The following is a 57,671-nucleotide window of genomic DNA, read 5'->3' on the forward strand; positions in this document are numbered from 1 at the left end:
CTTAAAGCTCCAAGACTCGCTATTGGTGACCTGGCTAGAGTCTTCCCAAGCAGGATTTCCACCTGCTAAATGACATGACTTAACTTGACGCACTTGAACTAACCTGCCCGTAAGTTCAATCCCGAGTCAAGTTAATCAAGAACGGCATAGACAAAACATTAATTTAAATTTTTAGATCGGTTTCGTATTAGCGTACAAATCACTTCGTACCGGGCATCCGCATACAATACACCAGCCACGCAGATAAACGTTCGCCCTCATTATCATGAGTACATGGTTACAACCATTATAAGGAGTGAATCGATATGTCATTATTACCTCCGTTTGGACCGCCGGGATCGCAAGGCGGCGGACTTCCGCCGTTTGGACCGCCGGGATCACAGGGCGGCGGGCTTCCGCCGTTCGGACCGCCGGGATCCCAGGGCGGCGGACTTCCGCCGTTTGGACCGCCGGGATCACAGGGCGGCGGACTTCCGCCGTTCGGACCGCCGGGATCACAGGGCGGCGGGCTTCCACCGTTCGGACCACAACCAGGCCCGCCCGGCCCGCCAATGCCGCCAGGACCTTCCGGCTTTCAAGCGCCTACCTCGGCGCCGCCGCAGTTCGTTCCGCCGCGGCCGCAGTTTACCGCGTTCGCCGTCGATCCGGGGGGTATCCGCAGATGCTTGTTCCGCAATACGTACATTTGGCTTAGAAATGGCAATCAGTTCTGGTATTTCCCTATCTTCGTAGGCAGAACTTCCGTTGCTGGCTTTCAATGGAACGGCTTTTTCTGGATGTATGCGGGGTACGACCTGAATCTCGTCGAATCGTTTACTTGCTTCTAACAAAAGAAGGGCAGCGCATAATGGCATCGGCCGATATGCACTGCCCTTATTTAGTTTCGACTCCTAACGCCTTCAAGAATAAGTTGTTCCATATATAAACCCGACTCTACATCACGAACATCATCGCCAACCTCTTCTTTAGAAAATCCTTTTAACACTTCCCAAAACTTTCACTTTTTCAGCTCCTGGATTCAATCTTGTACTTTCGTCTCTTTCGTTTGTGCAATCTACCACAACAGTAAATGCAAGGAGTAAGACAATCATTCGAAAATTCACTTCACATCCCCTCTTTTTTCTTAGATGCTTCATAACAGATTTAAAACTTTTCGCGGTAGCCTATTCTTGGGTTATTGAGCTATCGTTCCTCGTTAGGTTAAGGAACAAATATCAGTAATCTGGCACAAAGGATGCGTCTCCTGTCGGAATGCCATTAAATCCGCATTGTGTCGGGGCGCCAGTTCATAATTGCCGAACGGATGGCTGTAGGGCTCATTCCTTCCGTCCCCGCCCGTTCACACAGGGCTGGAAATTCATCATCGCCTGCGTAACGTAAGGCGATAATCTGGGATATCGAAATGCGCGGGTCCAGCATTCGCCCAGTCAGCCGGTAATGACGGAAGTTCTCCTCTATCCGGATCATTCGGTCTTGCGTTTTCGTCGCGTATCGCCGGATGCACGCAACTGCGAAGACAAGACATACCGCTAGAATGAAAAGCAGCCAGTCGAGGCTCGACATCTCCCTCTGACCCAGACCACGGAAAAGCTCTACGGTCGAGAATATAAGCACGACAATGGCCAGCGGAGCCGCAATAAAGTGGTAGGACCAGTCCAATCGCCGAAATCCGCTTCTTTTCTCTTTGTGCACTTGTGTTGCCAAGCTCGGAGCAACAACATTTTTTACGTCCTCAATCATAGCTAATCCTCTCCCTTGTTAGATATTCCATCACTTGTTTATATGCCACGTTGTCCCCATAACTTGTCATCAATTGTACAATTGGTCACAGTTTTATTTTGAAATCGTTGCCTCGGTGACTAGTTCAACCCGCTCGTCTTGTCGCTATTCCCGCCTGAGAAGCCGACCGCCTGTCCCTTACCCGGCTCCGGCACTCGAATAAGAATGACGATACCTACGATGAACAGGATGACGAGGCTGAATACGCCCATGCTCGTGTGGCCGGTGAGTTGGGCGGTTACGCCGACGAGAAGTGGGCCCAGAATCGAAGCGAACTTGTCGAAAATATTATAAAACCCGAAAAACCGGTTAGCGTTAACCTTCGGCACCATCCGCGCGAAGTAAGCCCGGCTAAGTGCCTGGATGCCGCCTTGCGAGGTGGCGACCAGCATCGCAAGCACCCAGAAGTCGAACGCCGATTTCATGAAATACGCGTAGATACATACGATGATATAGACACAGATGCCGACGTACAGCATGATCTTACCCGAAAATCGATCCGCCAGACGCCCGTACAACATCGCGAACGGAGCAGCGACGACTTGCGTCACAAACAATATGATGAGCAGGTCCGTCGATTCTATGCCCAGATCGGTCCCATAGGCGGTGGACATCGTAATGATCGTCCCGACACCATCGATGTAGAAAAAATAAGCGAGCAAAAAAAGGAAAATCGCGCGATGCTGCTTGATTTGCTTTAAGGTCTCGTAGAGGCGCTTGAAGCTGTTCGCGACGATGCGAGGCTCGCGGTTCAAGTAATGCTTCTGGCGTACGTTGCGGAGCATGGGCAGGGTGAAGACGCCCCACCAGAGGGCCGTAATGAAGAACGCGATTTGGCTCGCCGCCGTGATGGAGATCGGCAGAACCTCTTGCCCAGCAAGTAGAATGATCGCGATGCTGATGATAAAAGGAATCGTGCTCCCTATATACCCAATCGCAAATCCGCGGGCAGACACCTTGTTCATCCGTTCGTCGTCGGTGACGTCCACAAGGAAGGCGTCGTAGAACACATTGGAGCCCGCCGAGCCGATCGCGATGAACATATAACAGACGAGCAGCAGCTCCCAACTATCGTTCGGAATAAACGTAAGCAGCGCGGTAGCGACGATGCCGAGCAAGCTGAAGCCGGCGAAAAACGTTTTTTTGAACCCTTTGTAATCGGCAATCGTGCCCAAGATCGGCCCTAGCAGGGCGAGGATAAACGTCGAAATCGCAATCGCATATCCCAGGTAAGCCGTAGAATTCGCCGCGCTAACGCCAGCGTCCTCGGCCGCCGCTTTGTAGAAGAGCGGGAAGACGGCCGTCGAAATGATGATGGAGTAGGCGGAATGGCCCCAGTCATACCACATCCAGCTTTTTTCTTCCTTCGAAAATGACCTCATAAGCTTGGCCTCCTGAATGCATCGAATGCTCTTATTGTATAGGAAATGTGGACTTCCGGGCACAAAGAACAAAAATTTTACAAAACGCCGGGTTCCCCAAGCGCGACTATTGCCATTTTCGCTCGACAGATTTTGACTAGTAGAAGAGGCAGTATAAGTCTTAAAAAAGCTAAAATAACACTGCTTATTGGAATGTATCTTGTTCGCAAAGCTACACTACCCTGACCGTTTAGCTTAACGTCCGCCGCCTCGGGCATAATATGAAAAATATTTCGGTTAATTTTGCACTTTTTACAAGCTCACTATAGACCTATAATGGTATTAATTCATTTTGGTCAATCGAGGTGTCCCTTGGACGAAAATTTTACGTCGTGGACGGAATATTTCATCGTAAACAAACAGAGCTTGCAGCCGATCTACTGGGATGATCCCTATCGGTTGGACCCTCAGGAGTACGCTACCATCGCCCGTTCCATACAGCAGTTCCAAATCGGGGAAAGCTCGGAAGGTAAGTTTTTGATTGAATCCACCAAGCGGTACTTGACTGGCAATCCGGACAAGAGCTATTTGCAAGCACTAATCCAATTCGTACACGAGGAGCAGCGGCATGCGCAGGATTTGGCCCTGTTTATGGACAAGCAGTCCATTCCGACGATCCGTAAGCATTGGGTGGATCAGACGTTCCGAAAGTTACGGCGTTTTGCCACTTTGGAGCAATCCATCACGGTACTGCTGACAGCCGAAATCATTGCGGCGGTCTACTACGACGCATTGAAAAAGACCACGAAATCCCGCACCCTGATCGAACTTTGCGAACAAATCCTCCGTGATGAGTCGATGCATATCGAATTCCAATCCGACGCTTTACGGCAGTTTGCTAGGAAACGCCCGAAAAGTATCAACCGCTTCACCCGCTTCAGCCGTCTCTTTCTGCTATCCGGAACGTTGACCGTCGTTTGGTTCTATCACGGGAAGGTGTTCCGGGCGGGGGGGTACAGCCTGAAGGCGTTTTTAAAAGGGACCTTGGCGGAGCATGCACGCTCAGAGCGAATTATAGAGCGACGTATGCACTTTCCGGCAATACCTTAAGAGCTCCTGCCAACTGGTCTACAAAAAACAATCGGTCTTCGTTGAATTGGTTTTGTATCATTTTCGATTTCGCGGTTTAGATCTATTACATCGTTTAGTTTAGCTGAATAGCGGAACACTTCATTTAGAATTGTTATTTTTCTTTTATCACGCTTTTTACAAAGTCCGTTTTTGCTTTTGTATAAGATTCTCGGTCATTAATATATTCATGAGCTAACTTATTCTTAAGATTTGCGTATTCTAAAGCAAGTGAGGGGTCCATTCTTAATCGGTCACGAAATAAAAGTTGTTTTTCCCAACGCTCCTCTCCCTTTAACATGAGATGAAGATGTGCTATCCGCTTATCATTCTTAACTCTAACAAAGAATCTTCTCCATGGTTGTTTATCTAATTCGGGCGGCACATAATGCCACTCATGAGTGGCTAATATAATCGCAATTTCGTTTAATTCTTTAAATGAAGGAATACTTGCCATTAAGTCGATGATTGGTTTAGCTGGTAAATTAGGAATTGATGTACTGCCTATATGCTCAACTTGATTTACACCAATTTATTTCTACTGTTTCTACCGCCCAAACAGGATAGCTATTCTGATTGTTATCATTAGTCATACAATTAATCATCTCCTAACAAAGGCATAATAAAATGAGCAGGTTACCGTAGCACCTGCTCATCAATGTGTATCATTCAATATCGTACTCCGTTACTGTAATAACATATTCTTCCCCTTATCTTTCCTCTAAAGCTGCTTCAAATGCCGAAGAAACTTTTTCAAATTCCTCATCATTTTCGATCACCGAAAGCTCATCATTCTCGTTGACTTGCAGAAAGAAAATATCTAGATCTTCTTTTTCCTTCTCCCCATCCTCAAGCTCGTCCAAGTATGCAACTGCTATGTATTGTTGGTTCTCCAAATCGAGAGAACCCAACACCTCGATCTCTTGTTCAGTTCCCTCATCGTCCACCATCATGAGAACTTCACCGTTTTCAATTACCATATTTAGCCCTCCCTTATATTATTCTAATATATTTTTCCACAAGGCTTAAAAAAAATTCATTAAATGTAATTCAAGAAAACGATAACCATTTTGGAATGAGATGTTATGCATATCAAGCCTTTGAGGAAAATTTCGACTCAGCTACAAGAATCACTGGATAAAGTATGATTATGATTCCGGTTATAAAAATCGATTGATTAAATATATTCAAAAACAAATCATGTGACCAACCATCTTCACCTATTATCCAATAAGCTATCTGGTTAGATATCGCTATCCCATCGTTAGCCTCAGGAATTAAACTCTGAGTGTAGTTTTGGGCAAGACAAGCAACAGCTAACAAGGATATACCAGCTGCCAATGCGACTCCCTTAGAGAAAGAGTATAGCACACCAGCTTTTCTTAAAACGACGATCGATACAGCAACGAATATTATGCAAACAAACAAAAATATCATCTTACACCTCCGTACTCATTTTTCTTTAGACGTTTCCGATAATTATTTAACAAAATGCGATGATATATCTTATCCTAGCAGGATCTTCTCGTTCCAATCGATCTTGTAATCGTACATCCAAGTGAGAGAGTTCTTGTTGGCTGATTTTAAGAACATAGGTAACATTAAATCTCGGAAAAATACTTGAATAGGGTTGGTCGCATGCTTTCGTTGGCCGATCCTTCGGGAATACTGCACGATTCGTTCTACCCGTTCGCGGCGTAATTGGTGATAACGGGAAAATGCCTGCTCCGCATCCTGGAGATCCCGCATGCACTTCGCCAGCACCTTCGCGTCTTCAAGCGCAAGAGAAGCTCCTTGCCCGGCGTTGGGCGATGTCGCGTGGATGGCGTCACCTACCAGCACGACGGATCGGTCATGCCAATGGTGAACCGGCGGCATATCATAGATCGGGTAGATGCCGATCTCTCCCGCCGTCGATCCCACGATATCCGGAAGCGGTGCAATATCATCGGCATATAAATCATTGACGATCTTGCGCCATTCCGCTTGCGGAATCATTAGCAGCTCCCGGCGAATCGGATTCCCGGGATAGTTCATGTTACCGAACCAGTAAGTCTCTTCCGCGTTACGGATGTGACCGAAGAAGGCACGTTTGCCAAATACCATCGTTTGGGTCCCCTTCTCGTGCGGAATCAAATCACCGCGCAGAAACCCGCCAAAGCTTAACAGTCCCGTATAGGCTGGGGCGGGTGCATTCGGCAGGATCAACTTGCGTACCCGGGAGTTGATACCATCGCATCCGATCAGATAATTTCCGGACGCCTTTGTTCCGTCCTCGAACGAAACGCTCACCCGGTGTTCCTCATTCTTTTCGATGTCCTTCAGCTTTTTGCCGTATTCGATCGAAATCCCTTGGCGCAGCGCTTCCTCTCGCAATATTTTCTGCAGAATCCCCCTCTTGATCGTGTAGCCTTGCGGCTCTCCCGATGATTGGCCGACGGTGCCGAGAAGCCTGCCCTTCCCATTAACCATCTTCATCATCTGCAGGGGAATGCCATTCTGCCGGATGGCTTCGTCCAGCCCCAATTCGTTCAGCACTTGCAATCCGTTGCGCGCCACATTGAGAAACAATCCTGCGTAGTCATCGGCTTGTTCCTCCGCCTCATAAAGGACCGAATCGATCCCCGCCTTCTTCAGAAAAAGAGCCGTTGCTGGTCCCGCAATTCCGCAACCGATAATCAATGCGATGCCGGCCCGATTATTAAAGTTTGCCATCCGCCATCATCCTCTCTTCACTTTTATCTATATAGTTTAATTAAACTATAATATTTAAACTAATAAAAATCAACTAATGATTTTCAAACTAATCAACAATGGGTTATAATAAGTCCAGTATTGACTCTGAAAGAGGTTGAAGTGGAATGCCTAAACCAAAACGAAGTAATTTGCTCGCATTAGCGATTTTGTCTCTGCTGAACGAGCGGCCGATGCACCCTTATGAAATCGGGGTTACGATGCGCCAGCGTGGCCTTTCCGATAGCATTAAATTGAACACAGGTTCCCTTTATGCAGTCATCGATGCTTTATTGAAGAACAAGCAGATTCAACCGGTTGAAACGCTGAGGGAAGGCAAACATCCGGAACGGACGATTTACGAGCCTACCGAAGAAGGCCGGTCAGAGTTTTTCGATTGGTTGCGTACCTTACTGCGCATCCCCGTGAAAGAGTATCCGCAGTTTGCGGCCGGCCTTTCTTTTTTGGCTCATTTGACTCCTGCAGAAGCGCTGGATCTGTTGAAGGAACGATCAGGCACGCTGGCCATTCAGATTCAAGATGTACGTCATTCGATGGAGATGACTCGAGCCTTGGGAATCGACCGGCTGTTCGTCATCGAACAGGAGTATTCGCTGGCATTGCTCGAATCCGAGTGCAACTGGCTGCAGCAATTGATGAACGACATCGAGAATGGAGTCCTGGCTGAGCGTACGGAGGACCAGTGGAACTGGATTGTTTATTTCGGCCAGCCATCCCAAGATCATGTATAATCGAAAAGGCCCATGCAAAAAGCATGGGCCTTTTCGACAAACAATGGTTCTGCCTGTACTTCAGTAAAATTTTGGTTTATAACCGGTCTGCTCGTTTATTCAGACAAAAAAGATATATGCCACTCGGATTAGAGCAGCTGAAGAAGCTCGGATAACTCAGCAATTTCATAGGTAGGCTTTATCGATGTTTCATTCGGTTTTCGTTTTGGATTATACCAGCACGTATCGATGCTATAATTAATGCCGCCTTGGATATCCGAGCTTAATGAATCCCCAACTATCAGCACTTTACTCTTATCCGTGATTCTCAACTTATTAAAAGCGAAATCAAATATGCCCGTATGCGGCTTCTGGAAGCCAGTATCCTCAGAAACGATAATATGCTCGAACGAATTGGACAGCAAGGACCTGCCAATTCTGCTGAGCTGAACCTTCTTGATTCCATTCGTGATGATAGCAATTCGATGGCCGTGGCCAAGAACCTGCTGAATAAGCGCTTCTGAACCTTCAATTAGATACGAGCCCTCACCCAAATACTGCACATATTGCTCGCTAAAATAAACGGCATCCATCTTAACTTTAAGCTCTGTGAAAAGTCGACTAAACCGTTCATGACGGAGGAAGTCGAGCGTAACCGCCCCTTTCTCAAAATCATTCCAGAGCTGCTGGTTTACATTCCGATAGGTATCCACATGAGATTGGAGAAGCTCAATACCATGCTCCTGAAATACACGCTTAAGGGCATGTGCCTCAGCCAAAGAGTAGTCAAACAATGTATCATCCGCATCAAAAAGAATAACCTCGTACTTCAAATGAAAGTCCTCCTGTCTACTTCACCTACATACACGGCAGTACCGCTTATATAAATATCCATTTTGTTCGGGTTTCGTTTCATCGCTTTCACAACTACTCTTCCATCTATCGGCTTGAAGAACTACTCCTGCCGGATTGCCCCTATTCGGTATAGTTGAGAAACCATCATAATGAAATACTTGTATATTCTCCATCATGGATCTCCTTCGAAAACTAACGTTTGCCATTTAAGATATTCGGATTATAGATTTCAACAAACCCGCATTGCATACAAGACACATATAAAAAATGATGATATTCTATATCGAATATTTTACTTAAACCCGTCCCATTCATCGCTACTTCATTAATATCGCATTCATCATGACCGCATTTGGAACATTTAAACTGATTTGCAATTCTGTCTTCTAGGGAAAGATCATTTTTGTCAACTTCATATTCGAGTTGATCGGAATCTTGGCTGGTTATCGATGTGTCCAAATGTTCGGGCAGAACCTCATGCTTACATTCCGGACATACTTGATTATCTAAAACTACTTGACTGCTGCACCATGGACATTCAATCATAGGTCTCTTCCTTTCTGGTAATAAAGAGAAGCTCTTTCGGCTAAATGTTAATAGATTTCCCCTTCATCACCGATAACACTTGCGTTAAGCTTCTCAGCTATTTCTTTCATCTTATTAATAATTTGATCATTTGGATTTTTTACAACAATGCGACCATCTCTATAATCAAAATAAACCGGATACTCCTCGTCCTCGTCTTCCATAATGCACACGGCAATTCCTTGATTTTCATATCGCAAAGTCATACCGTTTGGCGATTTCATTTCTGCTGCTTTCTCAAGCCTCAGCTGAGGATCTCCATTAATAATCTCCTGCCATTCTGACAATGAAATAGGATGATCCTCGCTTTCGCCCCACCATTCCGCTCTCGTAATGTGTATATCGTATCCCAAAGCAATCACTCCTCTTCTTCAGAATCAGATTTCTACGATTTGAGATGATTGTACCACAGGATTAGAAAAAAAAGACAAAACACCATTTAGGCGTTTTGTCTTTAATTTGGCCCGGGTCATCCATCTGCCCAGTCTTCTAGATGCGTTAAGAATCTTTCGATCTGTTGGCCATATCGATGATCATTACGATAAGCACGAGTAGTTGAATGAGCAGTTCCACACTCATTACAATCCCTCCCAGCTGCAAGTAATGCTCCTTCGCTCCGGCCTCTCCTCTCGAATAACTGCTATACATCTCCCACTAACATATCTATGGTCGAAAATTGAATTTTATGACGAACTGATGACTACCAAGGCAGATCTCCAATATTACGCATAACCTCATCGATTTCCGTTAATTCCTCAGCCGACAAAGGCGCTTGCTCAAGTGCCTTAACGTTCTCTTCGATCTGACTGACGCGGCTCACGCCGATAAGCGCTGAAGTGACTCCGCCCTCGCGAAGCGCCCACGAAAGTGACATTTGGGACAAGCTTTGTGCGCGCCGCGCCGCGATAGCTTCAAGCTTGCGGAATTTTTGCACCCGCTCCACCGTAATCGCTTCCGGCTTCATTGTGCTGGATGCTGACTTTGATTCCGCATCGATTTTATCTACATACTTGTTCGTAAGCTGTCCTCTGCCTAGCGGACAATAAGCGATTGAACCAACGCCATTCGTATCCAGCACCTCCTGCAAGCCATCCTCAATCCAGCGGTTCAACATCGAATAGGCCGGTTGGTGGATGAGGCAAGGCGTTCCGAGCCGCTTCAAAATGTTGATCGCTTGACTCGTTTGCTCCATATTATAATTCGATAATCCTACATATAAGGCTTTGCCTTGTCTGACGGCATGATCGAGTGCACCCATCGTTTCTTCAAGCGGGGTTTCCGGATCCGGGCGATGCGAATAAAAAATATCGACATAATCAAGTCCCATCCGCTTTAAGCTCTGGTCTAAGCTCGAAAGCAAATTTTTGCGTGAGCCCCATTCACCGTATGGACCCTCCCACATGTAGTATCCGGCTTTTGTTGAGATTAGAAGCTCGTCCCGGTACGAAAGCAGATCCTTTTTGAACACTTGTCCGAATGTTTCTTCTGCTGAGCCGGCTGGCGGCCCGTAATTGTTAGCTAAGTCGAAATGCGTTATTCCGAGATCGAACGCTTTTAAAATCATCTCACGCGAATTTTCCAGCGGCTGATTGCCTCCAAAATTTTGCCACAATCCGAGCGAAATGGCCGGCAGCTTAATGCCGCTCTTTCCGCAACGGTTATATTTCATATCGGTATATCGGTTTTGCTCTGCAACGTAAGGCACTTGTAATACTCCCTTTCTTCATTAATTTCATGTATCGGTACTAGTAGCATGCTATAATGATAACTGCTAAGCACGATTACCTACAGAGTATATCTTACCGTTACAAGTAAAAGGAATGTCTACAAGCAAGTTTTACATGGCATAATGTAATATATCGATAAAAGTGTATTGGAGTTGAATAGACATGCAGGAGCTCTATGATTTGGTTTATTTTTATCACGGGAAACAATATTGTGACTATTGGGGGCCAGGGGTTAAAGACCACTATAAAATACTGTTTATCCACGAAGGAAGAGGCACCTATCAAATAAACGGCTGTACCTACGAGTTAAAGCAAGGACAAGGCTTTATGGTGTTTCCGGATACCATTTGCTCTATGAAGGCCAATGAAGAAGATCCTTGGACCTACTCTTGGATCGCATTTCAAGGCAAATGCGTCGATCGTTTGTTAGAGCAAGTTCAGTTAAGCAAATTAAATCCACATTTCCATTTCGCGCCTGCAGAATGGTTTGATGTTTGGCTGGACGAGTTGACTCATGCGAATTCTCTCGAGAGAAATGGGGGATTAGTCGTTCATAGCCTACTCTACCGTCTTTTTGCAGACTGGATAGCGATGTTGACCGCACCGGATCAAGCAGGCTATATTCCTAAAGCTAAGGAAGTCTATGTACGCAAAGCGATCGATTATATAAAAGCAAACTATTACAACAAAGTAAGCATAACTGAGCTTTCGAAGCTGATTGGCATTGACCGGATTTACTTATCTTCTCTGTTCAAAGAAACGGTTCATCTCTCGCCGCAAATGTATTTACTTCAGTATCGAATGGATAAAGCAGTTGATCTTATGAACAATCCGATGCTGACGGTTTCCGATATTTCACACTCGGTTGGTTATAATGATCCGCTGCTCTTCTCGAAAATGTTCAAAAAAATAAAAGGCGTCTCACCGTCGCACTACCGACGGGATAAATCTTTAACCATCTTAACATGAGGAATATTTTCCTCCATGAAAACGTCTGAGGCTGTTTCATAGCCTAGTTTTTCATAAAAGGGGGCTGCTTGCACTTGACCGTGCAGCTTTGCTTTCGCCAGCCCTTTTTCAATGGCAATAGCTTCGAGCTCGTTCATTATGGCTTTGCCCAGATTATGCTTGCGATGAGAGGCTAATACGCAAATACGCTCCAGTTTGGCTGTATCTTCAACGATGCGAACTCGGCCTGTCCCTACTGGCTTGTTCTCGTCATAAATAACAACATGGTCCGCGCTATCTTCGTATTCATCGAGTTCAACTTCTTCTGCTACACCTTGCTCCTTTACGAATACCGTTTTACGGACGCTGAACGCATCTTCTAACTGTTCTTCTGTAGTAACACGTTTGATTTGCATCATTTATCTATCCTTCCATACGTTGATCTTCACTTGCTAATTATAATTAATGTTCTTCCGGAATCAAACAACGATGACCAACCAGCGGAGTAATACGCCAAATTCGACTCCTTTTTTAATTAAAATCTAATGCTATGCTATTAATAAGCTTGACCAATTTAAAATAAGGCGGGATGAATTTGTCATACTTATCTGTTAGCACATGGAGCTTACATCGATTGCTCGGTCCCCTTCGCTGGACGGCTTGGGATGCCGAAGCAGGCAGCCACCGTACAATAGAACAAGAGCAACCAGAAATAATCACGCTGCTTGATTTGCCTGCAGAAGCAGCATCACGGGGATATGAAGCGATAGAAGTATGTCATTTTCATTTTCCTTCTACTGATTCGGCTTATTTGAAGCAGCTTCGCAGCGCTTTCGAGGTTTCGGGAGTTTCCTTTGATACGCTGCTTCTTGACTACGGTAATCTGACAGCACCAGATGAACGACAAAGAAAAGCTGATTTTGCTTTTATCTGCGACTGGATCGATATTGCTTCCCAATGCGGAGCCAAACAAATTCGAGTTATTGCTGGTGAAGCTCCCCCTACGGACGAAGAAGCCATAAGTCTTTCCGCAGCATCGTTAATAGACTTAGCCCATTTTGCTTCACCTAAAGGAGTTCGCATTATCACTGAAAACTTCAAACCGCTAACCTCAACAGCCGAAAGCTGTCATAAGCTGCTCGCTCAAACCGGTAACCAAGTCGGTTTTATAACCGATTTTGGTAATTTCCATGGGGCTGAAAAAGTAAAGGAAATAGCGTCGACGTTACCGTTCAGCGTATCGGTTCATGCCAAAGCGACCTATGATGAAGCGGGCTTTCCGGATGAGGCGGAATATTTGACCTATCTCAATCGGGTTCATGCTGCCGGTTATAACGGCGCCTATGTCCTTATCTATGATGGCCCCGGTGACATGTGGGAAGGTCTTGAACGAATTAAAGCGATCGTGAAGCCTTTCCTATTGCCAGTACGCTAACACCTTCCAAAGCATTTTTTATTAGCTAAAAAAGCTGACTACGGATATTTACATTCGTCGTCAGCTTTAATTACTGTATAAAGTTTGCATTATTATAATTATGTTATTATTAGTCGATATACGTTAAATTTGCGTCGTTTGCCCCTTGCCTTGATTCCATGTGTCTTAATCACCGATTAATGGCTCTTTTTAGCCCCCATGTCAGTTATATTCAGTTTGACTTTATAGGTAATTGGAGCTTCACTAAATACGTTGTCCCAATCCTGTTTTATCTTCTGCCATTGCTTCGGATGCTCAATATTTAATCGTGTACCGAAACCGACAACATCCGTTTTGTAATTCTTTTGGATTTTGTATAGTCCAAGCTGTATTAATCTCGTAATCTCCTTTTCAGCTGCACGTTCTGCTCTTTCTATAAATTCATCATCGATCGGAGCGCTGGAAGTCGTCCAGTCCTCGATTAATCGACCTTCCGATTCGATGTCAACGTCGAAAGAGACATCATCTCCATCAATATGGGAACGAATTTTACTCTTCATTGTTTTCACTTCGTACGTTATAATTTGTTTCGTTTTTTCATCATAACTTTTCACTAACCCCCCTTTTCCTTTGCCGGTTAACCAAGTTACGCCGAGCAGCTCCTCTTCGGATAAAAGTCCCCTGAATTTTTGTGTATTTCCTTTAATGACCGCTGCGCCTGAAAACTTCACTTCGCCTTCTGCGGCGATCACATTTTGCAGCAAATAACTTGATTTTGCATGCATTTTCCCTTGCAGCGTAGATAATGTCATCGGCGGTATGATTTTAAGAGTCCGGTAACGATTATCGATCATTCCCATTAAACGAAAGGAAGGAATAATCGAATTCCCTTTTGCCTCCAATGTTTTTCTCGCCGGTCCGCTGCTCATTAAGACCATGGTGCTTGGTCTAATATCATTATCCCTAAGAAAGAAATCAAGAAGCTGATGCATACTGAAATGACCTGCAAGCTGCTCATTTATAACGATTACTTTCAAGTGATGGCCTATAACAGGGCGTTCCATTTGGGAGGTAAATTCCCTGATCAGTTGAAACAATGAATCACCAGTTTCAGAAACATTTATATACGGCTTAGAGTTTTGGTCGCTTCCGGCTTTCCCGCCTTTAGCTTCGGACTGTTTTTCAACAATTTGCAGAGTGAAAGTAATTAAGTTTTTTTTGATTTCGTGTGTTCCCAGCTTGTCCAGTTTGGTTTCCAGCTCGGTTTTTTTCGCTTCATCAAGTCCCATACCCACATAGATACTGAGGTCTTCAATCTCATCTTTACTCCGACAGCCTGTCTGAAGCATTAGAGTAAGGATACACATACCGATTAATAAGCAGCGTGCCAGGTTAAGATTCAGCTTCATCCGTTTCCTCCGTGCTTCCTTTCTTCCACTTCGATAACAGCAATAAAACGATCGGCACTATTCCAAATAAATACAAGGATATATTTCCGATAAAATCGCCAAAGGCGGATAATTCGTTTATATTTTTGGGAATTGCCCAAATGATGAAAACAATTGGCAATAATGCATACATACATTTTTGTATTTTCACATTGAAAAGCTGTGACAATCCAAGAGACGCTGCATAAATTGCAATCGTAAAAGTAGAATAGATTTGCATGATCCAAATGACCAGCAATAATGATTCAAAGCGTTCAAAGATCAGACCCGTCAACTCAAAGCTCCGTACAAGATCGAGCGTAGGCCACGTCCTTGTGACAACTCCGTCCACGGACAAGACGCCTATAGCCATAACGGCCGTTATTAAATAAATACCCATCGGCATGACTATACCGTAAACAACGGCTTTTACGGATTTATTAGGATGCTTCATAAAAGCTGTCAAGATTAAAATAACTTCTAAACCGGTGAAGGAAAACACTGTTGCTTTAAGACCGGCTAGAACAGGCATAATCCCTTGTCCCAGTACTGGACGCAAGTTGTTAGGATCAAGAATTCTTAATCCCATTAAAGTAACTAACAAATAAATGATGATCGTCACCGGAAGAATGAGCTCAAATAACCGTGCGATCGGATTAATACCTCCAACCATTAAGTAAAGGCTAACCCACATAAACACCATTACGCTTGCCCACGGCGGTGTGCCTTCTAGTAAAAATAAACCCGTTACTTCAGTTAATGTTCGCACTTGATAAGCAGCAGTCATACAAAAATAACAAACAAATAACAAACCGATAAAACCGCCAAACCACCTTCCTACAATGATCCGGTTATATTGGTAAACCGTCTGTTCAGGATACGATTTGTTCAAAGTTGCCATGACTACACCAGCAGCAATTGCGATCAATCCCCCTATTAAGACTGAAATCCAAACATCAGGCGTCCCCGCCTTCTCGGCTGTCGCTCTCGACAAAGTAAGGATTCCAGAACCAAGAATAAAATTCGAGACAATCACAGCAGCTTGTATCGTGTTTATCCGATCCTTAGGATTAATATTCATGGCAGCCTTCTCCCAGATCCAAAGTTAAAGCCTTTTTCTCTTTTTATTTTTCGTATGCAACATCTCAGGCCTGCTTTTCATCATAAAAAGCGGCATGCGAACGAAAAAATCTTTCCAGTCGTTTAAGCGGTACGGAACAGCCGGGCTTGCATAAGGAACGCCGAAGCTCTTCAATTTCACAATATGGGCGCATAGCATTAAGATAAATAAAACAACCCCGTACAATCCAAAAGCGGCAGCGCAAAACATCGCCACAAAACGCAGCATTCGTAAAGATATCCCCGCGTTGTATTGCGGTATAGCGAAGGAAGAGATGGCCGTAACCGCAACGACAATAACTAGAATTGGACTAACAATCCCGGCTTGTACGGCAGCTTCGCCGATAATTAAACCGCCCACAATGCCCATTGCCGGTCCAATTGGTTTTGGAAGTCTAAGTCCCGCTTCCCTTAATATTTCAATCGCTACTTCCATTATTAAAGCTTCCACGAGCGAGGAGAAAGGGACGCCAACTCTCGATCCGATAATGGAGAGAGCTAACTTGGTTGGTATTAATCCAGGATGAAACGAAATAAAGGAAATGTACATGGCGGGTGTCAGCAGCGCTACTAATGCTGCGAAAAATCTCAGCAATCGAAGCAGTGTGCCTGCCATCCACCGCTCATAATAATCCTCCGGGGATTGCAGGAGCATGCTGAATGTAACCGGAGCGATTAGCGCAAATGGCGTACCGTCGAGTAAAATAGCGACTCGTCCTTCCATTAATGCGCTAATGACTCTATCCGGCCTTTCCGTGCTTTGTACTTGAGGAAACGGACTCAAATAATTGTCTTCTATTAATTGTTCAATATATCCGGACTCCGGCACATTATCCATTTCGATTTTACCGATTCTTTTACGAACCTCATCGACTAAATTCGGATCCGCGATATCTTTCATATAGGCAATAACTAGTTCTTTCTTTGCGCGTGAACCGATATGCATACTCACAAGCGCCAAGCTGGCGTTCTCGCCATGTCTGCGTAAGATAGCTGCGTTATCAGTTAACGATTCATTAAAACCGACTCTTGGCCCTCTCACTAGCGCCTCTGAAATGGGTTCCTCTATATTTCGTGTCTTATTTTTAATCGTTCCAATTATGATGGCTTCGGTGAATCCATCAATAATTAGCGCTGTAGATCCTGATAACACCTTTGGCATCATCTCTTCTACGGATACTACTTCTGTTATTTGACTTACGGATAGCACTTGATTTGTTACAAACGATTTCGTTATTGGAGTACCATCCCCTTGGACGGACATCAATGCCTTTAAAATATGCAGGTCAATCAGCTCACGGTCCGCTAAACAATTCGCAAACACAATAGCGGCAGCTACGCCTGAATTGCCTATTAAAAATTCCCTGATCGTTACATCAGAGTGGTACACCATTTGCTCACGGATTAAGGTTAAGTTAACCATTAAGTTATTATTCACTTCGATCACTCTTCCTCTGCTTTACGGAACCTGTTGAAAACGTATGTGACCAAAATGGGAACCGCGAGGGTAACCAATGCCTGCACGAACACTTTCCAATCCGGGATGTTCATTAGTACTGTACGAATCAACTATTAACCACTCCCAGCAGCACTATCGAATACTCCCTATTTTTTCCGTAAAGTGTCGGTTATAAACAAGTGAAGAAGGTATGGTGGGAAATAAAAAAAGAAGAAGGGAATCCCCTCCTCCTTAAACATACTATTTCATATACCCTACAAACTCTCAAGCGTTACGCCTTCCGGAATAACCCGTTCAACCTGCTCACGTACATGCCCGTCATTCAGCTTATTGCCGAATATTACGATCGTGCCGCGGTCTTCCCGCGAACGAATTAATCGTCCAATCCCCTGTCTCAAGCGCAGCAGCATGTACGGCATATCCACTTGCTCGAAAGGCTGGCTTGCATCGCTGCGTCTGGCTGCAAACAACGGATCGTTCGGAGGAAACGGAAGCTCCCAAACAATAACCTGCGATAACGACGGACCTGGAACATCAAGTCCTTCCCATAAGGTGACCGCACATAAATTGCTCGTTTCATCCGTTTGGAACTGTTCAATCAGATGGCTGATCTCTGCTGAGCCTTCATACAGGAAGCGGAAATCCGGGTTTTCGGGAAGCAACTCAGCTTCACCCTTGAACTGTTCTAATTGCTCCATTGACGGGAACAACAGCAGCGTCCTTCCGCCCGATTGCTTCAGCAACCGATACGTCTCCCGGACTTTATCTTGTAATCCAATTACCTCTCCAGCCTTTGGCGCCAATACGCGCATATGCTGCCTATACTCGTACGGCGACGGTACAGAAAATGACAAGGCGCTATCCATTCCCAATATGTCCATCATATAGTCAAAGGAACCATTTACCGAAAGCGTTGCTGATGAAAATACGATTGGCATTTTGCGGGAGAACACCTGCTCCTTCAGCACTTCCTTCACCCATTTCGGCATAATGACGAGTGAAATATCGTCCTTATCCTGCGTCACCCAGCTAATGGGCTTGTCCGGCCGCTTGAACAAGGATAGAGCAAATTGAATCATCTCCAGATGCTCTTCGACAATTTTCAGCTGGTACGTATCGATCGTATACAAGCCGCTCTCGAATACGAGCTCCTCTTCAATAACGGCTAACGTGTCCTGCAATCGGTTGACTTCACGAAGCAGCTCTTCGCTCCATTCGATTTCTTTGCGATCCGAAGCCGGAACCTTCACGCTGCGCTTTTTCACAAGCTTGAAGAGATATTCACTCTGTGTGATGGCTTCTTCTACCGCTACCGCGAGCGATTCCCGAATTTCCTCTTGCAGCAGGCGAGTAACAATGCCTTCAAATACAGCGTGATTCAGCTTGTACGTTAACGCTTGCTGTGCTGCTGTTTCCAGCAAATGACCTTCATCAAACACAACAGAGCTGTGCTCCGGCAGCAGCGGCAGCTGTCCTTCGCGTTTTCTCGCCTCATATGTCCAAACATGCTCCATATAGAAATCATGCGAACAAATAATGACATCGGCAGCCTTTCGGTAATGGTCGCGCGACAACGTCTGACCGCAGCGATGCCTTCTTTCGCATACCAAACAGTCCTGGAAGACGTCCCAGCCAAGCTGGTTCCATTGCTCGTCGTTCAGGCTTGGATATTCCTTGCGGTTGCCGTAAGGATAGAAGCTTTGCATCGTTTCCGGCTTCAGAACGAAGCTTGGCAATTCTCTGTAAATGCTGTCAAACAGCTCCGCATCATCTTGTCCGGACCGGGCATCATCAAGCTTGTTCAAGCAAATATATTGATCGGCGGATTTGCCTAATCTCGCATCGATCGTCAAATCCAAGTAACGGGCAAGCTTGGCGATGTCACCTTCAGGCTTTACCAGCTGCTCAATTAATGATTCATCGGCACATGCGATGATAGCTGGCTTACGCATATATCGCGCATAGCTGATCGCATATAATAAATAGACGAACGTTTTGCCCGTTCCCACTCCCGCTTCCGCGAAAATCGTTTGTTTGTCGGCATATGCCCGCTCCAATTGAAAAGCCATATAAATTTGTTCGTCTCTTATTTCAAATCCAGCCTCTGGCAGCTTCTCATAAAAGACATCGGCGATCCAATCGCTCGCTTGCTGAATGAAAGACTGTTTCGGGTCAAAATCAAACGGATAATTGTTCACGGGTAGCTTTCCTCCAAATTGTAGGCACAAACGGCTGCGTGCAAGCACGCAGCCGTTTGTATGATCCCTGCACTAAACATACATTCAAATATACCATTTGCGAATATGATTAGTCAATTTATCGCAGGCCATGTATAATAACTAGTAAGTATTAAGCTTTAATTTACGTGTTTCATTGGGAAAATAAAGGAGTAAATATCGAATGGCAGCAGCAAGAGCTACACCTTTCGTTTTAGTGAGCTTTTTACTCAAATGGATCCTAATCGCTAGTATTGTAGGCGTTTTAACGGGCTCCGTCACTGCTTTATTCCTTGCTAGTCTCGACTGGGTTACTGCAACAAGGATAAACAATGGCTGGCTGCTATGGCTGCTTCCTGCCGGAGGAGCTATGGTAAGCTATCTATATATGAAGGCAGGGAAAGAGACCGGCAAAGGCAATAACCTCATTATTGAACAAATTCACTCAGGCGATGGAGCTGTTCCGCTGCGAATGGCTCCGCTAGTTTTGTTCGGAACGTTGACTACACATCTATTCGGCGGATCTGCCGGACGGGAAGGCACCGCCGTACAAATGGGCGGAAGCCTCTCTGCGTGGGTTGGCAAGCTTCTGAAATTAAGCACATTTGATCGTAAAATCATTTTAATGTGCGGCATCAGCAGCGGCTTTGGCGCGGTATTCGGCACGCCGCTTGCCGGAACGATTTTCGCTTTAGAGGTGCTCGCTATTGGAGCTGTCAGCTATGAAGCGCTGCTGCCTTGCTTTATAGCCAGCTATGTCGGACATTTAATCACAACAGTTTGGGGCATTGAGCATATTCCTTATTCGATGGGAGCTGTTCCTCCGCTCGGGATGCTGCTTATCATTAAACTTGTCGGCGCCTCTATCCTATTCGGCCTAGCTGCTTACCTCTTCACCCAATTGACACGCAAGCTAAAGCTGTTATTTGGCAAATGGTTTATCAATCCCGTATTAAAAAGCTTTATAGGCGGGCTAATCCTTATTGTCCTTGTTTATTTAATAGGTACACGTGACTATTTAGGGCTCGGCATACCGCTCATTCAACAGTCGTTTCAAGAAGCCGTCTCTCCTCTTGCCTTTCTGCTGAAAACCTTTTTTACCGCCATTACACTGGGCACTGGATTTCAAGGCGGTGAAGTGACGCCGTTATTTGTAATCGGCTCTACACTCGGCAGCGCATTAGCGGGGCTGCTCGTTGTGTCTGTACCGTTTCTCGCTGCTGTCGGCTTCGTATCCGTATTTAGCGGCGCAGCGAAAACGCCGATTGCCTGCTTTATCATGGGCATCGAATTATTCGGTTCGGAAGGTGCCATTTATTTATTTATCGGCTGCGTCATCAGTTATCTCTTCTCAGGACGAACCGGGATATACGAAGGCCAAAAATACGGTAGACAATAAGACATTCTCTGCATATGCTACGATAGGCAAATGACAGAGAGGATGAACGACTAAGGTGTTAACACCAGGTCCAGGCTCCATGCCTTCGGTTAATCCAATCGTACAGAAGGCAATGTATAATATCGGCCGTCCAGTAGGGGTATCGTTACGCAATGGTCAAGGCGTATCCGGAGTATTGTGTAACGTTCAAAACGATCAAATCTTTTTGCTCCAATATTTATACGCCAGCCAGTTTGCTACATTCCATTACAGGATTAATGAAATTGCCGACATTCTCCCTTACCCTTCGTGTCAATAATGAAAACAAAAATGGCCTGCTTCCTCTAGTTGGGAAGCAGGCCATTCGTGTTATTTAGAAGTAAACGATATAAATGACAACAGCCAGCACAATACGATAAATCGCGAATGGGACCAGCTTAATTTTGTTAATGAGCTTTAAGAAGAAACGGATGGAAATGAGTGCGAAAACGAATGCGCTGATAAAACCTGCAATGAAGAACGGCAGGTACTCAAGCGTAATGTATTGCCAGTTTTTCGCTAAGGAAATTGCACTTGCACCGGCCATTATCGGTACCGCCATAATGAAGGTGAAATCAGACGCGGCGCGGTGGCTCAGTCCAAGCAATACTCCTCCGGATATGGTCGAGCCTGAACGTGAAAAGCCCGGCCAGAGCGATAGGCATTGAATGAGTCCAACGGTGAGCGCTTGCTTGTATGTAATTTGATCGACCGTCTCCGCCTTAAGCTTTGAAGGTCTAAATTTGTCGGCAATGATCATGAACACCGCTCCAATGACTAGACCAAACAACACCGTCCTGATCGAAAATAAATGCTCATCGATGTAATCTTCAAACAGCAGGCCGAGTACACCGGCAGGAATGAGGCCTACGATAACATGCGTAAGCTTTAGCTTGCCCTTTTGACCAGCTTCTCCTTGACCCGTTTCTTGCTTGCCGCGGCGCAAGCCGAGCATTTCAATGAAGCGGTCCCGGAAAATAATGACCACCGCTAAAATCGATCCAAGCTGAATGACAATTTTGAACGTATTCGCAACATACTTTGTCAAAAACTGCTCCGATTGAAGCCACATGCCATCAACGATGATCATATGTCCCGTCGATGATACAGGAGCAAACTCTGTTATGCCTTCCACAATTCCCAAAATAATCGCTTTTAAAATGGTTAAAAAGTCCATGTGTCCTCGAATCTCCTAACTGTGCGAATGATAGAAAAAATGATATAAACAGCCCGACTCAAATAATACCATAAAATGGCCTCTCCTACAAAACGAGAATTAACCGAAACGTTGGCGGTAGCCGCATTTCCTGCATAATTCCTCGACCGCTTCCCTTCGGGAGAAGCCTTCATACAGCTTCGTTGCCCGCTCGTTCTCTATAATTTCCGAGAATTGCGTTTCATGAATATTGCCTAGGTTTATAACGCCTTCCCCATCTAAGCAGCAAGGAATAACCGTTCCATCTATTAGAATGCCTGCCTGATTGCGAAGCGCATGGCAGAACCCTTTGCCGTCATCCTCCGGCTCTTTCAAATCCGGCCATTTGAATTCCGGATCCTGGTTCAAATAGATTCGCTCCGCAATTTTCACGCCGGTTCCCGGGATAAACTTTTCTTCAATTTTATAGTCAAGATCGAAAGCCTTCTCAATCATTCCGAGCAGCTCCCGGTTTTTGTTCCTCTGCTGATTCGTTTCATTGTCCATATCGAGATTCCATAATCGAAAGGAAATAATGATGCTGCTGCTTTCGACCGCTTCCTTCACAAACGATAATATTTCCGCAAGATAGCCTTCTTTGTTCGTAGAGCCTGCGTGCCCGTCAAAGCTGTGCAACGAGAAATTAATTTGCCGCAATGCAGGCTTACCAAGCAGCTTTGCTTTATTTTTTGTGATGAGCGTGCCGTTTGACGTAATGTTCACTTTAAAGCCCTTATCATGGCTAATGTCCAGCAGTTCATCGATTTTCGGATGGAGCATCGGTTCGCCCTTCACATGAAAATAAATGTAGTCCGTGTGAGGTTTGATTTGATCGAGCGTCTTCTTAAAATCATCAACTGAAATAAACCCCTTCGCCCGCTGCGTCGGCGGACAGAAGCTGCACGAGAGATTGCAAATACTGGTCGTTTCTATATAAAATTTCTTAAACTTTTTCATTCGCCACATACTCCATTCGCCAAGTCTATCGCTATTATACAACGCTGAACCAGCAACTTACAAAGGAATAAACGGCAGCAGCCGCCTATTCCCGTTTCTCTTCCCGCAAAGGTTGTATGCCGACAGGTATTGCTTCTGGATCCGCTGCAATGAAAGCTGCTTGAAAGGAGCCCTCATAACGAAAAATTTGCCCGAAAATCGGATTGCGCACGTCTACTGTAATTTTGTAGCACGCTTCATCATCATCATACCACTCGCATACTTCGGCGCAGCCGGTAAATAAACGCGGGAACCGGAATTGAAGCCGTCCTTCATAAAATCGCTGCTCGCCCGAGCGGATTCGAATTCCGCCGTTTGGTGTTGCGGATATATCCAAATCAACCGCCAGATGCTGTTTGTTTCCTAAATAGTCGACGATGACCTCTCGCTCCCCGCTGTACACCATCGTAGCATCAAAATGCCGAATTGTTCGCGGAAATTTGAACTTACGAATCCAAGTAACGGTCTCACGGCCAAATCGATCGGTATAGGCAAAGTTTTCAATGGAAAAAGGGATGTTCTTACCGCCTTGCGGAAACATGATATGCCGGAATGTCCCAATAAATAAAGGCAATGTTACGATCTTGTTATACCAAATTCGCTTCATTACACCATGTCCGATTGAGGCCGACCTGTCTTGACTGCTGAAGCCAAAACGCTGCTGTATGCGAGGATGCAGTTTATTGAAATCCGCTCCTAATACTTGCTCATAGATTGATCTCATTGTGAATTCCCCCTCAATTCTTCTGAACTTGTGCAAGCTTGCGTTTGCAGCGGCTGGCTTTAGGCAAATGACGCCGCGACCAATGAGCAGCCAAGCATAGTCCAATCATAGGCAGCGTTAAAGTGAGCGGATTAAAAGGCGACCTCAACAGTTCGGGAAGGTATACTAATGCAGGCAAATTCAGCAAAAGCAGTACCACGATTTGGACGATGGACGTCCATTTCTTTCGATGCCAGTAAGCAGCAAGTAAACCGAAACCAGTCTCGCTTATTCCAAGCAGCTGCACCATTTGCAGCTCCATACCTTCAAACATGCCCAATTGCTTCATGATGGACAGCTCACCCGCTTCCGGATATAACAGCTTCGGTACGATTCCCTCATAACACCAAAGCAGCATCATGATAAGTACGCTCGCGTAATGGATTAGCGCTCTCTCGGCTACGACTGCAGGAGGAATTCGTTCCTCAAGCCAAATACGCAATCGATCAAAGCTCCATCCGGTCGCATAACCGAATAACGGACGAAATAAATAACGGTCGAGCAAGCGCCCGGCTATTCCAAAGCGCGTTTTGTAGTCATATAAAGTGATAAACGTGACACCTTTGCCGTTTTGCTTATACTTCCAATAACCGCCCCCTTGACGAATCAACGAAACGGGTTGATCTGAGCCAAAGGTTAACGTTGACAGCCTTTCATTGGCATTGTGATGAAGCTTGCTGCTCGTTTTCCCGGTTCCGGCTATATTTAGACCGAAGCCGATCCGCGTCTTATAAAGAAAACTCTGCTTGTCTGCTTCACTTGCACGCGGCAAGTAACGAATTTCGGTAAACCGGAGATCCCACTGCTCATGCAGCTCCGGCGTTTGCGTATGTTCCAAAAGCTCTTCCAGCGACGTATGAATATCAAGCTCGACATATATGGGTTCATTTTTCATCAGACATTCCCCCGCTTTCGGCCGGTTCAATTCCATTTTCCAAAAAACGTCCCCTCACATCTGCAGTCGGCAGCAAACAAGCATCTGCCTTTCCGAACCATTTGAAACGGTTGCGTGCTATTCGGTCATAAACCGCGTTTCTCCAGGCAAGCGGAACGAAAATAAACATGTACAAGACCGGCCAGAATCCGTCCAGCTTGCGGAACACTCGCAGCGCAGCTTCCGACTTCGTAAAATACTGCCCGTCCTTCACCATAACGAATGTGTTTAAATCATCGATAGGTAAATGCCCCTCAATAAGCAGCTGTTGACCAGCTCGTGACTGAAGCGATGCGAAGTGAAAGACTTTTGCTTTATCCCGTTTTGCAACAAAACGCGTAATCCTATTGCAGAGCAAGCATTGTCCATCTATTAGCAATATGTCCTGCGACTTCTTCCTTTGCAGCGGTCCGTTCATGCTTCGATCCCTTCCTCTCGCTCTCATTGTAAGCTGTAAACCGGCCTTCAGGCAGTTCCAACTTTCGTAGAACAACACACAAAGGGGGTACTACGCAGCGTAGTACCCCTTTCGAAATTATGATTGTCCGTCCATTTACTCCTTCTCATCTCTCTGGAAAAGGCCTCTTCGTCTAACCTTCTCCACCGCTTCTTTACTGCTGCGCACACCGAACTTTTTCAGCATTTTGTTCACCTGATTTTTTAGCGTGCTCTCCGCCTTGAACAGCTTCTGCTCGATTTGCGACTGCGTATAACCCGCCTCGATAAGCTCAAACACCTCGCGCTCAGCGCCGGTCAAGTCCTTAAGCTGCTCCTCCCGTTTCAGTCTGGCCAGCTCCTTGAGCAGCGCCTCCATTGGAGCCGGATGATAATAGGCGCTTCGGATCGTTTGAGGCAGCTCCTGATAACGCGTTTTCTCTAAATAGTGTATGGCCCCCGCCGTAAAAGCTTGCGTCATCGACCGCTCATCATTTAACGACGTTAACATGATGATTTTGGCTGAAGAATGCTCATGCATTATCATTGCCGTATGTATGCCGTCAAGCTTGCTGCCTTCCAGCTGAATATCCATCAGCACAACGTCAAAAGCGATCGTCTGTGCCATTCTCAGCGCTTCGCCTGAGTTTGTCGCAGCTCCGACAACAAGCAAATCATCCTCCCGGTTCAGGAAAGCGGTGAGCGCTTTGATCCAATCCGCATCATCCTCGACGATAAACACTTTGATATGGCTCAAGTTGCTTCCCTCCAATGAAAACATTATAAAACCTTTTTATTCGGCCAAAAGAACGTAACGCTTGTTCCGCCGCCATCCCGGTTTGCCAGCTCCACTTTTCCGCCGCTCTTCTGCATGACATTATAGACGTATGACAAGCCGAGTCCAAAATTACGGCCGGTTTTCCCGCTGCTATAGAAGGGTTCAAACACGAGCCCAAGCTTGTCTGCAGCGATCCCCGTTCCGCGATCTTGAATCGAGAGCTCAATACCGCTTTTATTCGTATCTAGACGAACCTCTATAATGCCCCCGCCAGGCATCGCTTCACAGGCGTTCATAAACACGTTGCCAAGTGCCTCGCTCACATGAACGGCATCACATACGACGACCGGACGCATCGCATATGCAGCATGAATCGTCACGCCTTGCTCGTTCATTAGCCCTTCATGCTGCATGATACATTGATCCACCAGCTGATCTAGCCGGCAAGGCTCCTCATTGAGCGTAATATCCTTCGTTTGACTATGGATCCGGGTGACCATGGCAAGCATATGATTAGTGGCGTTTGCAATAATTTGCATATGCTGCTTTGATTGCTCATCCGTTTCGGGAAGCAAGCTTTTTAAATTATCGGTGCTAATCGAAATTTTACCGATTTCGTTCTTGATCGTATGGTTAAGCAGCGTGGTACCCGAACTGACCGCCTTCATGGCGCTCTCCAGCGAATCACGTTCAAATCGGAGCTTCACACCGAGTACGCCGTATACAAATGTACATAATAGGGCGAGCGTAAGCGAATAAATGATAAATACGGAGATATAATTAAAAAATTCAAAATCAGGAGAAAATACCTTTGCCACGTATATAAAAATAAGGACACCGAGCAGCGTCGGGACGATGATTATAGTCGTGATGAAGCGGTTCCTCTTGAGTCTAAGATCACTTTCCTTCCAGAACGAGACGATTAGCAGATAGCATGAAATCAAGTAATAAGGTGCCGTACATATTAGCAGCAGTGTAAAAAACAACTGCTTATTTGGATTAATTGCAGCTGCAACAGCTAATGCAGCCACAGGAAGCAGCAGCAGAAGCTTCAAATAGTGTCTCGTTTTTCTTTTTGGAAAAGCCCCTGCATATATGATGCTGAACAGCAGAACACCGTATGGCGTTAATGTATAGTTGAGAAACTGTAAGGCATCTGCCGCCGCTAACCATCCGCCATTGCGAATGAAATCAGTAAGCCCTCCTACCGATGCGCTGCATAAGAAAAATGTTGCCCAGCGATTCGATTCATTGTTTCGGTTGTTTAACATTACGATAATGGCTGCTGTGAACAATGCGACAAAATAAAAAAGCATATTGCAATACCGTCCTGTCATCTTTTTGTACATCTATCGTATCACATTCCTGCTTGAAAAAAACCCAATCCGGCTGTACACAGTGGATTGGGTTTTTCTTATGATCCTTTAGAAATCAGACTTCGGTTTACGGGGCTGGGGCTTCGGTTTGTTTTGAACGGCCGGTAAATGCCGCATGCTTCTGGACATCGGACCTTTACAGATCGGACAAGCCTGCTCGGTAGCCGCGAACTCATCCCTAACCCATGCTTTGCATTCCGGATTTTTGCATTTGAATATTTTTGTCGGCTTTAATTTTGGTTTTTCTTCTTCGCTGGTAGCCACGCTTCTGATTTCTCCTCTTCATTCCATTGCTTATACCATTAATTATTTACGGAGTTAAATAAATAGGTATTACACAAACCGGCTTCGATACGTTTACGCTATTGCCTGTAAATTGAAGTTTTCCGCTTTCCTGATCAACTCGGAACGTTACGATGTTATTCGTGTCGCGGTTCGCAGCAATTAAATATCGGCCATTCGGCGTAAGTGCAAAGTGACGCGGATGACCGCCTTGGACAGATACATGCTGAACAAGCTTCAGCAAGCCTGATTGTTCATCAACAGCAAAGACAACGATGCTGTCATGTCCGCGGTTCGAGCCGTATACGAATTTGCCGTCAGCCGATACCGTAATTTCCGCGCATGAATTTTCCTCTGTGAAGTCCGCCGGCAAAGTGCTCACTGTTTCCTTAACCGTCAGCTGGCCCTTCTCCGCATCGTATGTAAACGAAGTAATCGTGGAATCTACCTCATTAATTACATAGAGGAGCTTTCCATTTGGATGGAAAGCCAAATGGCGAGGACCCGCACCTGGATGCAGCACACCTTCCGAGTGTCGAACGAGCTTTCCATTCGCTTCATCTACGGAATACGTAATTATCCGATCAAGACCTAAATCCGGTACGAGAATAAACCGGCCATCAGGACTGTAAAACGATGAATGCGGATGTGGACGGTCTTGACGTTCTGGATGTTGGCTGCTTCCCTCATGCTGCTGAACATCCAGCATATTGCCAATTTTCCCGTCATCCGCAATGCTGAAGTATCCTATCATGCCGCCATGATAGCTGGTTACCGTCAAATATCGGCTGTTCATATCACGCTGAATATGACAGAGCGTCGAATCAACGGTAATCTCGCGATTGATAAGACGAATTTCGCCTTTTGCGGCATTTATGGCAAATACGGCCGCTTCGCCGACCTTTTTCCCACCCGGATTAACCGTCTCCGCAATGGAATACAATAGCTTGCGCTCTGCATCTACATTAAGGAACGTCGGATTTTTTAATCCGGCAAACTCGTCTGTCAACGTTAATGTACCCGATTCCTCATCAAAAGCATACACATAAACGCCGCTCTCCTCCGCTTCCGAATAAGAACCGGCGAATACAAGCAGTCGTTGTTGTTCGTTTGTCACAACTAATTCCCCCTAAACTTTTGCGCAGCTTAGCAAATTTTGCTTCGTAAGCATACAATTAACACACGTTCTCTATTATAAATCGTCATTCCGTCACAGACAAATATGTATTTGTATAAACCGTCCAAGGTGAATAAAACATTAGTTGATGCAGCTCCAACTGCAGCCAGTCCAGGAGACCTGATCTCCAGGACGTACATCGGCATCAACTTTTGCATTAGGTACTTCAATCATCTTCCCGTTACACAAAATAAGCACAAAATGCTCTTCCAAACGGACAACCTCGCCAATCCGTTGAATTTGGCAGCTGCTTTTAGCCGTCAGATCATCCATAAGACAGTCACCCTTAATCAGTTTATTAGGACTTAGGTTCGTTTATTGCGCAAGATCCGTCCGTGCATAATGAATCGTTATCACCTTCATTCACTTGAACGAACGCCTTGTATTTCTCTTCCCAAGCTTTGTTCAGTGTATCCAAAAACACCTCTGGTGATTGAGCGCCTGAAACCGCGTACTTACGATCGAATACATAGTATGGAACGCCTCGAATTCCAAGACGGTTGCCCTCCTCTTCTTGATTGCGCACATCGTCTTTATAGCTGCTCGTGGCAAGCATCTCGGAGACCTGATCTGCATCTAGACCAACTTCAGCAGCTAACTGAGCTAATGTGCTGCGATTTCCGACATTCTCGTTGTCAGTGAAATGGGCCTTAAACAATCTTTCAGACATTTCCTTAGCCTTGCCCTGCTCATTAGCATATTGTACAACCCGATGAGCGTCAAAAGTATTTGTTTCAACCATATTTTCAAAGTTGAACGTTAAACCTACTGCTGCAGCCTGTTCTGCTACATTTACTGTTGTTGCTTTCGCCTGCTCGATGCTCATCCCATATTTAGACGCCAGCATGCTGTACGTGCTTTTGTTGGCATTCGGATCTGCATTCGGATCGAGCTCAAAGCTGCGAAAGACCGTCTCTACCTTTTCTTTGTGTTCGAACCGCTCGAGCGCCATTTCAAACTTTCTTTTGCCAATATAACAGAACGGACAAGCATAATCCGACCAAATTTCCACTTTCATGTAAGGCACCTCCGGATAATAACTGATATGAATTTCTATTTAACCTATTCTAACACGTTTAGTTACGACTTTAAAAACAGATCTAGCAAGATCACCCTGCAAAAAAAACGCCCTCAACGCAAGTGTGCTATACACTGTACGTCAAGGGTCGTTTTTTTTAAAAAATATAAGAAAGTATAAATATGAACTTTGTACGATGCTTATATTTCACCGCGAAAGGAGCTTTTACTTCCAAGGACGGCGCCAGCCGTTTACGCTTGTTCAACTATACTGCAAAAATATGCCGGCCGATCTTACCTGTCTGCTTACGCGACCATATCCAGTCCGATGTTGCCGTTTCAGGGTTGAAATAATAGAGGGCCCCGTTCGTTGGGTCATAACCCCTTGCAGCATCAAGCGCGGCCTTATAAGCAGTTGCATCCGGCTTTAATTGGTACTGCCCATCGTCGACTGCGGTGAAAGCCTGCGGCTGTTCGATAACACCTTTAACCGTATTCGGGAAGCTGGAAGATGCCAATCGATTCATCACTACAGCTCCTACCGCGACCTGACCTTTATAAGGTTCGCCGCGGGACTCTGCGTAGATGATTCTTGCGAGTAAATCCAGCTCCTTTTGGTTAACTGAAACTTTTTGAAGCGTTGCCCATGTTTGCGAGCCTGCAATTCCGTCTGCTTCTATTCCGTAATCCTTTTGAAAACGCGTAAGCGACTCAAGCGTAGTGGTCCCGAAATAGGTTGTAATGTCAGATTTGAAATACCCTAACGTCTTCAACCTATACTGCAAATCGGGGACATCAACCCCAGTGCTGCCAACTTTTAGTGTTGCAGGTGAAGCTGCTTGCGCGGTTTGCAAAGGCAGCCCTAAAGCAAGCATGAAAACAAGAATAATCGCCATACTATGTTGTACAAATTTAATGTTCATTAATCGTAATGAACCTCCCTTTTCTTTTGCGCGTGCACGAATCATATCGCAAAATGGAATAAGTTTGGTACCCTGTCGACTGGTTTGTTCGAGTTTAGCACAGTTACTATAAAAATGTAACCGAAATACATAAATTACATACATTTACTAATTTACTTTTCCGCCAAAACGTGAAGCAAATTGTTGATTTTTTGTTAATTCTGTAACATAAAGGTTACATCGAAAACCGCAACTTCCAAATTACCAAAGGACAAGCTTCTGTTCAAGGAGCTTGTCCTTTTTTACCTTTTATCTATAACATCATTGTTCCGACCCATCGGACTTGCTACAATATAACAACAGGAGGTGACTTCATATCAATATTTTAAAACAGAAGGACCGCCAAGAGCTGGATAAGAAGCTTCCTTCCATGCCCTGGTATATCGAGAAGTTTATTAACTACAAGCTGCCGGATTTATCCCCTTCATCATTAGTGGAATATATTCGAGATTACGAGACGTTTCTGAAATGGCTGATGGCAGAAGGCTTGTCTGAAGCCCGTCAAGTGAAAGACGTAGCGCTGCTTGAGCTGGAGAAGCTGCATATGGACAGCATCGACGGCTTTCGTATGTATTTATCGACACATAAGGAAGAGAGAAACAGCAAGACGACGATATCACGCAAGCTCTCCTCCCTCCGTTCGCTGTTTCATTATTTAAGCCAAATTGCCGAAGACGATGACTTCTATCCGCTATTGAAGCGCAACGTCATGGCGAAGGTTACGATAAAACGCACGCATAAACCGAAGGATACGGCCGCCAAGCTCGAGGGCAAGCTGCTGCAGGAAGAAGAAATAGCTGAATTTTTGGCCTACATTAAACAGCATTATGGTGCCGATGTAGCTTCGAATAAACAAGCTTTGTACGCTTATGAATTAAATAGGCTGCGCGATGCTTGTATCATTAGCTTTATTTTGCATTCCGGGCTGCGGGTTTCAGAGCTTGTAAATTTAAATGTTGATGATATTGATCTTAAGAAGAAGCTTGCCTATGTGTACCGTAAAGGTAAAAACGATGATACATTCAAAACGCCTGTTTACTTCCGCCAAGAGGCGGTTGAAGATTTACAAGCTTATATAACATTACGAGATGTTCGTTACAAGGCTCCAAAACGCGAGAAGGCGTTGTTCCTCGCTATTGCCAACGGCAAGAACGAAGGCTCCCGCATGACGAAACGCGCTATTCAAGAAATGGTCATTAAATACGCGAAGCGGTTCGGCAAGCCATATTTATCCGTCCACAAATTAAGGCATTCATTCGCAACGGATTATTACTTGCGAAACGATATATACAAGACTCAGGAGCAGCTGGGACACGCATCGCCGGAAACGACTCAAATTTATGCTCACTTGACCGATAAGACGATGGCGCAAGCGATCGACCGCACGAAAAAAGAGGACGATTCACGCTAGCGTTCAAAAAACGCTTCGTGACTCGCCCTCTTATCTTATTTCCACTGTTATCAGCAGCGTAGTCATACTTCATCATAAATTTAGCTTATAATAATTTTTTGCTCTCCAGTCGGTTTTTAATTAGCATGCCCACCGCGTTTGGTGAAAAGTCGGTATGAATCGTAGTTTGGCCGTTTAATCCTATCCGCAGTGCCCATTCCCTGTCATTCACCAGTTTTTTCATATAATAAGCAGCATGACCGATATCCGGATTCGCCCATATTTGATGGGCTTTATACAATCCGTAATCTTGGCCTACCGTCTTAAGCTCATATTGAACCGGGCAGGAATTGTCGGCATTCATAAAATCCGTATTCCCGGACCAGCCGGTTCCGATCACCGGCTTACCCAGATACATCGCTTCCGCCAAACCGAGGCCAAACCCTTCTGACCGGTGAAGGGAAATAAAACAATCTACTGAATGGAGGAGCGCATTAACCTCTTCCCGCCCGATCACGCCCTCGATAAAGAAAATATTCGGATAATCCGCAGTACGCTGCTTCAGGATACGGATGCCTTCAGGATCGACTTCCGGATTGCTTATTTTAACCACCAGACCTGCAGCAGCGTCGTCGTTAGCGAATGCCGATTGAAAAGCCTCAACAGCTGCATAAGGGTTTTTACGCTGCGTCAAGCTGTTGGTATCGAACATGGATAAAAAAAGATAACGATCCTGCGGAAGTCCGAAGGACTGTCTGTTCAAATGAGGGTCGTAACCGACTTCGATGGCAAGAGGAATAACGCGTACAGGTACCTTTGCTTTTTTTTCGACGCTTTCCTTAATAAACTGTGTTGGAACCCATATTTCTTGTACCCATTTAAAACTTTTACACCATTCATCCGGAAATTCGGGAAGCTCCCAATGCCAGTATCCTATATTATAGCGTTTCTTAAACAACGCATTACCAAAATAATGGCGAGCCCCCAGCAGCGAATCCGGATTCATGATAAACAGATTGGTATTATGCGAGGGACGCTTGGATTCCATCTTTCTCCAGGAAAAATCAAGCATTCTTCCGGGGTTCCCCTTTGGGTAATTCAAAATACGGAAAGGGATGCCCGTTTTCTTTATCGCTTTAGCGATAGATCGGCACGCTTCCCCGATCCCCATCTCCGCACGGATATAACCAATCAGGTTTATGCCGCGTCGTTTAAGCCGCCGCTTTATGCTGCCTTTTTTTCTCTTTCCGGAATTCTTTTGTATTCTTGCCCTCGATGCTCCGATCTTTTTCATGCCTGACCCTCCTTTCCATCAGCGAGAGAAAGTGGAGGAAGCGTTTGGATTAAGACTTTCGGATGTGAAAAATGGGTTCGTATTGTATGGGCTCCTTGCAGGCCGATCATCTTGCGCCATTCCACGTCCACCAGTCTCTGCATATAGGCGGCGGCATGTTGAATGTCCGGCTCAGCCCAAATCTGGTGAGGTTCGTAAGGACCGATGGTCTTACCGATTGGAATCAATTGATAATTTATAGAGCAGGAATTCGTCTCGTTCATAAAGTCCGTATTCCCCAACCAGTTTGTTGCAATATTCCGAAATACATCGCTTCCGCCAATACCAGCCCGAATCCTTCCGCTCTATGCAGCGAAACAAAGCAATCCGTCGAATTGATCAGACAGTTTACCATATCAAGGTTAAAGTAATGTTCAATCAGATAAATATTCGTATATCCTTGAATAAGCTGTTGCAGCTTTGCATAGTTTTCTGGAAATGAATGCGGGTTGTTTACTTTTAAAATTAGACCGACCTTACTGTCATTCCTGTCATATGCAAGCTTGAACGCTTCGACGGCCGCCTGTGGATTTTTCCGTCCCTACACTGAGGGTATCGAACATCGACAAAAAAAAGAAAGCGGTCTTCCGGGAGAGAGAAGGCATAGCGGTCAACAGCAATCGGTTCATTCAATTCTATTCCATAAGGAATCCTTACCACCGGGACGGATGAACAGGCGGCAACGGAATTTTGGATAAAGGAGGTAGGAACCCAAACTTCATTAACGTAGTTAGAACCCTTGCTGTGGCTTTTGGGATATTCGGGCAATTCCCAAAGCCAGATCCCCAAATTTTTGGTATTTTAATAATAACCAAACAATTTAGTAAATGTCCGTCCTACTATGCCCCGTACTACTCTGAATCCAGGCTGACCGAATAGCCAAGCTTCCGCAAATCGACGACGCGACGGGTTTCCTCCAAATCTCCAGCAACCATCTCTTTCACCAAATCGGCCAGACTGCTTGCTGGCTTCCATCCGAGCTTCGATTGAGCTTTCGCCGAATCGCCAAGCAACAGGTCTACTTCGGTAGGCCGGTAAAACCGCGGGTTTACTTCTACAACCTTTTGGCCTGCAGACAACCAATAATCAGAATTGCTGCAGGAGACAACATAACCATATTCGTCCGGGCCCTCTCCGTCGAACGCCACTTCAATACCAACTTCCTTAAAGGCGAGCCGCACGAACTCCCGAACCTCGGTCGTTTGACCGGTCGCGATGACATAATCCTCCGGCTCGCTTTGCTGTAAAATCCGCCACATCGCATCGACATAATCGCGAGCATGACCCCAGTCCCGCTTGGCGGACAAATTACCAAGAACAAGCGTTTGCTGCAGGCTTGATGCAATCCTGGCGACAGCTCTCGTTATTTTCCGCGTCACGAACGTCTCTCCGCGAACCGGACTTTCATGGTTGAACAAAATGCCATTGCAAGCATACATGCCGTATGCTTCCCGGTAGTTAACCGTAATCCAATAGCCGTACAATTTCGCGACAGCATAAGGACTGCGAGGGTAGAACGGCGTCGTTTCGCTCTGCGGAACGACCTGCACAAGCCCGTACAATTCCGATGTGGACGCCTGGTACACCCGCGTTTTCTCCGTTAGACCGACCAGCCTAACCGCCTCCAACAACCGAAGCGTGCCGATTCCGTCCGCATTCGCTGTATACTCAGGAGTATCGAAGCTAACGTGCACATGGCTCATCGCCGCCAGATTATAAATTTCATCCGGCCGAATAATGTGAACTAACCGAACGAGATTCGTCGAATCAGTCAAATCACCGTAATGAAGAAACATTCGCTGCTCCCCGCGGTTCGCTTCCTCCACAATTCGGTCGATCCGTGCGGTATTGGCCAATGAGCTGCGACGTCTAAGTCCGTGGACTACATAGCCTTTGGAAAGGAGAAGTTCAGCTAGATACATGCCGTCCTGACCGGTAATACCCGTAATTAAGGCGACCTTGTTCATGGTTCCCTCCGTCGTTCATATTTAGTAGGAACGAATTCCATTGTCATTGTCGGATACCCCGTAGTACTGGTAATGCCCTTGCAGCTTTCTTCTTACTGCTTTTACGAATGCCTCTTCCTCTGCATGCCGGTTTTCTTGTAGAATTCCTTGATCCTCATTCGGAACTTTTTCGGGCTGGTTTTACGAAGCAGGCGGTATTTCCCGCTTTTCCCTTTTCCCCAATAATGCCGAAATCCGAGGAAATCAAATGTTTCCGGCTTACGCAGACTTTCCTGTTTGCACACCGCTTCTGATCCAATGGCCAAATCGGATGATCTTCGTTTTCTCTTCTGCTATCGACAGATGAAAACGTCCTAATCGTTCAACCAATTCCTCGTAGAACGCTTGCGCATCCTCTTCCTTTTCGAAACAGCATACGAAGTCGTCCGCGAATCGAACCATTCCTGCTGTTCCTTTACACAGACGCCTTTTGACGTAGTGTTCGAACCATAGATCCAAGACATTGTGGAGGTATACATTCGCAAGAATCGGCGATATGATGCCACCTTATCAGAAGAAAAATATTATCCAAAGTAATCGGCTAGAACGCACGGTTTCGCGTTGTCGACCGCCGTGTATGGAAGGCTATAGCCTATGGCCGACATAGAGCACTTTGATATTCCAGTTCCGGTCCGGCAGCGGTGGTATATGCCGGATGATAGCCTCGCAGCGTCCAAGATAATACCCGAAATGCCGTCCCAACGAAAATTCCTGCGCCTACCGTCTTACCCTATTCAAATCCGTTTTCGATCGGGCACCCAACCGGTTAAGTCTTCTCATCAGCAGTCCTCCGTTCTTGAGTGTGGCGGATTGCTGACTGCTCAGTCCGCACCTTCATATTGCGATCCCCTTGCCTTCATAGATCTCAACTCCTGTTCCTTGCTACGGATAATTGCCTTGTTTATTCTATGAAATTTGCGGAGTTGCGGGCGGGCTAACGTTGAGAAGGTGTGAGAACGGGCTTTGACTGTAGTTATTACTACTAAATATCTTCTTTAAAAAAACCAATCCAGTACCTAAGCGACTGGGCATAATTTTACAAATATTTAGGATGATTTTGCATGATTATGTTCAGTCTATCGCTTCTTTTTGTAAGAAACCCAATCGGGTCAATCTGTTTTTTATCATTTCGCCTACTATAGTAGGGCTAAATTGAGAGCGGATTGTATTCTGACCGGCTCTTGCGATAGTATCACGCCAATCAGGCACTGCTACCAGGTCCATCATATAATCGGCCGCATGATCAAGATCCGGCTCAGCCCAAGTTTGATATGCCTCATACGGTCCGTAGTTCTCGCCGACCTGTACTAAACGATAATTTACAGGACAAGAATTAGTATTGTTCATAAAATCTGTATTACCTGACCAGTTTGTTCCAATCACAGGCTTACCTAAATACATCGCTTCGGCAAGCCCAAGTCCGAAACCTTCGGAACGGTGTAATGAAATGAAGCAATCTGTGCATGCAATGAGGCCATTCACTTGGTTTCTAGGAAGCACTGCATCGATAATATGAATATTTCCATAACCGGAACTAAGATCTCCGAGAACCTGTATATCTTTAGGGCGAAGAGCGGAATTATTTACTTTGATCACCAGACCAACACTGGTGTCATCTGGAGCAAAGGCCTTTCGAAAAGCAAGGATCGCACCCTCAGGATTTTTCCGTTCCCTAAAGCTCGAGGTGTCGTACATCGTATAAAACAGAAATTTATCATGCGGTAAACCGAATGTATCCCTGTTGATTAGTGGATCTTGAGAGACTTCGATACCGTGTGGGATACGTACTACAGGTACTTTAGATTTTCGGGATATACTGTCGGCTACAAACATGGTAGGAGCCCATACTTCTTGAACAAATTGAAATGCTTCACAGAATATTTCTGGAAATTCTGGGAGCTCCCAGTGCCAGTAACCGATATTATAACGTTTTTTTGCCAATCCATTTCCATAATAATCCATGGCTATATCCATCCACTCTGCATTCATGTGGAACAGATTTACCATAAATCGAACATCTTGAGATTCTTTATGTGACCATGTGATGTCTCTTGATCGAACGACCGACAGGGGATAATTTAATATGCTAAACGGTATGCCGGTGTGATCCAAACACCTGGCTGCCAGTTGCCCTGACTCCCCTAAACCAATTTCAGAACGGATATATGCAATCAGGTTAACCCCCCTTTTTCCCACATACTGTTCCACGGGTTGGTCTCCTAATTCTGCCTCTGGTAATGCCTGTTGTAGTTGATTTTCTAATTCTTCCTCTGTTAATATCTGTTGGGATTGATCTCCTATTTCTTCCTCTGTTATTACCTGTTGGGATTGATCTCCTATTTCTTCCTCTGTTATTACCTGTTGGGATTGATCTCCTATTTCTTCCTCTGTTATTACCTGTTGGGGTTGATCTCCTAATTGTTCCTCTGTCCTTCGTAGACGTGGCTTGCTGCGTACTATTTCACGATGTTTACTTTTTTTTTGCTTTCGTTCCTTCTTGGTTCGAGTTCCACTTCTGCTGGCATGGGCGAGCTGGAGCATAGCCAGATACAGATATTTTCGCATCATAGCATCACCTCTTTTAGAAAGCACGATCTGTCCCTTGCGCTTCCCCGAAGTGCTTACGGCTAGTTTCCTAGCATTTATACCGCGCTTTCTAAGTTTCACTTTCTTATTCTGTTTAGGTTTCACCGCCACTGCCATAGTCAAGCAGCCTCCTTTTGCTTAAAGTTTAGCTCAGCTTATCATTTTTTCGTTTAACTTTTCTTCAGGATTTTTGTATTCGTCGGGGATTTTTTTCTAGAGTGTACCCATTTCCGCATTCCATTAGCTGCACGCTTGGCTCCATGCTTCCAACAGGAAAGCTTTAGGGAAAGGGACTAGTGCAGCCACGCTGAAATTATCCAACTGTTTCCAAACTGGTAAAGCCGGGTAAAAAAGATCGTAATTTTACTTCGGTTAGCCCAAGGAGGAGTATATGGTGATAACTGGACCCAATAAATCGGTCATTGCTGTCACTGAAATGCAACGTCATCTGCTGGAACAGTTGGTTCGACGTCATCGAACGCCTCAACCGGCTAAACGGGCTCGTGTCATTCTGGAATCTATGGATGGTCTTAGCAATAATACGATCAGCCGCCGCATTCCTTTGGAACGTCCCCAAGTCGGGGTGTGGCGCGAACGCTGGGTTAGTGCCTACGATCGGCTTTGCCTCATCGAAACCGAGCAGCCGGAGAAGCTGGAAGAAGCCATACTGGAGGTGCTTGCGGATGCGCCAAGACCAGGAGCGCCTGCTACCTTTACACCCGAACAGATCGTACATATTGTGGCGATCGCCTGCGAAGCGAACGAGGAATCGGAACGGCCCGTGAATCACTGGACACCTCGCGAAGTTCGGAATGAGGCAGTGAAACGCGGCATCGTGAACACCATTTCCTAGCGGCAAGTAGGGCGTTTTAAAAATCAGGCGGATCTTAAGCCACATCGCTGCCGTGGCTGGTTGAATGCTTGCCCCGAAGACCCGGAAGCCTTTACCGAACAAACTCGCACCGTCTGTCGGCTGTACCGGTATACACCGATCCTGCATGCCCTTGGCGTTCATGTGGTCTGTACCGATGAAATGACCGACATTCAAGCGCTAGAGCGCCTCTTTCCCACCTTACCCATGAAACCGGGACTTGTTGAGAGACGGGAGTTTGAATATATTTGCCACGGGACGCAAAGTCTGATCGCCAACTTCGAAGTGGCAACCGGTCATGTCATCGCCTCTACCATCGGTCCGACCCGGACGAAAGCCGATTTTGCCGCGCATTTGGAGCAGATGCTCGATCGGGATCCTGAAGGCGAGTGGATTATCGTAACCGATCAACTGAACACGCATAAATCCGAAGCAGTGGTCCGCGTCGTGGTGAAGTACTGCGGATTGGATGAAGAAGCGTTGGGTGAAAAAGGAAAAAGCGGCGTCTTGGCTTCCATGGAAAGCCGGGCAGCGTTTCTGACGGACGTTTCCCATCGTATTTGGTTTGTCTACACGCCGAAGCATTGTTCTTGGATCAATCAAGTCGAAATCTGGTTCAGCATCCTGGTTCGGCGTCTGCTACTCCGGGGAAACTTCACGTCCGTTGATGATTTGAAACAACAGATCCTGAATTTTATTGAGTATTTCAACAAGACAATGGCTAAGCCGTTTAAATGGACCTATGCCGGAAAAGTGCTTCTAGTATAACTGTAGGAAGATTTCAGCCAAGCTGCACTAGATCAATCCATTTCTGTTCAACAAAAAGTGTTGCATTATGATTAATCTTAGTTAGAGTATGTACTGTTTGGACATTAGGTTATAGGATATCCAACCATTAGTTGTAAAAATCAGCTACTGTTCTATTGAAAAATGCCTACTGCAAAAAGGCAACGTGCGAATCTCTGGAAGATTATGCGTATTAAGCGTCATTTTGATGATCCTGTCCGAGAAGCTCGGTGGTACAAAACTATGCCACATCTCTTTGCTAACTTTCAGCATATGCTAATCGAACCTAAGGCTTATACTAATGAAGAGTAGGAATAATATAGCTAACAATGAAAAAGGACGCCTAGTTTGAAAAAACTTAAGCGTCACAAGGATGGCGTAAAATAGTTTGTGTAAGGACGGGTTAAGTCTAGCATATGACAAAAAAGTAGGGTACCCTTGGGATTGTCGAAGTCACCAAGGAGGAACCCTACTCAATGACAACTATACAACAAAACCCGTTCAGTGATCTACTCGAAAATACAATGCAAAGTTTTTTGAAAGAAAAGATTGAAACCCTGCTGAAGGAGGAGATCAAGAATTACTTAGGTGTGGAGCACCCGGAGGAGGCAAACAGCCGCAACGGATATTACTGCATTTTCCAGGGGGATCCCCCATCCCCCCTGAACCTCGAAAGCCAATCATATCCATTGTCCCAATGGATATCCTACAACCCTAAAAACATAATTACACAAACATCTTGACACTACCGTCACAAGTTCATAAGCAACCTATTTAGGAAAATTGAAAACATAATAAGCCGTTTTCGATTAGACAAATACTATTACCCTCTTTCAAATTTAACTCATCTATTATTTTCGTCACATCAGGTACGAGGGAATTCCCATAATCGTGCCAACAAATAATCCCTCCTTTTCGTATTATTTGCCGGGCTAAACGAGTATCAAATAATACTCCCTCATAAGAATGATCACCATCGATTAAAATTAAATCTACTGCAGGAAGATCTTCCGGTGATAAATCCCTTGTACCGTTAGGTTTCAAAATAAGTTCAATTCGAGGGTCATCCTTAACATATTCTCCGGCTATCTGAGGTACTTCCACTTGCTGGATTGATACAGTAGTTTGAGTGCCAGGCAATAAATCTATTCCTATATATTTTTCGATCCAAGGACTATTGTCTAAGATACATTTTGCTGTTGCTCCACGCTGAATCCCAAATTCAATTACTGTTTTAGGATGGAAAGTCCGAGAGAATGCAACTAGTGGCTGTGCATCGAACCCCATAAAGAGAGGAAGTTCCCCCTCGATTTCGCCGCTCCCAAAAATTTGAAAAAAAAGTTCCCTTCCTATTATGCTCATAATATTTTACCTCCATTTGAACTATTTTTCCCTTTTAAAACGATATATAAATTTGCCGTCATCAAGACAGCCAACAATTTCTCCCCTTTTTGTACCACTATATGCGGAACATAGAGCAATTGAAATAATAACAAAGCCTAAATTAATAAGTAAGTTTCGAAACACAACCTTCAAAAACTTGCATAGAATATTCTGATTGCTTAAAAGAAATTATTTATAATAAGAAAGAATGCAGTGGGATAATGCGTATTTTATACGTATCTGTACATGAGGTATTAGAGTATGATGAATTGAAAATGTTTACTTAATTAGGATACAAATGTTTTTCACATGGTGCATATTGCCGTCCGCATTTAGGAAGTCCACTCCGCCCGCCTATTCCTGAAATGACCTATGATCCGCATTTCGCAAATTTGGTCGACCAAGCCCGTAAAGATAATCTACACCCTGACTTGATCCAGGATAAGGACATCATAATCATTATGCATGCACCTTCGATCGTTATTAATAACTGGGAAAAGATAAAGCACAAACGGGTGATTTGGCGGTCCATCGGACAATCGTTCGCTTCGGTCGAGCAAGTCCTCCAGCCATACCGAAATCAAGGCTTGGAAATCGTGTGGTATTCGCCTATAGAAAGAATGATTCCCGGTTACATTGGAGAAGATGCGGTGATCCGGTTTTACAAAGATCCCGCAGAATATCATGGATGGGTTGGGAATAAGAATCAGATCATGGCTTTAAATCAGTCGATGAGGGAAAGAGCGATAGATTGCAATGCAATTACGATTTGTTTCATAAAACATGCAGCGGATTTCCAGTTAAATTATTTGGCCGAGGGAACGAGGGTTTACCCGAGAGCGCAGGGGAATTGGACTATGAACAATTAAAGCAAGAGTTGCGAGAAAATCGCGTCTTTTTCTATACCGGTGTCACGAGTTATACACTTGGATTTATTGAGGCATTTATGACCGGTATTCCCATTGTTTCCATTGGGGAAAAGCTAGGCAATCATGAGTTTTATAAACAGCAGACATTTGAAATTCAGGAGATTATTGAAAACGGCAAGGAAGGAATCGTTTCCGACGATATTCAAGAGTTGCGTATTCCGGAAATGTTTAGCCACCCATTCCGAAAAATATTGGTCACCTGTTCCGAAAATATTTAGCCAGTCATTCCGAAAAATATTGGTTATTCATTCCGGAAATATTTAGCCACTTTTTCCTTCCAGTTCTCCTCTCAAAATGGTTATCCAATTCAAGCAAAGGTGTATGACTCCGCAGAGCGAATGTCTTACGGGACACAGACGAAAGGAGTAAACACAATGCCCAAACGAAGGAGGATAGCCTTGCCACGCGTTCTAGATTCTACGTACATGCCGAATCTGAGTTAAGTGAAAGAGCCATCGCCCGTAGTTTGTCACTTTCCCATGGTACGATCGGAAACATTCTTGTCCGCGCCGAGACGGCTGGTTTATCGTGGCCGTTGCCTGCTGATCTGGACGAACGAAAACTGGAGTCCATGCTTTTCCCTAAAGCACCTGGCAGGCCGAAGAAACGGACAGAACCCGACTGGAACCACATCTTCCAAGAGTCGAAGAAGAAAGGCGTCACCATGCAGCTCCTCTGGTTAGAATACAAGAGCCAGTATCCGGAGGGCTATCAGTACAGCCAGTTTTGTGAGCGGTTCAATCAGTGGAAGAAGTCGCTTCAGCTCTCATTAGGCCAAGAGCACAAGGCTGGTGAGAAGCTTTTCATTGATTATGCCGGGCCAACCATCCCCCGAAAATCCTTATTCGAACAATTGGACAAGCCGACCCTTCGGCCGCTTCCGCCGAAACCTTATGAATTTGCATTCTGGCGGGCTTCTCGAGTCAACATTGATTACCATATCACCGTTTAATACATCCACTACAGCGTGCCCTACACACTGGTTCAGCAAGAAGTAGATGTCCGGATCACGGAATCCGTTGTGGAGGTGTTCCATAAAGGCAAGAGAATCTAGTTTTTGCAAAAACTAGACAGCCACCTATAATTTGTTAAATTATTTTCTTTATAATACAAGCTCTACTTATAAACCTGAATTTCGAAAGTGAAGTCTCATAAAAATGTAAAAAAGTGCCCTGTTCTTTGGTAGAATGGTGTTTGACTAGAACACATCACCCAAAGAGAGGAGCACCTTTAAGGTGAAGTTTATCACAAAAATCGCAAATATAAAAACGGAATTTTCTATGAGAAATGCCACAAATATTGCAGGCAGCAAAATCATGCTCGCGTACCTCGAAAAAATCAAATTGGCGAAAGCTTTTCATGCACTAGGCTATGCTAAATCACCGAATTCCGTATTCCCAACCTACCGAATTCTGCTTTATTTCATCGTTGGCTGGATGCTCGGCTGTGAACGCGTCTTCCACTTTCAGAGGCTTCAGAAAGATACATTAATGCGGCGGTTTCTTGGCGGCCGCTGTCCACACCATAGTTTGCTTTACAAGGAACTTGAGCGTCTTGGTAAGCAACGCCCTACGCTAAGCATTGACTTAAAAAAACTAAACATGGAGATGGTCTCTCCTTGTTTACCACAAACGGTCATTCTCGACTTCGACTCCACCGTGGAGACTCTCTATGGCAATCAACAAGGCGCAGCTGTAGGTGTCAACAGCTACAAACCAGGTCGTAAAAGCTATCATCCCATCTTAGTTTATGAAGGACAATCACGGTTCCTGCTAAACGCTGAATTGCGCCCTGGCAATGTCCACAGTTCATCGGACGTACTGGCCTTCGCTGAGAAAACCTTGTCGCTGTTGTCCTCTCGTCCTGTAAGCTATGTTCGCTTTGACAAAGGCTTTGGCGGCGAGGCATTCTATAGCTTCTGGGAATCCAGAAAGATTGGTTACGTCGGCAAGATGAAATGGACAGAGCGATTACAAAAGTAGGTTCAAGCTTGCGAACACTGGTAACGTTTTGTCGATGAAGACTGGATTATTGAAGGCATTGTTTTGTGCTACAAGGCCACCTCTTGGGACAAAACACGTCGTGTGGCCGTTATTCGCAAAGTGCAACGATTTGAAACGGATCAATTACAGTTTGAACAAGACGGATTTCTCGATTTGCTTTGGCAATACGAGGCCATGGTAACCAGCGAAGCTTGGGAAGCCATTGATGTATGGCGATTCTACAACCAACGTTGCTGCATGGAGAACTACATCAAGGAAGCCAAACGCGGGTTCTCCATCCACCGCATTCCAACGGACGATTTCGCAGCCAACGAAATGGATTTGCTCATTAAACTGTTCGCCTACAATCTGTTTGAACGTTTCAAACAAGATTGCTGTGAACCGGTTCATCGCCCTTTTACCATTCAACGGTTCCGGCGTGAATTCTTCGAGTGTGCAGGCGTACTTGTTCGTCACGGGCGACAATTCATACTGAAAATGGCTGAACATTTTAGTAATCGATACATTTGGCTCCGAATCGAGCGGAAAATCATATTACTCGATTGACCGAAATAACCCAAAATAATACTTGGTAATGACGTTGCCCCTTTATGTGGGGAGGGGGATTGTACACGCTCAAATCCAACAAGCAGGACAAACTCACCGAAATCACTTACATAATTGGAAATATCGTCCTATAGGCTCTGCTTCAACCGCCCGCTAATATGGACTTTCGAAATTCAGGTTGAAATTCAAGAGATTATTGAAAACGGCAAGGAAGGATTCGTTTCCGACGATATTCTAGAGTTAAAAACATATTTGCATAATTTATTGTTAGACCATGGACTTGTCAAAACAATCAGTGAAAATGCAAGAAATAAAGCGATTCAATTGTTTGGAAAAGAAAACATAATACAACAATGGGAACACTATCTGAGTAAAAGGAGATAGTAAACATGGTACTTCCTTCAGGTGTTTTGTGGGCAGGACCCGTAAGCGATATCGAGGGGTATGGCAATGCATCTCGAAATTATATCAGAGCATTGCAACTTACCGGAATTGACCTGCAGATCAAGAACTTGGAGAAAATGATTTTCGCTTGATTTCCAATGCCCTAAATTCTAATGACCCGTTGGGCGATACCCCGGTTTTAGTCATTCATGCACAGCCCGAATTTTTTGACAGAATAAAAAGGGCAATTTTATAACAAATATTGGATATACAGTATTTGAAACAGACCGGATTCCTCAACATTGGGCAGATTTATGCAATGCGATAGATGAGATATGGGTGCCCACACATTTCAACTATGAAACGTTTACCAAATATGGTGTCCAGCCTTCAAAAGTAAAAATTCTGAATCATGCCATCGATTGTGCGCAGTATGATAACATTTTTCCGCCATATCCTTTTCCTTCGGAAGTAAAGTCCTTTAGATTTTTATATACCTTAGCATTTGATTACCGGAAAGGATTGGATTTACTCCTTCCCAGCTATTGCGAAGAGTTTTCAAATACGGAAGATGTCAGTCTCATACTAAAGATTTATGTCCCTAACTGGAATAGTGAAGATAATGTTGCCGACGTGTTCTCTTCTTATATTCCAGTCAAAAATAACAACCCCCATATCTACTTCATTATCGAAAAAAACACCTCGCGAAACTCTTTTATCGTTATATTCGAGCTGCACCTGCTATGTTACTACAGAAAGGGCGTTAGGCGGGGGATTGCCTCAGATGGAAATGATGTCTATGGGCAAACCGGTTATTTCCATAAACTGGGGTGGATGTACAGAATTTATGAATGACAGTAATTCCTTTCTGATAGCACCGGAACAGGAATTAGAACCGGTTCATTACAAGCTGCAAAAAACCAGACCCGGACTATATTTAGGGCATAAATGGGCAAAGGTAACCAAACAAAGTGTTAGGTAAATCATGCGTAAAGCATTTAAGAAACATAAAAAGAGAGAAGAAATTGCTTTCAAAGCAAAACTCGATATAAAAAAAATAGATTATCGATAGAAAGTATCGCCAAACAAATTATAGGATTGTTAGACTTACCCATTACACATGAAACTATTGTTACTAGGATAAACAGACCAGAAACTAATCCAGAATCTATTGTTACTACGATAAACAAGCTTCTTTATTTACCTGATAACCTTGAGTTCACCGTTCAAGTCTATAAGAACATTTTAGGACGGAACCTGATGAACAGGAGCTGCTACACAATTTATATGCTCTTCAGCGTGGAATAAGCCGGCTATATGTCATAATTCGAATTCTTAAATCAGAGGAATATCGCTCCATTTTATTCGAAAGTTTTACGGATATCACCTCGGAGATGATTATCCATGAAATATATAAGTTCAATTCTTTCCAGCCATTTGGGAAGGTTTCCAACAATCAAACGTCAAATAAGTAGGACCAATTTATAGACAGGTGATGGCGATGTTAGAAAAAAAGGTTTTGCGCTAAAATTATAAAAACAGGGAGGCTGCACGTTAGTGGATAATTTCAACCTATATGGCCTCCCATAAAAAAGGTTATAATGTACGATCCTAATTTTAGTTGGAACGAAACTTCATATTTCGAGGCTAGCTTAACATCATAATATGAACTTGGAACACTATTAGGTTATACATTATTAGGAACAGAAAAAATGGGAGTTAACGCATTTTTCCTTCGTAATGATTTAGTGGCTGGTTTCGGATTTGAGGAATTAACTCCTGAAGAAGCATACCACCCGTTAGCGTATGGTCCATACCCTCCATTTGATGGCCCCTATGTTGAAATATAATGCTATTGTTGGAAAAAGCTCTTAGGTTACCGAAGTACAGGGCATATGTTGATCGTGACTTTCCATTACCTCCCGCCTCTTCTTTCCGTTATTACTCGATCTGGTCATTGCCGGAATGGCGGCCATATTCGAATTCTGCTTGCTAAAGATCGTCATTCCCGCAACATCTTTTCTCCAGGAAATATGTTGCGGGAAATAAGTAGAAAGCAAGGCAGCCGCCGTACTTTTCTTCCCCTGTACATATGTATTTTAGTCCATATTGCCGACATAGTGGGATATATGGGCGATCTCTAGGATCATTGCACACTGCATGGGGAGGGCATATGGATTTTCTCGATGAACATAACAGCTATCCGATCCCTTGCAATTTGGTCCCTGTCACGCCCCTCAGTCATATTATTACGGATATCAGAGCGACCATTTGTGGGCTGAAGTGTCCGTCGATCGGCTGAAAGCCATTATGAGACATGTTTTTGAACATTACGAAGAGGCTCGGGCCAAAGGAACGGCTGCCCAGCAATCGGCCCAGCAATATGTTTCGCCTGCTCAAGCGGTTCAGGACATCGCTTCGGCTATTCATCGACTTATGGTTCGGTATACGAAACTTATGTACGTTTACGCTAGGAAACACGTCAAGGAGACGGCTTTACCCTCGCTCTGCTCCCCCATGACGTCTTTCCTCGCGTGACTCCTCTCTTCTTAACTTCTTTTCTTGATAATACAAGCTTTACTTATAAAAGTCATGAAGTCGATTTGTTTTTCTATTTTTATTATTTCCGGGTTGGTTGAGTTCTCGTAATTAAGAATAGCCTCCTGAAAAGTACCATAATCTCTTATAAGATTATTATAATCTATTCTGTTTTTTAAATATTCAATAAAGGGTTGACGATCTTGCCCTGAGAAATAAGGCATATAACTTGTGTGTAAATCTTCTACTATATAATATCCCCCGGGTGAAACGATCTGAAACAGTTCTTCAAAAGCAATTCTTTGATGATCCCATCGATGGCTGGCATCATCGATTATTATATTTATTTTCGGATATTTTATTTTAAAACTGTCTAGTAAATGTTTTGAACTTATGTCTCCAATCTCAACACTTATTCTATCATTTTCTAAATTCTTCACGTTAGGATCTATATCTATACAAATAATTTTGGCTTTTGGAAAAAACTCTTCCCACATCTTTAATGAGGCACCCCTGAATCCCCCGATTTCTAATAAAACAATGTCTTTTTCTTTAAAAGGGTTAAAGAAAAATTCATAAGTTGCAAGATAATTATGACATCGGGAATTTTTGTCGGTGCGATATTTAATACCAATTTCATCTAAGCTTTTTCCATTATTCATTTCATCTTCCTCCAATATACACTATGGTATTGACTCCCCGGGTCAATTCTTATTAGTGGTTCATCTATCCCAAATCCCCCCCTAAAATCCGTGACAGCAGCGGCACAATTAGGGAGAGCATAATCATCAACTATGATAAATCCTCCTTTCGTTGCAGAGATTTTTCATCCTTATCGGAATCCACCTTCATTTTAAAGTTTTTGTAAACACTCATGATTCCGAATGCCCGCCCCAAATTACTGAAATAACCGGTTTGCCCGAGGTCATCATTTCCATTTGTCAGCAGCTCCAATATAAAAATACCTGAAGGTAACACAATGTTTACTAACTCCTTTTACTTAGATACTGTCTCCATTGTTGTTTTATGTTATCTTTTCCAAACAATTGAATCGCTTTATTTCTGGCATTATTGCTGATTGTTTTTGCAAGTTCATAGTTAGTCAATAAACTATGCAAATAAGTCTTTAGCTCAAGCATATTATCGGAAACGAATCCTTCCTTACCGTTTTCAATAATCTCCTGAATTTCAAATGTCTGCTGTTTATAAAACTCATGATTACCTAGTTTTTCCCCTATGGAAACAATGGGAATACCGGTCATAAATGCCTCAATAAATCCAAGTGTATAACTCGTGACCTGAGTGCCCGTATAGAAAAAGACGCGGTTTTCCCGCAACTCTTGCTTTAATTGTTCATAGGTTATTTCCCCTGCGCTTTCGGGCAACCCCTCGTTCCCTGGACCAAACAATTTAACCGGATATCCGCTACATGTTTTATGGAATATATCGTAACTGCAATCTATCGCTCTTTGTATCATCCACCGATTCAAAGCCATGATTTGACTCTTGTCCCCAACCCATCCATTATATTCTGCTGGATCTTTATAAAACCGGATCACCGCATCTTCTCCAATGTAACCGGGGATCATTCTTTCTCTAGGCGAATACCGCACGATTTCCAAACCTTGATTACGGTAAGGCTGGAGGACTTGTTCAACCCAAGCGACTGATTGACCGATGGACCGCCATATCACCCGTTTATGCTTTATCTTCTCCCAGTTATTAATAACGATTGAGGGTATATGCATAATGATTATTATGTCTTTATCTTTGATCAAATCAGGATGCAGATCATCTTTGGGGGATTGGTCAACCAAACTCGCGAAATGCGGGTCATAGGACATTTCAGGAATAGGCGGCCGGTTTTCACTTCCTAAATGCGGACGGCAATATGAACCATGAGAAAAACATTCGTATCCTAATTCAGTAAAAATTTTCAACTCATCATACTCTAATACATCATGCACCGACACATATAAAATACGCATGATCCCATTGCCTTCTTTCTATCTGTTCTCTTTAAGCAGCAATACTCATACAAAAATGCATGACTTTAGAGGTTGTGTTTTCCAATATTACCCAAAAAATGGACTAAATTATTCTGGATGTTTATTTGTGTGGATTCTCAAATAGCTTCTATGATTCTTGGATTTATTTCTTTCATTTCAAACCTTGTATAAAATTTTGAAGAGCATTTGCTTCCTTGTCGAAATCCACCTTCGCTTTAAAGTTCGTGTATACATTTTGACATAAAGTTGTATAACGCTTTTCATCCGAATAGTAAAGGATTTTGTTTACTATCTCATGAGGGTTTAATCCGTCTATGGCAAGGCATGTTTCGCCGTCTATCATGAGCTCTTTTCCAAGCTTGTCATGGTAGTATTCCATCTTTACAATCATTGGTCGGGCGACCGCCGCTGTGTTATAGATAACATGGCCATATCCATCCCCTCCATACTTGGTATGCCAAATAAAGCGGGCTTCTCTCATTTGCGCGGCTAATTTATCGTGGCCATCCACTCGTCCGTCACGGCACAAAAAGCCAGTGCTCTTAAAAGTCCAAGCGGGCATCAGCTTTTCTACCGTCTCAAATAACTCCCAATCGGTGGCATAGCTCTCGACTAAGTTGAAACAATTTATAAAGGAATAAATGTTTTGGTTGGGGTACGAATAATCAGGGTAAAAAACAGAAAGATCAAATTCTTGATGGTAAGAAATAAAATGTATGTGCTCCGGCACGCCTTTTATGATCGCGCTTGCCATAACATTTCGCGTAAGTCCGGCTTCAATCGGCCAAGCATTGCCAATTTGATAGATTAACTTTGGTTTATTAGGGTGACTCTCACAAAGGTGAGAAAATGGTTCAATGTGCTGGGGAAGAGAAGCAATAACGATATCCACAGGCATTTGAAAGAAAACGTCCAGGGTAATGCCCTTATTAAGGAAGCCGCTATTATCTTGGAATAAAAAAACCTGATTATTAGTAGTCTTTAATCCATCAATACTGTAGTAACCAACAACCGAATTTAGATCCGGATCGCCAATGATCAGGTACTGTTTAACTTTGTCCGGATTGTCTAGTATCTTCCAAAAACCTTGTCTGTACCAATCGACGCCAATTGGTCGAAAAACACTGCCGCCAAGCCGCTTTTCAAATAACAAAATCAAACTATATAAAAGAGAAGCGTGATGAAAGTCGGTAAAAACAATAGGGGATTGGAAATTCATAACTAATTCAATCCTTTTATAAACTTTTGAAGAGTTTCTGCTTCCTTATCGAAATCGACCTTCGCCTTAAAGTTTTCGTATACATTTTTGCATAAAGTCGCATAGCGCTGGCTATCCGAATAGTAGAGGATTTTGTTTACCACCTCTTGAGGGCTTAATCCATCTATGGCAAGGCATGTTTGCCCGTCTATCATGAGCTCTCTTCCAAGTTTGTCTCGGTAGTATTCCATCTTAACAATCATCGGACGAGCCACAGCTGCAGAATTATAGAGAACATGACCGTACCCGTCCCCGCCTTTTTTGGTATGCCAAATAAAGCGGGCCCCCCTCATTTGTTTAGCTACTTCGTCGGTACCGCTCGCGCATCCGTCACGGCATAGGCCTCCATAACTTTTAAAATTCCAATCAGGCATAAGCTTTTCTACTGACTGAAATAATTTCCAATCGGAGGCAAAGGCATCGATTGTGTTTAAACAATGAATGAAGGAATAAATATTCTGCTCTGGATAAGATAAGTCAGGGTAAAAAACGCTTAAGTCAAATTCCTGATGATTCGAAATAAAATGGATGTCTTTTGGGATGTTGTGTATTAAAGCACTTGCCATAACGTTTGGCGCAAGTCCGGCTTCAGCAGTCCAGGCGTTTCCAATTTGGTAGATCAACTTTGGCTTATTGGGATGATTTTCGCAAAGACGGAGAAATGGTTCGATATGTGTCGGAATCGAAGCAATTACAATATCAACCGGCAATTGGTAGAAACCATCTAATGTAACAGCTTTGTTGGTGTGCCCCAATATATTCTTATTCTGGCATAAATAAACCGGGTTGCTAGTACTCTCCGCATTTTCATTGAATTTTGATGAACCGTCGGGAACTGCCCGATCAAAGTTTAAATACTGTTTAATAATTTCCGGACTGTCGGAAACTTTCCAAAAACCATGGGTATACCAATCTGTACCAATAGGCGTAAATATAGTACCGCCTAAACGCCCTTCAAACAACAAAATAAGGCTATACAGTAGTGCATTGTGATGAAAGTCGGTAAAAACAATTGGTTGTGAATACATTTCTCCACCTCAATATTTTTATATTGATCGAATACCCTCTTTTGTTACACCCCTTTTTACAATGTTATGCAGGCAACAATGTTTCGTTGAGTGTGACAATTATACACGTATCTGAGAATACCTTTCTTTTACATTCTTAATATTCTCTTCGCTTAAATCAAATTGTTTTATTAATTGCCTAATCGCTAAATTATAAGCATCCGCAAAATCATTTAACTTACCTGCTTCCCGATGTTCGTAAAAAGTTTTCCACCAATACACTTTATTTTCATAACGTTTCTTTTCTACTTCTCTAGACCAGTTTTTTGGTATTTTCGTGGCCGGTTTTGGTGGGTCTATCTTACGCCGGGTTAATGGGCGGCCGTTTTGATCTTGTAGTAAACTTGTGATACCTCCAGATAACCCATTTATATGTGTCCAGGGGGCGTCAATGGGAAGCTGGCGATCTTGATACGCTAAGATATCACCAACATGTTGATCAACATAAAATATTTTGCCGTGAAATTTTGCATAAAGTTGTAGTGAAGTATTAACAAAGGTATCACTAGCCTGATCAGTTTTGCACACGTAGTCTAACGGTTCTATCTTTTCACCGGCGCTCCATCTCCTACTACCAAAATTACGGTCAGTGGATAAAAGATGTTTTGTATAGGTAAATAAGAAATTCGGCCACAATCCGGGAAAGGTACACCCCCACTTCTTGCGGGCTTGCTCAACTATTTCTTGCGAACAAAAACCACGTAGGGAGCCTACTACTTCATATCCTTCTTCTTCAATTTTTTTAAAATAAGAATCAACTACCCCCGGTTTGAATATAATCGCGTCTTCTTCGATTAACATCACCATGTCTTCTTCTACTAACTCCAGAGCCAAATTTATAGCTTGACCTTGTTGCATTTGTCTTTTATGATGTTCTAGTTTAATCTTAGAATTTCGGCTACAAAGATCCACTATATACTGAATGACATCATCTTCAACAGTGGAATTTAAGCAGATATAAAGTCTGTCGATTTCATTACCCCATACTTTATTGAAGAACTTTAACCAATAATTCAACAAAAAAGGGTCGCCACAATATGGGAGTATTGCTGCCCGTGACCCCCTATTTAATGATTTTTTGTTCGAATTTTCCATAAACCGCGCACTCCTATCTCTTATATGAATTCAAATTATTTACCAGTAAAAACTCATTGAGACAAATATATAATTATCATCCTTACTAATAAACCCTGAACCCTTACTTTGCTGCACCTCCTTATCGGTTTGTTATATGTTATGAATCGCCTAGTCCTTCAAAATTCAATCCCCATAGCTCTGTTGCCCTGTCAAGGATTTCCTTGCTGCATGATTACCCGTTTACTTCCGACTACATCCACATGACCTTGCTCAAGCACTGAAAAGCACTTGTCTATTTGACCAGGCTTGAATACAAAGCAATCGTCTTCTATAAGCATCAGGTCCTCTGCCCGGAACTAGCAATCTCAATACATAGCATTATATCCACTTATAGTCAGATGGATGCGTTTTATAAAACCCTGCTAGACCACGAGGTGTTGCAAAATGGAATGGTCTTATTTCTTCGTATTTAACTAAACTAACTATTTCTCCTGGAATCTCCCCCCAAGGCCAATAGGGTTGATTGGGAATGCCTGGAACGTCTTTCACTTCTTGTCCTAGATGCCTGTGGAGGTCATGGATAAAAATAAATCCACCCTCTTCTAGGTAGTCGTAGAATTTAATAAACTCCGCAAAGCGTGTTTGTGGCTCTGTATCCAGCAAGATCAGCTTATATTTCTTCTCGCCTGGGTCAAAATCTTTGACATCTTTACAATATAAATTCACTTGATTTTGTAAGCCCATTCGATGAATTCGCTCAACTGCATGTTCATGAATAGGTCTCAAAAATTCAATGGTATCAAGTTTACCCTTACCATTGTCTTTGAGTGCCATGCCCATATAGGAGGCACCTGTTGCATAGTGGGTGCCTGTCTCAAGTACCCATTCAGGCTTTAAAAGCCGGACAAACCCATAGAGAAACTCACCTGTTTCACACTCAATACCACCAGAATTGAATGCGGAATACAGTTTTGCTTCCTCTACACCTACCCATTCAGACTCACTATGGAGCTTGAGGGTTGGATCGAGAGATAATAATAGGTCAGTTGTGTTCATTTACTTTTCTCCTTTTTAAGTTCCTTAATCATTAAATCAAGATCAGCTTTCATTTGTTCTGCATATTCGATAGCATCATCAGTTAGTCCTTGAGCATACTTGCTGTGTGAAAAAAGGCCGTTCTCAAACGAATGCACCGTTGCTGAAAATTTTAAAAAAAGTTCTGTGTCGATCTGCTCATAATAAATTCCACCATTCGATGAGCTCATATTAAAGTATGCGGCACAGAGAGCAAACGAAAAAATAATTAAGTCCAATTTTTGGCAATATTGGGAAAGACAACCTCTTAAGTCGTGCATTTTGTTTGGAATAGGAAAAGTCAGGGTAAAAGACGGAGAGATCAAATTCTTGATGGGCTGTACCAATCGACGCCAAATCGGTCGAAAAACGCTGCCGCCAAGCCGCTTTTACCTGCTTATTTTTTACATCTATCAACCAGAAATAAATATTGGCATGATGCCGTTCAACTCCCTTCGAGTTTTACTGGATAACATACACCTCGATGAACGCTTTTCATCAAAAATGAACACCCCACGCGTTGTATATCAGATAGGAGCAACCGAAAGCGCAAACAGGCGCTAAAATCCAAAGAAGCAGCATTTTCACTACAATTTTGGCCCCTAAAGTTGGCAAAACTCCATTGCGTGCAGCATCCATGCCCCAGATGCCGGCAACGGACAGATGTACAGTTGCTGACGGAATGCCAAGCAGGGACAGAACAGCATCAACGTGGCATTGATAAACAATATCCGTGAGGTTGAAACAATATCGGGCTGCGTATGCCTGACAACTTTTCTGATAATAGCAAGCGAGACGGTCAGTATTCCCGCACCGACGAGAGGGCCTATTGCATTAGCGGTATTATTCGCTCCTGTAGCATAAGCCAGGTACGCTGCAGTACCGATGGAGAGCCGTCATGGTCGTTCCAACGTAATATACCGGTGCTGCTTTAAATATTCAATAATTTTGGCTGCACTTTCAACTGGTTCTTCGATCTCAGTATCCAGGGCGATATCCGGGTTGTCGGGCTCTTCGAAGGGATCGGAAATGCCGGTAAAACCGGGGATTTCTCCATTCAAAGCTTTCTTATATAACCCCTTCACGTCCCTGCGTATGCATTCCGCCAAGGAACACTTTACAAACACTTCAATAAATGAACCGATCTCCTGACGACAGTAATCTCGCATTTGCCGATACGGAGATATAAAGGATGCCAATACAATAACATCGTTACGGGTAAGCAGTTTAGCTACAAATGCAACTCTTTCAATGTTTTTTTGCCGATCTTCTTTTGAAAAACCCAAATCTGCCGTAAGATTCCTACGGACAACATCGCCATCAAACGCCTCTACCCGTATTCCTGATTCGATTAGTTTTGTCTCTACCAAACGGCTGATTGTCGTTTTCCCGGCGCCGGACAGACCGGTAAACCAGACGGTAACACCTTTTTGCAAGTCGGATCACCTCGATTGAAATATGATGATTTCGCTGCTTCCATTATATGCAGTCATAAATCTTAGGTATGGGTAAACCTAGCATAATAAAAAAAGTTTTCATTCATCCGGTAAAATAATAGGGCGGCGATATTTGCTTAATTAACGCTCATATACAATATACTTCATGACACGGAAACGGTATCTTGTTTATTCCCAACATCCACCAGATACAAGCCGCGATCAATACAATCAGATACCAATAACGGCATGAAGCAATTCAACTCCCTTCGATATTGATCAAATTTTTTATCTTTTTCTTGAATAAATCGTAACGATATTGTTGTACCGCTCGCGCTCGAGCCTTCTTCCCCATACTTTTCAGTTTCGCCGGATCGTTTGCCAGCTGATCGATCACCTTGGCAAGCGATTTAGTATCCTCTTTGTTTATCAATACGCCGGTTTCCCTATCGATAATGATTTCTTGTAAACCGCCGGAGTTATAGGCGACAATGCATTTTCCAAATGCCATCGCCTCCAGCGCCCCATTAGCCAACGCTTCTTTAATGACACTGGTAACTGCAACCAAATCTACTGCAGGAAGCACTTCCGATATATTTTGAGAGCACACCCAGATATTTGGCCTGTCGGCAACGACAGGCCATTATTTCGACTATTCACTTATAAACTTTGTTTACGAACTTATTCAAGATTCGTATTGCCGCTATTATGGGCGTCCCGCCAATGAACCAGAGATGCTCTTTTGCCTTCTCTTTCTTCAGATTCTTTACAACCTCTCCGATGAACGTGTAATTGGTGAGACATAAGTAAACTTAACTTATCGTTGATTCATTGGTGTAAACCCAGAAGATCCACTACCTGATCCTAGTCAACTCTCCCGGTTTCGGAACTACCGATTAGGTACCAGTAGGGTTGATGAGTTGCTCTTGCACATTGTGCGCCAGTGCGTCGATAAAGGCTTGATTAAATCCAAGACGATTTCGGTGGATGCTGCACATACCGTTGCGGATGCACAAAAGAAGAAACCGCTTAAGGTACTGCAGGACAAACCGCTTGCGTAGAACCGTGCTTAAGCGGCATCCCAAATTACGAGGCAAGCTGCCGAAACCACCGCAATATGCCAAAGATAATCCCGAGGCTGCAAAGATGATGCACTATCACTTGGCTGATCTGGGGGAAACTGTGGAAGAACTCCTACCTGATCACGAAGGGGCGATTACAAACAGACTTCGAATCGCCTTTTTCCTTCGCAATGATTTAGTTGCTGGTTACGGATTTAAGGAATTAACTCCTGAAGAAGCATGCCACCCTTAGCGTATGGTCCATACCTTCCATTTGATTGGTCCTATGTTGAAATATAATGCTATTATGCAAAAATAATAATACCCATTAATGTGTGAAGTGCACCCCTTAGAATAGACATTGGAAAAACCTCTTAGGTTAATCGAAATACAGGCTTATGTTGATTGTGGCTTTCCATTTCCTGCCCCCTCGCCTTTCCGTTGCTACTCGTTCTGGTCATAGCCGGAATGGCGGCTATATTCGAATTCAGCTTGCAGAAGATCGTCATTCCTACAACATCTTTTCTCCAGGAAATATGTAGTGAGATCGGCCATCTTCATATGTAGAAGGCAGCCGCCGTTTCCTTATCTTCCCCAATACATATGTATATTTTATTAGTCCATATTGCCGACATAGGGGGGATTTATGAGCGCTCTCTATAACAACATCGGAACGATGCTGGAACCAACCGGTTATGCCCTCCATTTACAAGAGCAGTTTCCAAGTTTTATCTTGAAGTGCATAACTCATGTAAATACTGAATATTGTTAAAAATTGTTTCTTGTTTCAGCAAATAACTTGGTTGTAAGTTATTTTTCTATCATTCTCTTAATCTAGGAGGAAGTTGACCATAATCTTAATCATGTCGTCGTTAGTCTAAATTATAAAATCGGCGTACCATTTCAAAAATACTGAGTATACGGGAAAACATTTAATTATTGTGGGAGGAATATGAATATGCTAAATCCAAATGAATTAGTTGTTTTTGTACACATAATGAAGACGGGCGGGACTACTTTGAGGGTTAATTTTCTGGTTCAGCAATATGAATCGGATGTGGTGGGGTTAAACAGTCCAGAAGAAATCATTGAAAAAGCGATGAACGAAAGTACCAAATAT

General features: G+C 44.0%; 60 protein-coding genes and 6 pseudogenes (1 of these 66 running past the window's edge). 19 read left to right on the forward strand and 47 right to left on the reverse strand.

The genetic code is table 11. The features are described from left to right. Positions 1-305: 305 nt before the first annotated feature. Positions 306-827: a transporter gene (locus tag DFP97_RS02125; RefSeq protein ID WP_114378344.1), complete on the forward strand. Its 522-nt coding sequence runs from the start codon at positions 306-308 to the stop codon at positions 825-827. 430 nt (positions 828-1,257) lie between these two features. On the opposite strand, the gene DFP97_RS02130 is transcribed toward DFP97_RS02125, so the two are convergent. Next, entirely contained in the window at positions 1,258-1,740 is a 483-nt protein-coding gene (locus tag DFP97_RS02130; RefSeq protein WP_220271122.1) for a DUF6526 family protein, read from the reverse strand. A 119-nt stretch (positions 1,741-1,859) separates the two neighbouring features. Continuing rightward, positions 1,860-3,161 (reverse strand): MFS transporter, encoded by a 1,302-nt coding sequence (locus tag DFP97_RS02135; RefSeq protein ID WP_114378345.1) that lies wholly within the window; start codon positions 3,159-3,161, stop codon positions 1,860-1,862. Positions 3,162-3,512: 351 nt separating this feature from the next. Here DFP97_RS02135 and DFP97_RS02140 point away from each other — a divergent pair, with 351 nt between their 5' ends. Then, complete coding sequence (locus DFP97_RS02140; RefSeq protein ID WP_114378346.1) at positions 3,513-4,250, forward strand: hypothetical protein; 738 nt, start codon at positions 3,513-3,515, stop codon at positions 4,248-4,250. A gap of 133 nt (positions 4,251-4,383) precedes the next feature. Here DFP97_RS02140 and DFP97_RS02145 read toward each other — a convergent pair. The 4 genes and pseudogenes from DFP97_RS02145 to DFP97_RS02160 form a co-directional block, all read right to left on the reverse strand. Then, a pseudogene (locus DFP97_RS02145) lies at positions 4,384-4,861 on the reverse strand (GrpB family protein). 117 nt (positions 4,862-4,978) lie between these two features. Next, entirely contained in the window at positions 4,979-5,248 is a 270-nt protein-coding gene (locus DFP97_RS02150; RefSeq protein WP_114378347.1) for a DUF1292 domain-containing protein, read from the reverse strand. Positions 5,249-5,360: 112 nt separating this feature from the next. Beyond that, on the reverse strand, positions 5,361-5,705 hold the full coding sequence (locus DFP97_RS02155) for a hypothetical protein (protein ID WP_245975856.1): 345 nt from the start codon (positions 5,703-5,705) through the stop codon (positions 5,361-5,363). Between the two features lie 69 nt (positions 5,706-5,774). Continuing rightward, positions 5,775-6,983 (reverse strand): FAD-dependent oxidoreductase, encoded by a 1,209-nt coding sequence (locus tag DFP97_RS02160; protein ID WP_114378348.1) that lies wholly within the window; start codon positions 6,981-6,983, stop codon positions 5,775-5,777. A 146-nt stretch (positions 6,984-7,129) separates the two neighbouring features. Here DFP97_RS02160 and DFP97_RS02165 point away from each other — a divergent pair, with 146 nt between their 5' ends. Continuing rightward, positions 7,130-7,753 (forward strand): PadR family transcriptional regulator, encoded by a 624-nt coding sequence (locus DFP97_RS02165; RefSeq protein ID WP_114378349.1) that lies wholly within the window; start codon positions 7,130-7,132, stop codon positions 7,751-7,753. 128 nt (positions 7,754-7,881) lie between these two features. Here the strand turns inward: DFP97_RS02165 and DFP97_RS02170 are convergent, their stop codons facing one another. From DFP97_RS02170 to DFP97_RS02190, 6 genes and pseudogenes are all read right to left on the reverse strand, one after another. After that, a complete protein-coding gene (locus tag DFP97_RS02170) occupies positions 7,882-8,565 on the reverse strand; it encodes a YjjG family noncanonical pyrimidine nucleotidase (RefSeq protein ID WP_114378350.1) in 684 nt (227 codons plus the stop codon). Between the two features lie 108 nt (positions 8,566-8,673). Then, positions 8,674-8,760: pseudogene (locus tag DFP97_RS31330) on the reverse strand (isomerase); the annotation flags it as partial. A 19-nt stretch (positions 8,761-8,779) separates the two neighbouring features. Continuing rightward, complete coding sequence (locus DFP97_RS02180; protein WP_114378351.1) at positions 8,780-9,133, reverse strand: zinc ribbon domain-containing protein; 354 nt, start codon at positions 9,131-9,133, stop codon at positions 8,780-8,782. Positions 9,134-9,180: 47 nt separating this feature from the next. Beyond that, positions 9,181-9,525 carry a hypothetical protein gene (locus tag DFP97_RS02185; protein WP_114378352.1) on the reverse strand — a complete coding sequence of 115 codons (345 nt, stop codon included), beginning with the start codon at positions 9,523-9,525 and terminating at the stop codon, positions 9,181-9,183. A gap of 145 nt (positions 9,526-9,670) precedes the next feature. After that, positions 9,671-9,820: a hypothetical protein gene (locus DFP97_RS30575; protein ID WP_181873325.1), complete on the reverse strand. Its 150-nt coding sequence runs from the start codon at positions 9,818-9,820 to the stop codon at positions 9,671-9,673. Between the two features lie 52 nt (positions 9,821-9,872). Further along, on the reverse strand, positions 9,873-10,877 hold the full coding sequence (locus DFP97_RS02190; protein ID WP_114378353.1) for an aldo/keto reductase: 1,005 nt from the start codon (positions 10,875-10,877) through the stop codon (positions 9,873-9,875). A 184-nt stretch (positions 10,878-11,061) separates the two neighbouring features. Here DFP97_RS02190 and DFP97_RS02195 point away from each other — a divergent pair, with 184 nt between their 5' ends. Then, positions 11,062-11,868, forward strand: a complete 807-nt coding sequence (locus tag DFP97_RS02195; RefSeq protein ID WP_114378354.1) for an AraC family transcriptional regulator — start codon at positions 11,062-11,064, stop codon at positions 11,866-11,868. Here DFP97_RS02195 and DFP97_RS02200 read toward each other — a convergent pair. After that, entirely contained in the window at positions 11,832-12,263 is a 432-nt protein-coding gene (locus tag DFP97_RS02200) for a GNAT family N-acetyltransferase (protein WP_114378825.1), read from the reverse strand. The two genes, DFP97_RS02195 and DFP97_RS02200, sit on opposite strands and share 37 nt — an antisense overlap. A gap of 173 nt (positions 12,264-12,436) precedes the next feature. Between DFP97_RS02200 and DFP97_RS02205 the strand changes: the two genes are divergently transcribed. Continuing rightward, positions 12,437-13,282 carry a sugar phosphate isomerase/epimerase family protein gene (locus DFP97_RS02205; protein ID WP_425453482.1) on the forward strand — a complete coding sequence of 282 codons (846 nt, stop codon included), beginning with the start codon at positions 12,437-12,439 and terminating at the stop codon, positions 13,280-13,282. Between the two features lie 176 nt (positions 13,283-13,458). On the opposite strand, the gene DFP97_RS02210 is transcribed toward DFP97_RS02205, so the two are convergent. The 5 genes from DFP97_RS02210 to DFP97_RS02225 form a co-directional block, all read right to left on the reverse strand. Next, entirely contained in the window at positions 13,459-14,670 is a 1,212-nt protein-coding gene (locus DFP97_RS02210; protein WP_114378356.1) for a Ger(x)C family spore germination protein, read from the reverse strand. Next, on the reverse strand, positions 14,654-15,769 hold the full coding sequence (locus tag DFP97_RS02215; RefSeq protein WP_114378357.1) for a spore germination protein: 1,116 nt from the start codon (positions 15,767-15,769) through the stop codon (positions 14,654-14,656). Before DFP97_RS02215 ends, DFP97_RS02210 begins: the two co-directional genes overlap by 17 nt. Before the next feature lie 24 nt (positions 15,770-15,793). After that, positions 15,794-17,254: a spore germination protein gene (locus DFP97_RS02220; protein WP_425453483.1), complete on the reverse strand. Its 1,461-nt coding sequence runs from the start codon at positions 17,252-17,254 to the stop codon at positions 15,794-15,796. Further along, the gene (locus tag DFP97_RS31865) at positions 17,251-17,376 is read right to left on the reverse strand and encodes a hypothetical protein (protein WP_281270927.1); all 126 of its coding nucleotides are present in this window, start codon (positions 17,374-17,376) and stop codon (positions 17,251-17,253) included. The genes DFP97_RS02220 and DFP97_RS31865 overlap by 4 nt, the downstream gene beginning before the upstream one ends. Before the next feature lie 144 nt (positions 17,377-17,520). Further along, entirely contained in the window at positions 17,521-19,464 is a 1,944-nt protein-coding gene (locus DFP97_RS02225; RefSeq protein ID WP_114378358.1) for an ATP-dependent DNA helicase, read from the reverse strand. A 202-nt stretch (positions 19,465-19,666) separates the two neighbouring features. Here DFP97_RS02225 and DFP97_RS02230 point away from each other — a divergent pair, with 202 nt between their 5' ends. Beyond that, positions 19,667-20,881 (forward strand): voltage-gated chloride channel family protein, encoded by a 1,215-nt coding sequence (locus tag DFP97_RS02230; RefSeq protein ID WP_114378359.1) that lies wholly within the window; start codon positions 19,667-19,669, stop codon positions 20,879-20,881. 79 nt (positions 20,882-20,960) lie between these two features. After that, positions 20,961-21,179, forward strand: coding sequence for a hypothetical protein (locus DFP97_RS02235; RefSeq protein WP_114378827.1), 219 nt, complete (start codon positions 20,961-20,963; stop codon positions 21,177-21,179). A 54-nt stretch (positions 21,180-21,233) separates the two neighbouring features. Here the strand turns inward: DFP97_RS02235 and DFP97_RS02240 are convergent, their stop codons facing one another. From DFP97_RS02240 to sleB, 12 genes are all read right to left on the reverse strand, one after another. Continuing rightward, the gene (locus tag DFP97_RS02240; RefSeq protein WP_114378360.1) at positions 21,234-22,076 is read right to left on the reverse strand and encodes an undecaprenyl-diphosphate phosphatase; all 843 of its coding nucleotides are present in this window, start codon (positions 22,074-22,076) and stop codon (positions 21,234-21,236) included. 99 nt (positions 22,077-22,175) lie between these two features. After that, positions 22,176-23,051 carry a radical SAM/SPASM domain-containing protein gene (locus DFP97_RS02245; protein ID WP_114378361.1) on the reverse strand — a complete coding sequence of 292 codons (876 nt, stop codon included), beginning with the start codon at positions 23,049-23,051 and terminating at the stop codon, positions 22,176-22,178. Positions 23,052-23,136: 85 nt separating this feature from the next. Then, positions 23,137-23,814, reverse strand: a complete 678-nt coding sequence (locus DFP97_RS02250) for a DUF4166 domain-containing protein (protein ID WP_114378362.1) — start codon at positions 23,812-23,814, stop codon at positions 23,137-23,139. Positions 23,815-23,827: 13 nt separating this feature from the next. Next, the gene (locus tag DFP97_RS02255) at positions 23,828-24,748 is read right to left on the reverse strand and encodes a DoxX-like family protein (RefSeq protein WP_114378363.1); all 921 of its coding nucleotides are present in this window, start codon (positions 24,746-24,748) and stop codon (positions 23,828-23,830) included. Then, a complete protein-coding gene (locus tag DFP97_RS02260) occupies positions 24,738-25,205 on the reverse strand; it encodes a thiol-disulfide oxidoreductase DCC family protein (RefSeq protein ID WP_114378364.1) in 468 nt (155 codons plus the stop codon). The genes DFP97_RS02255 and DFP97_RS02260 overlap by 11 nt, the downstream gene beginning before the upstream one ends. 135 nt (positions 25,206-25,340) lie before the next feature. Further along, complete coding sequence (locus tag DFP97_RS02265) at positions 25,341-25,979, reverse strand: response regulator transcription factor (RefSeq protein WP_114378828.1); 639 nt, start codon at positions 25,977-25,979, stop codon at positions 25,341-25,343. Between the two features lie 23 nt (positions 25,980-26,002). Further along, positions 26,003-27,349, reverse strand: a complete 1,347-nt coding sequence (locus tag DFP97_RS02270) for a sensor histidine kinase (RefSeq protein ID WP_245975859.1) — start codon at positions 27,347-27,349, stop codon at positions 26,003-26,005. 75 nt (positions 27,350-27,424) lie between these two features. After that, entirely contained in the window at positions 27,425-27,640 is a 216-nt protein-coding gene (locus DFP97_RS02275) for a cold-inducible protein YdjO-related protein (RefSeq protein ID WP_114378365.1), read from the reverse strand. 46 nt (positions 27,641-27,686) lie between these two features. Next, positions 27,687-28,775 carry a lactonase family protein gene (locus DFP97_RS02280; protein ID WP_114378366.1) on the reverse strand — a complete coding sequence of 363 codons (1,089 nt, stop codon included), beginning with the start codon at positions 28,773-28,775 and terminating at the stop codon, positions 27,687-27,689. Between the two features lie 141 nt (positions 28,776-28,916). Continuing rightward, positions 28,917-29,108: a hypothetical protein gene (locus tag DFP97_RS02285; protein ID WP_114378367.1), complete on the reverse strand. Its 192-nt coding sequence runs from the start codon at positions 29,106-29,108 to the stop codon at positions 28,917-28,919. 25 nt (positions 29,109-29,133) lie between these two features. After that, entirely contained in the window at positions 29,134-29,853 is a 720-nt protein-coding gene (locus tag DFP97_RS02290; protein ID WP_114378368.1) for a DsbA family oxidoreductase, read from the reverse strand. A 265-nt stretch (positions 29,854-30,118) separates the two neighbouring features. Then, positions 30,119-30,775 carry a spore cortex-lytic enzyme gene (sleB, locus tag DFP97_RS02295; protein WP_425453485.1) on the reverse strand — a complete coding sequence of 219 codons (657 nt, stop codon included), beginning with the start codon at positions 30,773-30,775 and terminating at the stop codon, positions 30,119-30,121. Between the two features lie 355 nt (positions 30,776-31,130). On the opposite strand from sleB, the gene xerS reads away from it, so the two are divergent. Further along, positions 31,131-32,225, forward strand: coding sequence for a tyrosine recombinase XerS (xerS, locus tag DFP97_RS02300; RefSeq protein ID WP_114378369.1), 1,095 nt, complete (start codon positions 31,131-31,133; stop codon positions 32,223-32,225). Between the two features lie 85 nt (positions 32,226-32,310). Here xerS and DFP97_RS02305 read toward each other — a convergent pair whose 3' ends face one another. From DFP97_RS02305 to DFP97_RS32060, 6 genes and pseudogenes are all read right to left on the reverse strand, one after another. After that, positions 32,311-33,498 (reverse strand): glycosyltransferase family 4 protein, encoded by a 1,188-nt coding sequence (locus tag DFP97_RS02305; protein WP_114378370.1) that lies wholly within the window; start codon positions 33,496-33,498, stop codon positions 32,311-32,313. Then, entirely contained in the window at positions 33,495-33,761 is a 267-nt protein-coding gene (locus tag DFP97_RS02310) for a hypothetical protein (RefSeq protein ID WP_114378371.1), read from the reverse strand. Before DFP97_RS02310 ends, DFP97_RS02305 begins: the two co-directional genes overlap by 4 nt. Beyond that, positions 33,758-34,063, reverse strand: a pseudogene (locus DFP97_RS32175) (glycosyltransferase); the annotation flags it as partial. The gene DFP97_RS02310 and the pseudogene DFP97_RS32175, both read right to left, overlap by 4 nt. A gap of 325 nt (positions 34,064-34,388) precedes the next feature. Further along, positions 34,389-35,504, reverse strand: a complete 1,116-nt coding sequence (gmd, locus tag DFP97_RS02320) for a GDP-mannose 4,6-dehydratase (RefSeq protein WP_114378373.1) — start codon at positions 35,502-35,504, stop codon at positions 34,389-34,391. 258 nt (positions 35,505-35,762) lie between these two features. Continuing rightward, the gene (locus DFP97_RS02325; protein ID WP_114378374.1) at positions 35,763-36,044 is read right to left on the reverse strand and encodes a reverse transcriptase domain-containing protein; all 282 of its coding nucleotides are present in this window, start codon (positions 36,042-36,044) and stop codon (positions 35,763-35,765) included. 570 nt (positions 36,045-36,614) lie between these two features. Then, positions 36,615-38,246, reverse strand: a complete 1,632-nt coding sequence (locus DFP97_RS32060; protein ID WP_425453486.1) for a glycosyltransferase — start codon at positions 38,244-38,246, stop codon at positions 36,615-36,617. A gap of 274 nt (positions 38,247-38,520) precedes the next feature. Here DFP97_RS32060 and DFP97_RS02335 point away from each other — a divergent pair, with 274 nt between their 5' ends. From DFP97_RS02335 to DFP97_RS32180, 3 genes and pseudogenes are all read left to right on the forward strand, one after another. Next, on the forward strand, positions 38,521-38,982 hold the full coding sequence (locus tag DFP97_RS02335) for a helix-turn-helix domain-containing protein (RefSeq protein ID WP_245975863.1): 462 nt from the start codon (positions 38,521-38,523) through the stop codon (positions 38,980-38,982). 162 nt (positions 38,983-39,144) lie between these two features. Next, entirely contained in the window at positions 39,145-39,768 is a 624-nt protein-coding gene (locus DFP97_RS02340) for a transposase (RefSeq protein WP_220271123.1), read from the forward strand. A gap of 494 nt (positions 39,769-40,262) precedes the next feature. Continuing rightward, positions 40,263-40,418 (forward strand): annotated as a pseudogene (locus DFP97_RS32180) (IS256 family transposase); the annotation flags it as partial. 142 nt (positions 40,419-40,560) lie between these two features. On the opposite strand, the gene DFP97_RS02350 reads toward DFP97_RS32180, so the two are convergent. Then, complete coding sequence (locus DFP97_RS02350; RefSeq protein ID WP_114378376.1) at positions 40,561-41,148, reverse strand: class I SAM-dependent methyltransferase; 588 nt, start codon at positions 41,146-41,148, stop codon at positions 40,561-40,563. A gap of 482 nt (positions 41,149-41,630) precedes the next feature. On the opposite strand from DFP97_RS02350, the gene DFP97_RS02355 reads away from it, so the two are divergent. From DFP97_RS02355 to DFP97_RS32190, 6 genes and pseudogenes are all read left to right on the forward strand, one after another. Continuing rightward, positions 41,631-42,038, forward strand: coding sequence for a hypothetical protein (locus DFP97_RS02355; RefSeq protein ID WP_147275011.1), 408 nt, complete (start codon positions 41,631-41,633; stop codon positions 42,036-42,038). Further along, entirely contained in the window at positions 42,020-42,316 is a 297-nt protein-coding gene (locus DFP97_RS02360; RefSeq protein ID WP_114378378.1) for a hypothetical protein, read from the forward strand. Before DFP97_RS02355 ends, DFP97_RS02360 begins: the two co-directional genes overlap by 19 nt. 248 nt (positions 42,317-42,564) lie before the next feature. Further along, positions 42,565-43,050 carry a transposase gene (locus DFP97_RS02365; protein WP_114378379.1) on the forward strand — a complete coding sequence of 162 codons (486 nt, stop codon included), beginning with the start codon at positions 42,565-42,567 and terminating at the stop codon, positions 43,048-43,050. A gap of 15 nt (positions 43,051-43,065) precedes the next feature. Further along, entirely contained in the window at positions 43,066-43,152 is an 87-nt protein-coding gene (locus tag DFP97_RS32185; protein WP_425453492.1) for a hypothetical protein, read from the forward strand. Positions 43,153-43,333: 181 nt separating this feature from the next. After that, positions 43,334-44,647 (forward strand): annotated as a pseudogene (locus DFP97_RS02370) (IS1380 family transposase). 1,006 nt (positions 44,648-45,653) lie between these two features. After that, positions 45,654-46,013 (forward strand): glycosyltransferase, encoded by a 360-nt coding sequence (locus DFP97_RS32190; protein WP_181873326.1) that lies wholly within the window; start codon positions 45,654-45,656, stop codon positions 46,011-46,013. Between the two features lie 1,567 nt (positions 46,014-47,580). Here DFP97_RS32190 and DFP97_RS02390 read toward each other — a convergent pair. The 10 genes from DFP97_RS02390 to DFP97_RS02440 form a co-directional block, all read right to left on the reverse strand. Continuing rightward, entirely contained in the window at positions 47,581-48,231 is a 651-nt protein-coding gene (locus DFP97_RS02390) for a class I SAM-dependent methyltransferase (protein ID WP_114378383.1), read from the reverse strand. Continuing rightward, positions 48,228-48,392, reverse strand: coding sequence for a TylF/MycF/NovP-related O-methyltransferase (locus DFP97_RS02395; protein WP_114378834.1), 165 nt, complete (start codon positions 48,390-48,392; stop codon positions 48,228-48,230). The genes DFP97_RS02390 and DFP97_RS02395 overlap by 4 nt, the downstream gene beginning before the upstream one ends. Further along, a complete protein-coding gene (locus tag DFP97_RS02400) occupies positions 48,362-48,547 on the reverse strand; it encodes a hypothetical protein (RefSeq protein WP_114378384.1) in 186 nt (61 codons plus the stop codon). Before DFP97_RS02400 ends, DFP97_RS02395 begins: the two co-directional genes overlap by 31 nt. An 8-nt stretch (positions 48,548-48,555) precedes the next feature. Continuing rightward, positions 48,556-49,557, reverse strand: a complete 1,002-nt coding sequence (locus DFP97_RS02405) for a glycosyltransferase family protein (RefSeq protein ID WP_114378385.1) — start codon at positions 49,555-49,557, stop codon at positions 48,556-48,558. Positions 49,558-49,729: 172 nt separating this feature from the next. After that, positions 49,730-50,797 (reverse strand): hypothetical protein, encoded by a 1,068-nt coding sequence (locus tag DFP97_RS02410; protein WP_114378386.1) that lies wholly within the window; start codon positions 50,795-50,797, stop codon positions 49,730-49,732. A gap of 2 nt (positions 50,798-50,799) precedes the next feature. After that, positions 50,800-51,864, reverse strand: coding sequence for a glycosyltransferase (locus tag DFP97_RS02415; protein WP_114378387.1), 1,065 nt, complete (start codon positions 51,862-51,864; stop codon positions 50,800-50,802). 99 nt (positions 51,865-51,963) lie between these two features. Continuing rightward, complete coding sequence (locus tag DFP97_RS02420) at positions 51,964-52,998, reverse strand: hypothetical protein (RefSeq protein ID WP_114378388.1); 1,035 nt, start codon at positions 52,996-52,998, stop codon at positions 51,964-51,966. Between the two features lie 360 nt (positions 52,999-53,358). Beyond that, positions 53,359-54,036 carry an O-methyltransferase gene (locus tag DFP97_RS02425; protein ID WP_114378389.1) on the reverse strand — a complete coding sequence of 226 codons (678 nt, stop codon included), beginning with the start codon at positions 54,034-54,036 and terminating at the stop codon, positions 53,359-53,361. Between the two features lie 914 nt (positions 54,037-54,950). Next, a complete protein-coding gene (gene cysC / locus DFP97_RS02435) occupies positions 54,951-55,490 on the reverse strand; it encodes an adenylyl-sulfate kinase (RefSeq protein ID WP_114378391.1) in 540 nt (179 codons plus the stop codon). Between the two features lie 259 nt (positions 55,491-55,749). Beyond that, the gene (locus DFP97_RS02440; protein WP_281270928.1) at positions 55,750-56,100 is read right to left on the reverse strand and encodes a glycosyltransferase family 4 protein; all 351 of its coding nucleotides are present in this window, start codon (positions 56,098-56,100) and stop codon (positions 55,750-55,752) included. 58 nt (positions 56,101-56,158) lie between these two features. Between DFP97_RS02440 and DFP97_RS31345 the strand changes: the two are divergent. Then, a pseudogene (locus tag DFP97_RS31345) lies at positions 56,159-56,729 on the forward strand (transposase); the annotation flags it as partial. Positions 56,730-57,509: 780 nt separating this feature from the next. Continuing rightward, a protein-coding gene (locus DFP97_RS02455) for a sulfotransferase family 2 domain-containing protein (RefSeq protein WP_181873329.1) crosses the window boundary here: on the forward strand, positions 57,510-57,671 show its 5' end (the start). The gene runs 618 nt beyond the window's last position; only the first 162 of its 780 coding nucleotides appear in the window; the start codon lies at positions 57,510-57,512; the stop codon falls past the right edge of the window.

The organism is Paenibacillus prosopidis, from assembly GCF_003337375.1.
In the GTDB taxonomy this organism is placed as follows: Bacteria; Bacillota; Bacilli; order Paenibacillales; family Paenibacillaceae; genus Pristimantibacillus; species Pristimantibacillus prosopidis.

Bases quoted from the DNA above. Each gene is read 5' to 3' on its own strand.
- DFP97_RS02405 (WP_114378385.1), bottom strand. From the start codon at position 49,557: ATGCGTATTTTATATGTGTCGGTGCATGATGTATTAGAGTATGATGAG.
- DFP97_RS32060 (WP_425453486.1), bottom strand. From the start codon at position 38,246: ATGGCAGTGGCGGTGAAACCTAAACAGAATAAGAAAGTGAAACTTAGA.
- DFP97_RS02425 (WP_114378389.1), bottom strand. From the start codon at position 54,036: ATGAACACAACTGACCTATTATTATCTCTCGATCCAACCCTCAAGCTC.
- DFP97_RS02285 (WP_114378367.1), bottom strand. From the start codon at position 29,108: ATGGATGATCTGACGGCTAAAAGCAGCTGCCAAATTCAACGGATTGGC.
- DFP97_RS02130 (WP_220271122.1), bottom strand. From the start codon at position 1,740: ATGATTGAGGACGTAAAAAATGTTGTTGCTCCGAGCTTGGCAACACAA.
- DFP97_RS02215 (WP_114378357.1), bottom strand. From the start codon at position 15,769: ATGAATATTAATCCTAAGGATCGGATAAACACGATACAAGCTGCTGTG.
- DFP97_RS02420 (WP_114378388.1), bottom strand. From the start codon at position 52,998: ATGGAAAATTCGAACAAAAAATCATTAAATAGGGGGTCACGGGCAGCA.
- DFP97_RS02305 (WP_114378370.1), bottom strand. From the start codon at position 33,498: ATGAAAAAGATCGGAGCATCGAGGGCAAGAATACAAAAGAATTCCGGA.
- DFP97_RS02205 (WP_425453482.1), top strand. From the start codon at position 12,437: ATGAATTTGTCATACTTATCTGTTAGCACATGGAGCTTACATCGATTG.
- DFP97_RS02155 (WP_245975856.1), bottom strand. From the start codon at position 5,705: ATGATATTTTTGTTTGTTTGCATAATATTCGTTGCTGTATCGATCGTC.
- DFP97_RS02125 (WP_114378344.1), top strand. From the start codon at position 306: ATGTCATTATTACCTCCGTTTGGACCGCCGGGATCGCAAGGCGGCGGA.
- DFP97_RS02245 (WP_114378361.1), bottom strand. From the start codon at position 23,051: ATGAAAAAGTTTAAGAAATTTTATATAGAAACGACCAGTATTTGCAAT.
- DFP97_RS02290 (WP_114378368.1), bottom strand. From the start codon at position 29,853: ATGAAAGTGGAAATTTGGTCGGATTATGCTTGTCCGTTCTGTTATATT.
- DFP97_RS02390 (WP_114378383.1), bottom strand. From the start codon at position 48,231: ATGAATAATGGAAAAAGCTTAGATGAAATTGGTATTAAATATCGCACC.
- DFP97_RS02310 (WP_114378371.1), bottom strand. From the start codon at position 33,761: ATGAACGAGACGAATTCCTGCTCTATAAATTATCAATTGATTCCAATC.
- DFP97_RS02250 (WP_114378362.1), bottom strand. From the start codon at position 23,814: ATGAGATCAATCTATGAGCAAGTATTAGGAGCGGATTTCAATAAACTG.
- DFP97_RS02270 (WP_245975859.1), bottom strand. From the start codon at position 27,349: ATGTACAAAAAGATGACAGGACGGTATTGCAATATGCTTTTTTATTTT.
- DFP97_RS02240 (WP_114378360.1), bottom strand. From the start codon at position 22,076: ATGGACTTTTTAACCATTTTAAAAGCGATTATTTTGGGAATTGTGGAA.
- DFP97_RS02135 (WP_114378345.1), bottom strand. From the start codon at position 3,161: ATGAGGTCATTTTCGAAGGAAGAAAAAAGCTGGATGTGGTATGACTGG.
- sleB (WP_425453485.1), bottom strand. From the start codon at position 30,775: ATGAACATTAAATTTGTACAACATAGTATGGCGATTATTCTTGTTTTC.
- DFP97_RS30575 (WP_181873325.1), bottom strand. From the start codon at position 9,820: ATGTATAGCAGTTATTCGAGAGGAGAGGCCGGAGCGAAGGAGCATTAC.
- DFP97_RS02200 (WP_114378825.1), bottom strand. From the start codon at position 12,263: ATGCAAATCAAACGTGTTACTACAGAAGAACAGTTAGAAGATGCGTTC.
- DFP97_RS32190 (WP_181873326.1), top strand. From the start codon at position 45,654: ATGTTGCCGACGTGTTCTCTTCTTATATTCCAGTCAAAAATAACAACC.
- DFP97_RS02210 (WP_114378356.1), bottom strand. From the start codon at position 14,670: ATGAAGCTGAATCTTAACCTGGCACGCTGCTTATTAATCGGTATGTGT.
- DFP97_RS02415 (WP_114378387.1), bottom strand. From the start codon at position 51,864: ATGTATTCACAACCAATTGTTTTTACCGACTTTCATCACAATGCACTA.
- DFP97_RS02350 (WP_114378376.1), bottom strand. From the start codon at position 41,148: ATGAGCATAATAGGAAGGGAACTTTTTTTTCAAATTTTTGGGAGCGGC.
- DFP97_RS02410 (WP_114378386.1), bottom strand. From the start codon at position 50,797: ATGAATTTCCAATCCCCTATTGTTTTTACCGACTTTCATCACGCTTCT.
- DFP97_RS02355 (WP_147275011.1), top strand. From the start codon at position 41,631: ATGCATGCACCTTCGATCGTTATTAATAACTGGGAAAAGATAAAGCAC.
- DFP97_RS02230 (WP_114378359.1), top strand. From the start codon at position 19,667: ATGGCAGCAGCAAGAGCTACACCTTTCGTTTTAGTGAGCTTTTTACTC.
- DFP97_RS02260 (WP_114378364.1), bottom strand. From the start codon at position 25,205: ATGAACGGACCGCTGCAAAGGAAGAAGTCGCAGGACATATTGCTAATA.
- DFP97_RS02150 (WP_114378347.1), bottom strand. From the start codon at position 5,248: ATGGTAATTGAAAACGGTGAAGTTCTCATGATGGTGGACGATGAGGGA.
- DFP97_RS02180 (WP_114378351.1), bottom strand. From the start codon at position 9,133: ATGATTGAATGTCCATGGTGCAGCAGTCAAGTAGTTTTAGATAATCAA.
- DFP97_RS02165 (WP_114378349.1), top strand. From the start codon at position 7,130: ATGCCTAAACCAAAACGAAGTAATTTGCTCGCATTAGCGATTTTGTCT.
- DFP97_RS02255 (WP_114378363.1), bottom strand. From the start codon at position 24,748: ATGAAAAATGAACCCATATATGTCGAGCTTGATATTCATACGTCGCTG.
- DFP97_RS02195 (WP_114378354.1), top strand. From the start codon at position 11,062: ATGCAGGAGCTCTATGATTTGGTTTATTTTTATCACGGGAAACAATAT.
- DFP97_RS02235 (WP_114378827.1), top strand. From the start codon at position 20,961: ATGCCTTCGGTTAATCCAATCGTACAGAAGGCAATGTATAATATCGGC.
- DFP97_RS02160 (WP_114378348.1), bottom strand. From the start codon at position 6,983: ATGGCAAACTTTAATAATCGGGCCGGCATCGCATTGATTATCGGTTGC.
- DFP97_RS02335 (WP_245975863.1), top strand. From the start codon at position 38,521: ATGGTGATAACTGGACCCAATAAATCGGTCATTGCTGTCACTGAAATG.
- gmd (WP_114378373.1), bottom strand. From the start codon at position 35,504: ATGAACAAGGTCGCCTTAATTACGGGTATTACCGGTCAGGACGGCATG.